General features: G+C 39.1%; 48 protein-coding genes and 6 pseudogenes (1 of these 54 running past the window's edge). 47 read left to right on the top strand and 7 right to left on the bottom strand.

What is annotated here, in order from left to right:
* Nucleotide 1: 1 nt before the first annotated feature.
* The 14 genes from LIR34_RS01325 (at nt 2) to LIR34_RS01260 (ending at nt 10,429) form a co-directional block, all read left to right on the top strand.
* On the top strand, nt 2-124 hold the full coding sequence (locus tag LIR34_RS01325) for a helix-turn-helix domain-containing protein (RefSeq protein WP_320442956.1): 123 nt from the start codon (nt 2-4) through the stop codon (nt 122-124).
* A 1-nt stretch (nt 125) separates the two neighbouring features.
* Nucleotides 126-323, top strand: coding sequence for a hypothetical protein (locus LIR34_RS01320; protein WP_227240577.1), 198 nt, complete (start codon nt 126-128; stop codon nt 321-323).
* Between the two features lie 73 nt (nt 324-396).
* Nucleotides 397-756, top strand: coding sequence for a DUF6017 domain-containing protein (locus LIR34_RS01315; RefSeq protein WP_265107693.1), 360 nt, complete (start codon nt 397-399; stop codon nt 754-756).
* 11 nt (nt 757-767) lie between these two features.
* On the top strand, nt 768-1,082 hold the full coding sequence (locus LIR34_RS01310) for a hypothetical protein (RefSeq protein ID WP_173901509.1): 315 nt from the start codon (nt 768-770) through the stop codon (nt 1,080-1,082).
* Nucleotides 1,083-1,086: 4 nt separating this feature from the next.
* A complete protein-coding gene (locus tag LIR34_RS01305; RefSeq protein WP_244092123.1) occupies nt 1,087-1,662 on the top strand; it encodes a hypothetical protein in 576 nt (191 codons plus the stop codon).
* 7 nt (nt 1,663-1,669) lie between these two features.
* The gene (locus tag LIR34_RS01300) at nt 1,670-2,212 is read left to right on the top strand and encodes a GNAT family N-acetyltransferase (protein WP_173901510.1); all 543 of its coding nucleotides are present in this window, start codon (nt 1,670-1,672) and stop codon (nt 2,210-2,212) included.
* Between the two features lie 133 nt (nt 2,213-2,345).
* Nucleotides 2,346-3,281 (top strand): RhuM family protein, encoded by a 936-nt coding sequence (gene rhuM, locus LIR34_RS01295; protein ID WP_173901511.1) that lies wholly within the window; start codon nt 2,346-2,348, stop codon nt 3,279-3,281.
* A gap of 117 nt (nt 3,282-3,398) precedes the next feature.
* Complete coding sequence (locus LIR34_RS01290) at nt 3,399-4,004, top strand: DUF1349 domain-containing protein (protein ID WP_005426072.1); 606 nt, start codon at nt 3,399-3,401, stop codon at nt 4,002-4,004.
* Nucleotides 4,005-4,229: 225 nt separating this feature from the next.
* Nucleotides 4,230-4,754 carry a flavodoxin family protein gene (locus LIR34_RS01285; RefSeq protein ID WP_062807680.1) on the top strand — a complete coding sequence of 175 codons (525 nt, stop codon included), beginning with the start codon at nt 4,230-4,232 and terminating at the stop codon, nt 4,752-4,754.
* A 309-nt stretch (nt 4,755-5,063) separates the two neighbouring features.
* Entirely contained in the window at nt 5,064-5,303 is a 240-nt protein-coding gene (locus LIR34_RS01280; RefSeq protein WP_006859036.1) for a DUF6061 family protein, read from the top strand.
* A gap of 249 nt (nt 5,304-5,552) precedes the next feature.
* Nucleotides 5,553-6,242 (top strand): response regulator transcription factor, encoded by a 690-nt coding sequence (locus LIR34_RS01275; RefSeq protein WP_009265522.1) that lies wholly within the window; start codon nt 5,553-5,555, stop codon nt 6,240-6,242.
* Nucleotides 6,239-7,270 carry a sensor histidine kinase gene (locus LIR34_RS01270; RefSeq protein ID WP_006859034.1) on the top strand — a complete coding sequence of 344 codons (1,032 nt, stop codon included), beginning with the start codon at nt 6,239-6,241 and terminating at the stop codon, nt 7,268-7,270. The genes LIR34_RS01275 and LIR34_RS01270 overlap by 4 nt, the downstream gene beginning before the upstream one ends.
* A gap of 151 nt (nt 7,271-7,421) precedes the next feature.
* Complete coding sequence (locus tag LIR34_RS01265) at nt 7,422-8,087, top strand: ABC transporter ATP-binding protein (RefSeq protein WP_006859033.1); 666 nt, start codon at nt 7,422-7,424, stop codon at nt 8,085-8,087.
* 14 nt (nt 8,088-8,101) lie between these two features.
* Nucleotides 8,102-10,429, top strand: coding sequence for an ABC transporter permease (locus LIR34_RS01260; protein WP_006859032.1), 2,328 nt, complete (start codon nt 8,102-8,104; stop codon nt 10,427-10,429).
* A gap of 195 nt (nt 10,430-10,624) precedes the next feature.
* On the opposite strand, the gene LIR34_RS01255 is transcribed toward LIR34_RS01260, so the two are convergent.
* The 5 genes from LIR34_RS01255 to LIR34_RS01235 all read right to left on the bottom strand — a co-directional run bounded on the left by LIR34_RS01255 (nt 10,625) and on the right by LIR34_RS01235 (nt 14,044).
* Nucleotides 10,625-11,332 (bottom strand): DUF6040 family protein, encoded by a 708-nt coding sequence (locus LIR34_RS01255; protein WP_008394183.1) that lies wholly within the window; start codon nt 11,330-11,332, stop codon nt 10,625-10,627.
* Nucleotides 11,310-13,031: a MobA/MobL family protein gene (locus LIR34_RS01250; protein WP_015530716.1), complete on the bottom strand. Its 1,722-nt coding sequence runs from the start codon at nt 13,029-13,031 to the stop codon at nt 11,310-11,312. Before LIR34_RS01250 ends, LIR34_RS01255 begins: the two co-directional genes overlap by 23 nt.
* A complete protein-coding gene (locus LIR34_RS01245) occupies nt 12,988-13,359 on the bottom strand; it encodes a hypothetical protein (protein WP_016304809.1) in 372 nt (123 codons plus the stop codon). The genes LIR34_RS01250 and LIR34_RS01245 overlap by 44 nt, the downstream gene beginning before the upstream one ends.
* A complete protein-coding gene (locus tag LIR34_RS01240) occupies nt 13,359-13,673 on the bottom strand; it encodes a hypothetical protein (protein ID WP_006859613.1) in 315 nt (104 codons plus the stop codon). The genes LIR34_RS01245 and LIR34_RS01240 overlap by 1 nt, the downstream gene beginning before the upstream one ends.
* Before the next feature lie 140 nt (nt 13,674-13,813).
* The gene (locus tag LIR34_RS01235) at nt 13,814-14,044 is read right to left on the bottom strand and encodes a helix-turn-helix domain-containing protein (RefSeq protein ID WP_004843519.1); all 231 of its coding nucleotides are present in this window, start codon (nt 14,042-14,044) and stop codon (nt 13,814-13,816) included.
* A gap of 171 nt (nt 14,045-14,215) precedes the next feature.
* Between LIR34_RS01235 and LIR34_RS01230 the strand changes: the two genes are divergently transcribed.
* The 8 genes and pseudogenes from LIR34_RS01230 (at nt 14,216) to LIR34_RS01195 (ending at nt 19,925) form a co-directional block, all read left to right on the top strand.
* Nucleotides 14,216-14,845: a helix-turn-helix domain-containing protein gene (locus LIR34_RS01230; RefSeq protein ID WP_005608353.1), complete on the top strand. Its 630-nt coding sequence runs from the start codon at nt 14,216-14,218 to the stop codon at nt 14,843-14,845.
* A gap of 86 nt (nt 14,846-14,931) precedes the next feature.
* A complete protein-coding gene (locus LIR34_RS01225) occupies nt 14,932-16,227 on the top strand; it encodes a tyrosine-type recombinase/integrase (RefSeq protein ID WP_006859611.1) in 1,296 nt (431 codons plus the stop codon).
* 242 nt (nt 16,228-16,469) lie between these two features.
* Entirely contained in the window at nt 16,470-16,907 is a 438-nt protein-coding gene (locus tag LIR34_RS01220; protein ID WP_173901512.1) for a radical SAM mobile pair system MarR family transcriptional regulator, read from the top strand.
* Nucleotides 16,904-17,255: pseudogene (locus tag LIR34_RS17910) on the top strand (hypothetical protein). The gene LIR34_RS01220 and the pseudogene LIR34_RS17910 overlap by 4 nt, the downstream one beginning before the upstream one ends.
* Nucleotides 17,243-18,151 (top strand): radical SAM mobile pair protein B, encoded by a 909-nt coding sequence (locus tag LIR34_RS01210; protein WP_161286288.1) that lies wholly within the window; start codon nt 17,243-17,245, stop codon nt 18,149-18,151. The pseudogene LIR34_RS17910 and the gene LIR34_RS01210 overlap by 13 nt, the downstream one beginning before the upstream one ends.
* A 274-nt stretch (nt 18,152-18,425) precedes the next feature.
* Nucleotides 18,426-18,896: an LURP-one-related/scramblase family protein gene (locus tag LIR34_RS01205; protein ID WP_161286287.1), complete on the top strand. Its 471-nt coding sequence runs from the start codon at nt 18,426-18,428 to the stop codon at nt 18,894-18,896.
* Nucleotides 18,897-18,941: 45 nt separating this feature from the next.
* Nucleotides 18,942-19,160, top strand: a complete 219-nt coding sequence (locus tag LIR34_RS01200) for an aspartate dehydrogenase (protein WP_161286286.1) — start codon at nt 18,942-18,944, stop codon at nt 19,158-19,160.
* Nucleotides 19,161-19,238: 78 nt separating this feature from the next.
* Nucleotides 19,239-19,925, top strand: a complete 687-nt coding sequence (locus LIR34_RS01195) for an MBL fold metallo-hydrolase (protein ID WP_161286295.1) — start codon at nt 19,239-19,241, stop codon at nt 19,923-19,925.
* Nucleotides 19,926-20,303: 378 nt separating this feature from the next.
* Here LIR34_RS01195 and LIR34_RS01185 read toward each other — a convergent pair.
* Nucleotides 20,304-20,606, bottom strand: a pseudogene (locus LIR34_RS01185) (helix-turn-helix domain-containing protein); the annotation flags it as partial.
* On the opposite strand from LIR34_RS01185, the gene LIR34_RS01180 reads away from it, so the two are divergent.
* From LIR34_RS01180 to LIR34_RS01075, 22 genes and pseudogenes are all read left to right on the top strand, one after another.
* The gene (locus LIR34_RS01180; RefSeq protein WP_173901513.1) at nt 20,546-21,340 is read left to right on the top strand and encodes a DUF5688 family protein; all 795 of its coding nucleotides are present in this window, start codon (nt 20,546-20,548) and stop codon (nt 21,338-21,340) included. The pseudogene LIR34_RS01185 and the gene LIR34_RS01180 sit on opposite strands and share 61 nt — an antisense overlap.
* 164 nt (nt 21,341-21,504) lie before the next feature.
* Nucleotides 21,505-21,774: an ArsR/SmtB family transcription factor gene (locus LIR34_RS01175; RefSeq protein WP_173901514.1), complete on the top strand. Its 270-nt coding sequence runs from the start codon at nt 21,505-21,507 to the stop codon at nt 21,772-21,774.
* 3 nt (nt 21,775-21,777) lie between these two features.
* On the top strand, nt 21,778-22,467 hold the full coding sequence (locus tag LIR34_RS01170) for a DUF5714 domain-containing protein (RefSeq protein ID WP_330603570.1): 690 nt from the start codon (nt 21,778-21,780) through the stop codon (nt 22,465-22,467).
* Nucleotides 22,460-22,864: an arsenate reductase ArsC gene (locus LIR34_RS01165; protein WP_173901515.1), complete on the top strand. Its 405-nt coding sequence runs from the start codon at nt 22,460-22,462 to the stop codon at nt 22,862-22,864. The genes LIR34_RS01170 and LIR34_RS01165 overlap by 8 nt, the downstream gene beginning before the upstream one ends.
* Before the next feature lie 213 nt (nt 22,865-23,077).
* Nucleotides 23,078-23,170: pseudogene (locus LIR34_RS18095) on the top strand (DUF4316 domain-containing protein); the annotation flags it as partial.
* A 326-nt stretch (nt 23,171-23,496) separates the two neighbouring features.
* Nucleotides 23,497-23,656 (top strand): annotated as a pseudogene (locus tag LIR34_RS01155) (peptide deformylase); the annotation flags it as partial.
* Nucleotides 23,657-23,949: 293 nt separating this feature from the next.
* Nucleotides 23,950-24,720: a hypothetical protein gene (locus LIR34_RS01150; RefSeq protein WP_173901516.1), complete on the top strand. Its 771-nt coding sequence runs from the start codon at nt 23,950-23,952 to the stop codon at nt 24,718-24,720.
* Between the two features lie 31 nt (nt 24,721-24,751).
* Nucleotides 24,752-24,967: a hypothetical protein gene (locus LIR34_RS01145; RefSeq protein WP_161286279.1), complete on the top strand. Its 216-nt coding sequence runs from the start codon at nt 24,752-24,754 to the stop codon at nt 24,965-24,967.
* 20 nt (nt 24,968-24,987) lie between these two features.
* Nucleotides 24,988-25,398: a peptide deformylase gene (locus LIR34_RS01140; protein WP_161286278.1), complete on the top strand. Its 411-nt coding sequence runs from the start codon at nt 24,988-24,990 to the stop codon at nt 25,396-25,398.
* Between the two features lie 27 nt (nt 25,399-25,425).
* Nucleotides 25,426-25,794, top strand: coding sequence for a VOC family protein (locus LIR34_RS01135; protein ID WP_173901517.1), 369 nt, complete (start codon nt 25,426-25,428; stop codon nt 25,792-25,794).
* 10 nt (nt 25,795-25,804) lie between these two features.
* Entirely contained in the window at nt 25,805-26,260 is a 456-nt protein-coding gene (locus LIR34_RS01130; RefSeq protein WP_173901518.1) for a YaiI/YqxD family protein, read from the top strand.
* Nucleotide 26,261: 1 nt separating this feature from the next.
* Nucleotides 26,262-26,603 carry an arsenate reductase family protein gene (locus tag LIR34_RS01125; protein WP_161286275.1) on the top strand — a complete coding sequence of 114 codons (342 nt, stop codon included), beginning with the start codon at nt 26,262-26,264 and terminating at the stop codon, nt 26,601-26,603.
* Between the two features lie 43 nt (nt 26,604-26,646).
* A pseudogene (locus LIR34_RS01120) lies at nt 26,647-26,904 on the top strand (DUF1653 domain-containing protein); the annotation flags it as partial.
* Between the two features lie 368 nt (nt 26,905-27,272).
* Nucleotides 27,273-27,419 carry a hypothetical protein gene (locus LIR34_RS01115; protein WP_244092131.1) on the top strand — a complete coding sequence of 49 codons (147 nt, stop codon included), beginning with the start codon at nt 27,273-27,275 and terminating at the stop codon, nt 27,417-27,419.
* Nucleotides 27,420-27,837: 418 nt separating this feature from the next.
* Complete coding sequence (locus tag LIR34_RS01110; protein ID WP_173901520.1) at nt 27,838-30,810, top strand: DUF3427 domain-containing protein; 2,973 nt, start codon at nt 27,838-27,840, stop codon at nt 30,808-30,810.
* Between the two features lie 21 nt (nt 30,811-30,831).
* Nucleotides 30,832-31,233 (top strand): (deoxy)nucleoside triphosphate pyrophosphohydrolase, encoded by a 402-nt coding sequence (locus LIR34_RS01105; protein ID WP_173901521.1) that lies wholly within the window; start codon nt 30,832-30,834, stop codon nt 31,231-31,233.
* A gap of 22 nt (nt 31,234-31,255) precedes the next feature.
* Nucleotides 31,256-31,441: a hypothetical protein gene (locus LIR34_RS01100; protein ID WP_173901522.1), complete on the top strand. Its 186-nt coding sequence runs from the start codon at nt 31,256-31,258 to the stop codon at nt 31,439-31,441.
* Nucleotides 31,442-31,456: 15 nt separating this feature from the next.
* Nucleotides 31,457-32,692 (top strand): M20 family metallo-hydrolase, encoded by a 1,236-nt coding sequence (locus LIR34_RS01095; protein WP_173901523.1) that lies wholly within the window; start codon nt 31,457-31,459, stop codon nt 32,690-32,692.
* 237 nt (nt 32,693-32,929) lie between these two features.
* The gene (locus LIR34_RS01090) at nt 32,930-33,163 is read left to right on the top strand and encodes a hypothetical protein (RefSeq protein WP_173901505.1); all 234 of its coding nucleotides are present in this window, start codon (nt 32,930-32,932) and stop codon (nt 33,161-33,163) included.
* Between the two features lie 15 nt (nt 33,164-33,178).
* Nucleotides 33,179-33,376 carry a transposase gene (locus LIR34_RS17900; protein ID WP_320442955.1) on the top strand — a complete coding sequence of 66 codons (198 nt, stop codon included), beginning with the start codon at nt 33,179-33,181 and terminating at the stop codon, nt 33,374-33,376.
* Nucleotides 33,377-34,258: 882 nt separating this feature from the next.
* A complete protein-coding gene (locus LIR34_RS01080; protein ID WP_173901524.1) occupies nt 34,259-34,978 on the top strand; it encodes a metallophosphoesterase family protein in 720 nt (239 codons plus the stop codon).
* Between the two features lie 28 nt (nt 34,979-35,006).
* Entirely contained in the window at nt 35,007-35,369 is a 363-nt protein-coding gene (locus LIR34_RS01075; protein ID WP_173901525.1) for a TatD family hydrolase, read from the top strand.
* 88 nt (nt 35,370-35,457) lie between these two features.
* Here LIR34_RS01075 and LIR34_RS01070 read toward each other — a convergent pair whose 3' ends face one another.
* On the bottom strand, nt 35,458-36,294 hold the full coding sequence (locus LIR34_RS01070; RefSeq protein WP_173901526.1) for an AIM24 family protein: 837 nt from the start codon (nt 36,292-36,294) through the stop codon (nt 35,458-35,460).
* A 389-nt stretch (nt 36,295-36,683) separates the two neighbouring features.
* On the opposite strand from LIR34_RS01070, the pseudogene LIR34_RS01065 reads away from it, so the two are divergent.
* The 3 genes and pseudogenes from LIR34_RS01065 to LIR34_RS01055 all read left to right on the top strand — a co-directional run.
* Nucleotides 36,684-39,257 (top strand): annotated as a pseudogene (locus tag LIR34_RS01065) (TIGR02452 family protein); the annotation flags it as partial.
* Nucleotides 39,252-39,842 (top strand): O-acetyl-ADP-ribose deacetylase, encoded by a 591-nt coding sequence (locus tag LIR34_RS17895; RefSeq protein WP_173901637.1) that lies wholly within the window; start codon nt 39,252-39,254, stop codon nt 39,840-39,842. The pseudogene LIR34_RS01065 and the gene LIR34_RS17895, both read left to right, overlap by 6 nt.
* 384 nt (nt 39,843-40,226) lie before the next feature.
* A protein-coding gene (locus tag LIR34_RS01055; protein ID WP_161286271.1) for an NAD(P)/FAD-dependent oxidoreductase crosses the window boundary here: on the top strand, nt 40,227-40,817 show its 5' portion. It continues 777 nt past the right edge of the window; 591 of the gene's 1,368 nt are visible here — the first part of the coding sequence; its start codon is at nt 40,227-40,229; its stop codon lies beyond the right edge, outside the window.

The raw sequence follows: 40,817 nt of genomic DNA, 5'->3' as shown, positions 1-40,817 counted from the left end.
GATCAACAAGTGGGCGGATAAAGGAAAGTTCACAGTAATAAAAGTTGGCAGTCGACTTAGGATCCGTCGGGATGAATTTGAGGACTGGATGGAACAAAGAGAATTGGAAAGGAGCATGCAATAATATGGCATCTATAAGAGAACGAAACGGAAAATTCAATGTAATCTATTCCTATACGAATGAAAAAGGCGAGAGAAAACAGAAATGGGAAACCTATGAAACGAAAGCCGAAGCCAAGAGAAGAAAAAAGGAAATTGAATATAAAAAAGAGATGGGATCATTTGTCGTCCGCAAATGCAAAACATTGGATAAACAATATTAATCAGAGCAAGATTAAATCGAATCATATCGTATCTGCAGGTAAGAAGAGATGTGAGTCGGATTAGACCGAAGTCATAAAAGCCTATGAGGAAATCATTAAGAGCAACATCGAATACGATGCATTAATCCAGGCAAATAAGTTTGATGAAAAACTGGTACAGGGTATCTTTGAACTGATTCTGGAAACAGTAGTCAGTCAGAGCGACAGCATCCTGATTGCTAGTGAAATCTATCCGGCAGCTATGGTAAAAAGCAAATTTCTGAAGCTGAATTATATGCATATCGATTATGTGATCAGCTGCATGAAAAAGAACACGACGAAAGTCAAAAACATCAAGAAATATTTACTGGCTGCGTTGTTTAATGCACCGTCAACCATAGACGGTTATTACCAGGCAGAAGTAAATGCAGACATGCCACATTGGGCTGGCTGAAAGGAGGACTTATGCGAGTGATTTTATTTATCTTAAAGCTCATCGGAAGAATCTTACTTATTCCGCTATGGCTGATCTTGGCCTTTATCGGTGTATGTGTCAGCGCAGTAGTTAATCTCTACTGCGTTGCAAAAGGCCTTGTGGGTCTGCTTCTTGGAGCAATGCTTGTGTGCACTATTATCTGGTACCGCACGCAGTACATGAATTATATCCTTTTAGGAATCTCTGAATTCATGTTGGTGGGTGTATTGGCTGCAGGCGCATTTGTCCTGACATTGGTGTCTGAAGTGAGGGACTGCGTTGGAAGATTTATTATTGGAGGATGAGAGGATGGAAGAATTATATAATGTGATGGATAATCTGCTGGATCTGGAATTCCAGATAAAAGCAGGGATGGACATTTTGAAAGAGTTGGAAGAACTTTATATGTCAGATTCAGAAAAAGAGGAGACCGAAGCAGAGAAATTGGCAGTGCTGATGAGAGGATATATGCAATCTATGAAGGCAAATCTGAGAGAAATTATTCACTATATCGATGAGTCAACACTAGAAAAAGTGAAGAACGAAAAAGTTCAAAAGCAAGAGTTTCCTTCAAAGGTGTCAAAAGACATAGAGGAAGCTGTTGATAAGATAATCGCCAATCGTATGAGCAAAGCATATTCTGAATGGAAATCAAATCAAGATACACGGCCATATAATGAAAATATAGAGAAGGAATACCAGAAGCTTTTGGAAACACTGTCTCCGGAACAAGAGGAAGTGCTTACGAAGTATTGCGATGAAATATTTGCCAGCGGAGCAGAGACAGAAGAGTTTTTTTATCGACTGGGTATAAAGGATGGACTGAGATTAAAAAGTACGGTAAAATCTGTATTAGAAATGATGGCGCGAAATCGGAATTTGTGAGGGAAAAATGAAAAATATCAGAGTAAAATTGGTTCCTTTAGCAGCAGATGACCGTGAGCAGTTCATATTGGACAATCAATGGTCGTTCAAGCACAGTGCACTGTTGGAATTCGGCGAACGTGATAATCATATTGATGCAGACGGAGAAATCATATCTCGCAAAACCGTTGAAATGTGTATGGATGCGGAAAATTCGGAAACTTACAGAATCGTTCTTGACGGCAAAAATGTAGGAGGTATGATTTTGCAGATTAACAAAGAAACCAACGAAAACGAGTTGGATACTCTTTTTGTGTTGCCGGAAGCGCACAGCAAGGGTATAGGATACGGAGCGTGGCTTGCCGCCGAAGCTTTGCATCCTGAAACAAAAATCTGGAAAACCTGTACGCCGTATTTTGACAAGCGCAACATCCATTTTTATATAAATAAGTGCGGATTTCAGATTAACGAGTTCTGGTGCGAGCATTTTAAGCCAACAAAAGAGATTCCGGATGAGGCACCCGATGAAGGTCCCGATGAAATGTTTCATTTCATTAAGGTTATGAAATAGCTTGGTAGAATAGCAGGTAATGAAATTCAAGTTTGTAGGGCTAAATTATAGAAAATTAAAAAAACGGAAAATTTATTATTGAATTCGTTTTAACTGTTGGCATTTTTTTGTATTTTCAGAAGGGAAAGCAAACATGGAGAATGAATTAATTTTGTTTGAAACTGCCGATAAAGAAATAAAGTTAACTGTGCCTATAAAAAATAATACTGTATGGCTTAATAGAAAACAGTTAGCCGAATTGTTTGGAAGAGATGTAAAGACAATTGGGAAACATATTAATAATGCATTAAAAGAAGAGTTGGATAATTCAGTTGTCGCAAATTTTGCGACAACTGCTTTAGATGGAAAAGTGTATCAAGTTGAACATTATAATTTAGATATGATTATTTCTATAGGCTATAGAGTGAAATCTAATCGAGGAGTAGAATTTAGAAAATGGGCTAATAGTGTTCTAAAACAGTATATCATACAGGGGTATGCAATCAATGAAAAAAGATTAGAAGCTTTACAACGAACAATAAATATCCAAACAAAAATGCTTGCATGCACTTTGGAAGTAGATGAAGCAGAGGTGTTGAAAGCTGTTAGCTTATATACAAATGCTTTGATGCTGTTAGATCAGTATGATCATCAATCACTTAAAAAGCCTACTGGAAGCAAGGCAATCTATAGAATTACATATGAAGATTGCCGAAATATGGTGAATGCAATGGAAGATTCATTTCACTCGGATGTCTTTGGGATTGAGAAAGAAAAGGGAAAAGTTGAAGGTATTCTTGCAGCAGTTTATCAAAATGTTTTTGGAGGAGATGTTTATCCTTCCTTAGAAGAGAAAGCAGCCAATCTTTTGTATTTTATGATAAAAGATCATCCTTATGCTGATGGATGCAAGAGAATTGCTGCATCGTTATTTTTGGAATTTTTGGCTCGAAATAATATACTTTACAAAGCTGATCAAAAAAGGGTAAGTGATGGTGCATTAGTAGCAATAACATTAATGATTGCAGAGTCAGATCCAAAGGAGAAAGATATTATGGTTAATTTGGTGATGAATTTGCTAATAATGTAAATTTGATTTCGAATCGGAATTGACCGAACTCTTTGAGCGAGGGATACTTCTTGTCCGAAGGGCAAGAAGGTGGAGTTGAAAAAGATTATAACAATCGTAATTTGGAGGGATAATGAGATGAATATAAAAGACTTTAAGTGGACGAGAGAACCTGATGATTACACGCTGACAGATGACAAAATTGAGATTATTACACAGCCTGGAACTGATTTGTGGCAAAGAACTTACTATCATTTCCGCAATGATAATGCTCCGGTTCTGCAGATAGAAACAGAGGAAAAGTTTTTTTCATTTATAGTGAAAACTGATTTTAAGGAAAGCCATCATCGCTTTGATCAGTGCGGTGTGGTTATGTATCTTGACAGTGAGAATTGGTTGAAAGGTTCTATAGAATATGAGAATGACTATTTTCAGCACCTGGGAAGTGTTGTGACAAACAATGGATATTCAGATTGGGCAACTACGGAAATTGATGCAGAGATTAAATCTATGTGGTATCGTCTCAGTAGACGTGAAGATGATTATTGCATTGAATGTTCTGAGGATGGAATACGGTTTAAGCAAATGAGGATTTGTCATATGTGGGCTGGTGCAGGAAAAATCAAATTTGGAATTTATGCATGCAGTCCGGAAGATTCATCGTTTAAAGCGGTATTTACAGATATGAAATTGACGGAGTGTCAATGGAAAGCCCACGATGGTCAAAAGCCGGATGAGATGTAGCAGACTGTATTTGATATAAAAAACTAATATGAAAATAGTTAAAGTTTTTCAGTTTGTGTAACTGAGAAAAACGAAAATTCCTTTAAAGTGGATTGAAGGGGCCGCTAATAATTCTAATACAGATAAACCGGAGATGATCAATAGTTTACTAGAAGAGTTCTTCTCGAATATTTTATGACAGGCAACCTAAAGTTATTTGAATTGAAAAAGTTGGAGGATACACGCATGAAAATTGTAATCATTAATGGAAGTGCCAGAAAAGGAAACACGCTGACAGCAATCAATGCATTTATAAAAGGAGCGTCAGAAAAGAATGAAATTGAAATCATTGAACCCGACAAACTCAACATTGCACCATGCAGGGGATGTGGTGTCTGTCAATGCTCTAAGGGATGCGTCGATAAGGATGATACAAATCCTACAATTGATAAAATTGCTGCCGCAGATATGATTCTTTTTGCTACGCCAGTTTATTGGTGGGGAATGTCAGCACAATTGAAATTAGTCATTGATAAGTGCTACTGCCGTGGATTGCAGTTAAAAAATAAAAAAGTGGGCACGATTGTTGTAGGTGGTTCTCCCGTAGACAGTATCCAGTATGAGCTGATTGATAAGCAGTTTGACTGTATGGCAAAATATCTTTCATGGGACATGCTTTTCAATAAATCATATTATGCAACAGCCAGAGATGAACTTGAAAAAAATAAGAATTCCATGAACGAACTTGAGGGAATCGGAAAAAATTTATAAAGCACACTCCAAATTCCAGTTGATATTTCACATATTTTAGGAAATTTAATAACTGTTATATTTGATTATCAAATTCTTCGCAAACCCTTGAAAATACTAAGTTTGTAGCAAGTGAACTTTCCCTTACTCTTTCCCTTGTGTTACATTTTCCCATTGCTTTTCATGAACCTTAATATGGGAAAAATTAAGGGAAAGAAAATTTCATAACACAATATAACATATAACAATAACGACATGGTGAACTGATTGAAATGTTTTCGATATTTAACTCTGTAACTGATTATCAAAAGAAAATGGAGATAAGATACGATGAGAACAATTTATGCAGAATATAATATAAACCACGATAGTATTGATGTTTACACAAGTGCTGGATATATGCTTCGCATTGATTGCTGGGAAGCTGAAAAAAATTTAAAAACCACATATGGATCAGAATGTGCGCTTACTTCATTGGCTGTGGATGAGCCTTTGGAATATGCAAGATTATATCTTGATGGCAATTTACAGATGTGGGTGGATACAGAAGATTCATTAGAACTTTATTAAGCAAGAAGTGAGATAGTGTTGTAGGGAGTTTCCTGTAGTTAAAGATACCACACCCGATATGATGAACCCACGCTTATACACTACCAGCTATGATAAAAGAAAGGACAGCAATTTGACACTGCTGTCCTTTCTTTTATAAAATTGCAGTACACAGAAAAAAGCTGTAAAATGAAAAATATATTTGTCCTTGTAACAATTCTCGGACATTTGCCTGTTATACTATCTGCAAAAAGAAAAGGAAGTGATAATATGAAGCATATTTTAATTGTCGAAGATGATAATCTTTTGAATAAAACGCTTACTTATAATTTGGAATTGGACGGTTACACAATAACTTCTGTTCTGAATGCAAGGACAGCCGCTGAATCATTAAAAACAAACATTTTTGATTTGGTATTGCTGGATATAAATTTACCAGACGGAAATGGTTATGACCTATGCCGTCTTATCAAGCCAGAGCATCCTGATACAGTAGTTATATTTCTAACTGCCAACGATCAGGAAAGCAATCAGATACGGGGATATGAAGCTGGTGCAGTGGATTATATCACGAAACCTTTTTCGATTAGTGCTTTGCAGCGAAAAATCAAAGCCATGTTCGCTATGTTGGAGCATCACAAACCAGCTAAGGATATTTACGAGGATGGTAGCTTGTTTCTGGATTTTTCGGAACAATTTGCAAGTTTGAACGGGAAACCATTAGCACTTTCTGCGATGGAATATAAAATGTTGAACCTATTTCTTAAAAATCCGAAGCAGGTACTTACTCGCCAACAATTTTTAGAAAAACTGTGGGATGTTGATGAAAAATATGTAGATGAACATACCCTTACTACTTCTATCAGCCGTATTCGCAGTAAGATTGAAGCGGATGGCGACACATATATCAAAACGGTTTATGGTATGGGGTATCAATGGACAGGAGGCGAAAAGAAATGAATCTGAATAACCTTTCTGCTAAGAAAATTTGTAGACTGGTTAGTGCTGGCATGGTTTTCTCTATGCTGGTAATTACCGGTATTTTCGGCGGTATAATGCAGGATATACGAATTTTTATAGTGGGTGGAACATTGACACTCTGTGCGTTTTTCTGGATTTGGCTATTGGTGCTGATTTTTGGAAAACGCCTTTCTCATTTTACTTCTAATTTGTGCCGGACGCTGGACAACATGATTGATGGAAACGAGGAATTACAAAAGTCAAATGATAGTGAAACTCTTTTTGCCCGTATCAACCACCGCTTAATTCGGTTGTATGAGATTATGCAGAAAAACCGGCACAAGGTAGACATGGAACGACAGGAGCTTCAAATGCTGATTTCTGATATTTCACATCAAGTTAAAACGCCTGTCAGCAATTTGCAAATGGTAACGGACACACTTTTAACAAAGCCTGTTTCAGAAGAAGAACGGATGGACTTTTTACAAGGCATACGTAGTCAGACTGATAAACTGGATTTTCTGTTCCAAGCACTGGTTAAAACGTCCCGGTTGGAAACCGGAGCAATACGATTAGAAAAGAAAGACAGCAGCTTATTCCATACGCTTGCACAAGCCATGAGCAGTATTGTATATGCCGCAGAGAAAAAAGAAATTGCTGTATCCGTGGATTGCCCGGAAAATTTGATAATCTCCCATGACAGCAAGTGGACAAGCGAAGCCCTTTTCAATCTGCTGGACAATGCAGTAAAATACACTCCGTCAGGTGGAAAGATTTCTGTATCAGTGGTTCAGTGGGAAATGTACGTAGAGGTCAAAGTGACCGACACCGGCAAGGGCATTTCAGAAAGCAATCAGGCTGCCATCTTCCGGCGCTTCTATCGTGAGGAAGAAGTACACGATCAACAGGGTGTGGGAATAGGTTTGTATTTGGCTCGTGAGATTGTAACAAGGCAAGGGGGCTATATCAAGGTTGTTTCAGAGCTGAGGCAAGGCTCAGAATTTTCTATTATGCTTCCTGTAAGGTAAGATATAACCACTTTTTTTGAAATGTCCGAGCGTTGTAACATTTCACTCTGATTTTCGATAAAAATTTTTTCTATCTCGGACATTTGTGTAACATTTGTGGTTTACAATGGCTTTATCAACAGATAGAAAGCCTTGAAAGGAGCATTTGAATATGAGCATTTTACAAACAATCGACTTAAAGAAGTATTACGGCACAGAACCAAATATTACTCGTGCCCTTAATGGTGTAAATTTTACTGTGGAACAGGGAGAATTTGTTGCCGTAGTTGGAACTTCCGGCAGCGGTAAGTCTACATTGCTTCACATGATGGGAGGACTTGATACCCCCACTTCCGGCAGCGTGATTGTACGGGGAGAAGAACTCGCAAAAAAGAATGATGATGAATTGACAATTTTCCGCCGTCGTAACATCGGATTTATCTTCCAAAATTATAATCTGGTTCCGATTTTGAATGTATATGAAAATATCGTCCTGCCTGTGGAACTGGATGGCGATACAGTAGACCAGAAATTTATGGACGAAGTTGTGTATATGTTGGCTTTAGAAGATAAACTGGAAAATATGCCGAACAATCTTTCAGGCGGTCAACAGCAACGTGTAGCGATTGCACGAGCTTTAATTACGAAGCCTGCGATTATCCTTGCTGATGAACCGACCGGAAATCTTGATAGCAAGACCAGTGCAGATGTGTTAGGGCTTTTGAAGCATACCAGCGGAGAATTTAATCAGACCATTGTAATGATTACTCACAACAACGAGATCGCTCAACTCGCAGACCGCATTGTACGGATTGAAGATGGTAAAATTGTTGGCTAAAGGAGGTGGGAATTATGAATTATCCTTTTGAAAATGATACCAGTGCAGTAATTAAAAAATTAGCACGAAAAAGTGTGCGTTTTGATAAGAAGAAAAACTTATTTTGCCTTTCGGCAATTATTGTAGCCGTTGCTATGATAATGATGTCGTTGCTCACAGTGCAAAATATCATTTATCAAAATCAGAAAGAAATCGAAGGATTACATCAAGGGATTTTCTTTGACATTACGCAGGACAGTAAAGAAAAGTTGTTAGCAAACGAAGAAGTAAAAAGTGTAGGACTTTCCTGTAATATCAAAACAGTGAAAGAAAATTCTAAAGAACTGTCTCTGATTTATTATGATGATGACATGCTTAGTTTGATTCCTGCCTTTGACGGAAAATATCCAGAGAAAGCAAGTGAAATTGCTGTTACAGATGCCTTTTTTGCCAGTGAAAATAAGTCTCCGGAAATCAACGCCATAGTTCAGTTGAATCTGGATGGTACTTTGAAGAATTATACTATTGTTGGTATTTATCATGATAAAACTTCTACCGCTTATCCTGTTTTTGTTTCACTTGAAAAATGCCGGGAATTACGTGGAAATAACCTGCTTAATGGATATGTTTGGCTTGAAAATGCAGATACCCTTACAAAAGACGAAGCAACAGAAATATTATCTCAAATTTCAGAGGAGACTGGACTGAATAATTGGACAGTCAGCAGTTACTATGATTATGTAAATACAACTTTGTCCTTCAGTAATTATGCGGTATATGGTGTAGTTGCTGCCATTTTGTTTTTAGCTGCCGCACTTGTAATTTACAGCATTTTCTATATTTCGGTTGGACAAAAAGTTGCTGAGTTCGGACAGCTTCGGACAATAGGGGCAAGTAAAAAGCAAATTTATAAAATAGTTCTTAAACAGGGTTATATGCTTGCAGTTCCGGGGATTTTAATTGGTAGTATCATGGGAACGATCATCAGCTATTGTCTGCAATCAAAAGGCTGGTCAGTATTTGCATTTATTGTTTCTCTATGTGGCGCATGCCTTTTTGGAATACTGCTTGTTTATATTAGTGTTCGTAAACCAGCAAAAATTGCAGCGAATACTTCTCCAATTTCCGCCCTGAAAAATCCAGTGGGAATTGTAAATTACCGCACTCACAAAAGACATCGTATTACGCCTGTATATTTAGCGAAAATCAGCTTTTCCAGAAACAGAAAAAAATCTCTATTGACCATTTTATCATTGGGACTGTGCGGAGTTATATTTTTCCTTGCAGCAAGTTATCAGAGTTCTTTTAATGCCGAGAGTATGGCTCGTTATTGGGATATGAAGTACGGAGATTTCAAAATCAGCATTGATTTAGAAAACGAAAGTGAAAATTTGGATGCTCTCTTGCAGAAAGAATATTTTTCTGATTATGTAAAGCGTGTTGGAGATATAGAGGGAGTTAGCAATATATTTACTTATGCTACCGTACCAGTTGATTTCTCAACAGACAATGATATTTCAGATAGCACCTTGATGCTCGGCTATAATGAAAAGGATTTGGCGTCGCTAAATGCAGCGGTTTTGTCTGGAAATATTACTGATGATACAGAATTAGTTGTAAGTGATCCCGAACGTATTTATGATGTTTACCATTGGAAACCTCAAATTGGGGATACTGTGACCTTTAATTTCAAAAATCATAGTGGTAAAACAATAACAAAAGCATTCAAAATTGGTGCAATCACTTCCAGCAATGATGGAATGGGTGGCTATATTTTCAGAATGCCGGAAAATATGCTCAAAGAACTTGCAGGTTATGACTGTACATACGCAATCGAAATACAAGCAGAAGCTGAATATCAGGAGATAATCGAGCAAGAACTCAAATTACTCGTTTCTGACAATAGGGATGTTCGCTTACAAACCCTTCAAGATTTTATTGTAGAACACCAATCAGACAATCGTGCAGGTTTTACATTAGCTTATGCGATTGCAGCCATCTTGTGGATATTTGCGGTCATCAATCAAATCAATCTTACTGTGACAAATCTTTTATCACAGAAACAGGAAATGGGCACACTAAAATCTATTGGTATGACAAATAAGCAGTTGAAGCAAGCATTTATGATGGAAGGTCTTTTTACTACTTTGATTGCATTGCTTATAACTGCTGTTGTTGGAATCCCCGGCGGATATGCAATCGGTATATTTTTGAAAAATGCAGGCATGTCTACGGGATTTGTATTTCCGGTTGTTGCTTTTACTCTTTTTGCTGTTGCTATGTTTATGCTTGAAAGTTTGATGACAATATTGCTTATTCATTCATGGAAGAAGCAATCTGTTATTGCAATAATGCGAAATTGATGATAGAAAGCTTTTCATATCTCGGTCAGCTCCACAATTACATTACTCTGCTGATACAGCCAGTCCGTAAATTCTTTCGGGCTGGCTGTTCCTGTTTTTACAGCCTTTTTTCTCTGTAATACTTCTTTTCATACAGTAAATTTTCACTAGGCTGGTATGGAGTAATTTTACTGTCTATACAGTAAGTTGAAAATACTAATATGGTCTTTTTTCTAACCAAACTTTAAGATAACATCTAATTCCAACATATGCGCCCTGCGAAAGTACGAAAAGCAATAGAAGATTTACTGACAGTACTTTTTTGATTGATTCTCCAAAATAAATGACAATAGCAACACTTGTCAGTATCATTAGTAGAGTAATAACATCCCAACAGTTTTTCTTATATAATTCTATAACCTTTATTTCTATCAGTATCGCCAGCATCCCTGTTCCTGCCATACATATTCCTACAATCAATATTAGCAATAACCAATATACCATTCCGGCTATAAAAGCATTTGGAATTTTTGTACTAATCTGTGCCGCAGAATGCCCGGCATCAATCGTCCATCCGACAAAGGTTTGTATGAATGATGCTAAATCATTGAAGAATGATTTACAATCGACAAGGAACATATCTGACTGTACTGCCTGAAAAAGAGTGGTTGTCAACGAATACCATGCAAGAAGGAACAAGGTTGTTTGGAACATTACCGTTTTTGCTTTATACTGTCCTGCAAGTCGCTCTTTTTGTGTTTCGTATTTTGCTTTTGCATTCTGATAGGCTGTCCGGTTACAGGCTTCACATTTTTCATAGAGTACCGGCTTTTCTACCGGTATTTCTACGATTTTCTGATGTGTCCGGGCATAATCCCGTTCCTGTGTTAAATAGCATATTTTATCTTGACATTCCTCTATCATGACGTTTGCGCTTCGCAACTTCTCTTTCTCGATCCGCAATGCTCTGTCTGCCAGCTTCAAGTCGTTCTTTAATGCTTGAATATTCCCGGCTCTGTTCTCTTTGTTTAATTTCTCGTTCAAGGTCAGAGATTCGCTGAGCTGCGTCTTCAGTTCCACGATAAGCTGTTCTTTCTGTTCTAGTTCTTCTTGTATCTCCTCGGTCAAGAGCAGAAGTTCTTCCAACTGTTCGGCGTTCTTTGATTCTCTGGATTCGTTCATCTATATCACGTCCTTTCTCTATCTGCTGTTCCAGTTCAGCAATTCGGTGTTCTGTTTCAGTAATAAACTGTTTTCGCTGTTCAGCTTCTGTGCCAATTTCTGCCATTGCTGATTTTCGTTTTCCAAAAGCTCTATCTTCGTTTTCTGTTCTTCCATCTTGGAAAGCAGTTCCTCGGTATTTGGCAAAATGTTGAGCAGCTCGGATAACTCGTTGTTTAATTTTTGTAATTTCTGATTCTGTTTTTGCATAAGAGAGAGTTGAGTGTCCCGGTTCTGCATTTCCAGAATCATTTCTGCCATTAGGTTCTGCTGTTCTTCGATTTGACCAATCATGGATTCCATTAAGGGTATAATTTCCCGGCTTTCTTCTAATGTCATTTAATCGCTCCTTCCATAATGATAATGCACCCGATACTTTCCCAAAGGTGTTTAGTATCTTTTGCAATAACGTGTTTTGTTGTTTTATGATTTGATTTTCCGCTACTTTCCACGAGCCTTTTATTTCCTGCCCGGCAAAAAACTTTTGTTCAATCTTTCTTGCGTCAGCTCCTTCATGGATGGTAGGAATCTGGAGTTTTCCCTGCTTTTCATAAGAACGATGATCAACTTGATTATGCAAAGGCAGATGTTCATTACATACCTTTGCCCATTCACTCCGCCACAGTTCACAATTTTTTGGATTGTTCCATCCAGTAGCATCGGTCAGCACCCGTTTCCATTGCAGGCGGTTTCTTGCTCCAATCTTCTGAATTCCGTTTTCGTCTAATACAGGGATACGGATTCCATGACGGTCAGGGTTTTTCTTATCCTGCCACCAGTTCGGATGGGATTCATCAATCACGATATTTCCGTTTTTATCTCTGACAAAATCCCAATCCTTGACTTCTTTCTTTCCCCAAGAATGATCCGGGTTAAAAGGACGCATAGTTAGAAGCAGATGGACATGGGGGTTGCCATCCCCTTTGTCGTGGATACTCCAATCAGCGCACATTCCTCTATCTACAAAAGTTTTTTGGATATAGTCGGTTGTATATTGAATTTGTTCCTGTCTGCTCCATTCTTTGGGGAGGGCAAATTCAAATGACCTGCCAAGTTGGGCATCTGCATTTTTTTCAATCTTCAATACCTCATTCCATAACCTCTGTTTCTGAAATGTGATTTTGAATTTTTCTAAAGCAGCTTCTTTATCTTCTGACCTTTTGTAGCGGACAGATTTTTGAAAGCGTTTTATATTTTCTTCTGGTACTATCTGCCATTCAGGAGGTGCGTTTTCACACATCATCAGACTGGTGTAGACCACTTCTTTTTTAGAAGTGTAATAACTGATTCTCCCGGTTTCCTCGTTTTTCATCACATCCCCATTGAGATATGCGGAAGCGGAGATAACAGATTTCCCTTTACTTCGTCCGACTATTTTGATTGTGTAATGAAAAATCGCCATATCTGGATTCCTCCTTTCTGCACATCCGGTATAGATTTCCGGCAACATTGCTTTCGATTTTAGAAAAAGCAGCATTGCCAGAACGCCCTCTGCGTAAGAGTGCCCTGCGCATAGCAGCCTGCATGGAATGCGCCTCTCTGGCGAAGAGTGCCTCCTGCGGCATGAGCAGGTCTGGCTGAAAGCCCCGCCGACGGAACGAGCCCGGCAAGCGTGAACGCAGACCGGTTGCCACTTGTGGCAAACTTATTGGGACGACCTCTGGTTGTCCATAAGTGCGCCCTTCATGAAAAAGCAATGAAGGGAATGAAAAACTCATCCCCTCCGCCATTACACTTCCTCCATATCGGTATTGACTTCTTTCTGCATTGCCTTTGAGAAAAATTTCCCGTTGGCTTCCTGCCTTTTCAGAAAACCAATCAGCTTTGGGATGTCTTCTTCCTCAATAGGCGCACCGAGAACGGATTCCACCGCACCGCCAATCTGACAGAGCCTATGGGTTCGTTTTTTACTTTCTTCGGCTTTCTTTCGCTTCAGAAGTTCTTTCTTCTGTGCCGCATATCGTTTCGCCTTTTCAAGGCTTTCCTGCTCTTTCTTTTCCATTTCAAGCATTCGTGCTTCATAACTTTTTGTTGATTTTGCCATTCTTACATTCTCCTTTCCTTCACAAACATAAGTTCTTGGTTGCGTATCAGAAGAAGCACATGGTATAATCTTCTTGCGTGTAGGTATATCATGGCTTCGGTCTGATAGAACCTTTGGCGGTTTCTTGGGAAGCCGCCTTTTTAATTTGCCGCAGTTCTTGTTACGGCTTTTACATTTCCTCTATCCCTCAAATCACGACCTTCATTCGCTTCCATAAACATTTCCAGAATATCGGTTTTAATCAGGACTTTACGACCAACCTTTAATACCGGAAGTTTCTTCCATTCTACAAGCTGTCTTAAGGTGTTTCTGCCGATTCCCGTATAGTCGGCAGCTTCTTCGATGGATAATGCAATTTTTCTTTGCGTCATATAATCACCTCCTTATAAATTGCATTATGCAATTCTTGTGATGTAAGTATATCCTTTTCATATCTTTTTGTCAAGCGTTACGAAATATTAAAAATAATTTTTAAGTTGCATATTGCAATTACAGAAAAACAATGCTATAATTCATACATACCGAAAAAGGAGGCAGTCAGCATGAAAGATAAAGAACTACGCAAGCTGATAGGCAGCAGAGTAAAACAGCGCCGTCTGGAATTGAATCTGACACAGCCTTATGTCGCAGAAAAGATGGGTGTTACCGCTTCTACAATCCTGCGTTATGAGAATGGTTCGATTGACAATACGAAAAAAATGGTGCTGGAAGGTCTTTCGGAAGCACTCCATGTATCTGTGGAATGGCTCAAAGGGGAAACAGATGAATATGAAACCGACATTACGGATAAGAGAGAGTTACAGATTCGTGATGCGATGGGAGATATTCTGGAACAGTTACCGCTTGCCCTTACCAAAGAAGAAGATGCTTTTTCAAAAGATTTATTACTGCTGATGTTAAAACAATATGGTCTGTTTTTGGATTCCTTCCAGTTCGCCTGCAAAAACTTCAAGGGGAATGCTGGTCAGACGGATATTGCCAAAACAATAGGGTTTGAATCGAATGATGAATATAATGAGATTATGTTCTTAAGGGAAATCACTCACACCATCAATGCTTTTAATGAGATGGCAGACGTTGTAAGGCTCTATTCCAAGAAACCAAAAACAGCAGAACAAAGGCTTGCAAATCTTTTATCAGAAGTCTTATACGAAGATTCCGAATCGGTATAGTAAGACAACCGGAGTTATGATATACTTACACGCACGAAGCATTTCATCAGTTCCGATTGTCTAATATCGAAAGGAGACATACGATTATGGCAAAAGGATCTGTAAGAAAAAAAGGAAAGAAATGGTACTACCGCTTCTATGTAGAGGACGCAAGCGGCAATCTTGTTCAGAAAGAATGCGTTGGAACAGAAAGCAAAAGTGAAACTGAAAAACTGCTCCGTCAGGCAATGGATGATTATGAGAAAAAGAAATTTGTTGCCAAAGCGGATAATCTCACAGTCGGACAGCTTTTGGATGTGTGGGCAGAGGAGGAATTAAAAACAGGTACGCTCAGCAATGGTACGGTGGAGAATTACCTCGGAACAATCCGAAATATTAAGAAACACCCATTGGCAGAACGTAAACTGAAAAATGTAACCTCTGAACATTTGCAATCTTTCTTCGATTTGCTTTCCTTCGGGGGAGTTCATCCCGATGGAAAAGAGAGAAAGGGTTACAGCAAAGATTACATCCATTCTTTTTCCGCAGTCATGCAGCAATCATTCCGCTTTGCAGTATTTCCAAAGCAGTATATTACGTTCAATCCCATGCAGTATATTAAACTGCGGTATCAGACGGATGAAGTGGATTTGTTTTCTGATGAGGATATGGACGGAAATGTCCAACCAATTTCACGAGAAGATTATGAAAGACTGCTTGCTTATCTGCAAAAAAAGAACCCAGCCGCAATACTTCCAATCCAGATAGCCTATTATGCCGGGCTTCGTATTGGAGAAGCCTGTGGTTTGGCATGGCAGGACGTAAATCTGGAAGAACAATGCCTTACCATAAGACGCAGCATCCGATATGATGGCTCAAAGCGCAAATATATCATCGGACCAACCAAGCGGAAAAAAGTAAGGGTTGTTGATTTTGGAGATACACTGGTAGAGATTTTCCGTAATGCCCGGAAAGAGCAGTTAAAAAATCGAATGCAGTACGAAGAACTTTATCACACGAACTACTACAAAGAGGTCAAAGAGAAAAACAGAGTGTACTACGAATATTATTGCTTAGACAGAACGCAGGAAGTCCCGGCAGATTATAAAGAAATTTCTTTTGTCTGCTTAAGACCGGATGGTTGTCTGGAACTTCCGACTACTTTGGGGACGGTATGCAGAAAGGTGGCAAAAGCATTAGAGGGATTTGAAGGCTTTCATTTCCACCAGTTACGTCACACCTATACAAGCAACCTTTTAGCAAATGGAGCAGCCCCAAAAGATGTACAGGAATTGTTGGGACACTCAGATGTCAGTACCACAATGAACGTCTATGCTCACTCCACAAGAGATGCGAAACGAAAATCGGTTCGGCTTCTTGATAAAGTGGTAGGCAATGACTAAAAAATTTCCCTTATTTCCCTTGTGATTATCTCATAAGGGCAAAAATAAGGGAAACTACATATCATTTCACTAATGAACAGGCGGGAAAGCCTGTAAAATAGGGAAAGTTAGAGGAATAATTATATAAATTACAGTTTGGAGAATTGAAAAAAACGGAATTTACCTATTAAGACATATAAACTGTTGACAATAAAGCTCCTATATAGTATGTTTTTAATAAACTACTATATAGGAGCTTTTGTATGGAAATGAATGGAGGATTTCTTGTTACCAAAATAAAACAGCTTGGAGACCGGATTTTCGAGAAGATTCTCAGTGAAAAGAATATTGATGCGTTTAATGGAGCTCAAGGGCGTATTCTTTATGTGCTGTGGCAGAAGGATGGTATTTCAATCAGGTCACTCTCGACTAAATGCGGATTAGCGATAACATCTCTTACTACGATGCTGGAAAGAATGGAAAATCAAGGGCTGATAAGCCGTGTTCAGTCTGAAACGGACAAAAGGAAAACGCTCCTGTTTCTGACTGAAAAAGCATATGCCTTAAAGGGCGAGTACGATTCTGTATCTGATGAGATGGGCAGTATTTACTACAAAGGTTTTTCAGAGGAAGAAATTACCCGGTTTGAGGAATGCCTCGACCGCATCAGAAAGAATCTTGAGGAGTGGCAGAAGTCATGAGTATTTGTATCAAAGATCAGATTCAGAACATGAATATCGTCATTGGTTGCACAGTGGGGTGTACATATTGCTATGCCCGCAACAACGTGAAACGCTGGCATATGATTGATGATTTCGCTGACCCTGAATTCTTTCCGGGTAAGCTCAAGATGATGGAAAAGAAACGTCCGCAGAACTTTCTTCTTACCGGCATGAGCATGGTCTCTGACGGACCAGGCACATAAGCTCGGCATTCCGGTGTTTATGAAGGAAGACTTTGTCCCTATCATAGGGGATGAAAATATGATTCAGGAAATGCCGGAAGAATTTAATAAAGTGTTAGAGGTACAGAAATCATGGAAGAAGTAATAAATGGAATCCTCATTCGTGAGGTGGAAACAAAGAACATCATGACTAAGTCTAGTCTGCCGGTAGGCGGTTATTCGGTCAATCCCTATGTGGGCTGTACACATGCCTGCAAGTATTGCTATGCTTCTTTTATGAAGCGCTTTACCGGGCACAAGGAGGAATGGGGCACTTTCCTTGATGTGAAGCATTGGCCGGAAATTAAAAATCCGAAGAAATATGCCGGACAGCGGGTGGTCATCGGTTCTGTGACAGATGGCTACAATCCACAGGAGGAGCAATTCGGGAATACCAGAAAACTTCTGGAGCAGCTGATCGGCAGTGACGCAGATATTCTGATCTGCACAAAGTCGGATCTTGTGGTACGGGATATTGATCTGCTGAAGAAGCTTGGACGTGTAACCGTTTCATGGTCGATCAACACACTAGATGAAAATTTCAAGAACGATATGGACTCTGCTTCGAGCATTGAGCACCGTATCGCTGCTATGAAGCAGGTATATGAAGCAGGTATCCGTACAGTCTGTTTCGTATCCCCGGTATTCCCCGGTATCACGGATTTTGAAGCAATCTTTGAGCGGGTAAAGGATCAGTGCGATCTGTTCTGGCTCGAAAATCTCAATCTTCGAGGCGGTTTCAAAAAGACAATTATGGATTATATCGCCGGAAAATATCCTGATCTTGTACCACTTTACGACGAGACCTATAACAAGCATAACCGCAGCTATTTTGAAGCACTTGAAGTAAAAGCTGAGAAAATGGCTAAGAAGTATGATTGTGCCTTTGTGGATAATGAAATGCCTTATGGCAGAGTCCCGCAGGGACATCCGGTGATCGTAGATTATTTCTATCATGAGGAAATCCGTGGGACAGAGAATACTGGAAAAAGAAATCGCTAACTTCGAGTTTGCAGGGATGACAAGCGGCTCAGTATGATATTTAATTAAATATTGCAATGAAAAGATCATTTACCGTAAACAAGCAGTAGGTGGTCTTTTTTATATCTTTTTGTGAACAAGTAGAGATTTATAGCTGGAAATCTATGTTTTATCATAATCTGTGAAATAAGATGGGTTAATTCTTCAATTTACACATTTTTTAAGGTGTTCCGGCATGGTATTATGATACTTATAAAGAACCAATTATATCTGTTGGAGAGAGCGGTGAAAAGTTATGAAGTTATTGTTTAAACAAAGGCTGTTTTCATGGTTTGACAGCTATGATATCTATGATGAAGCAGGCAACACTGTTTATGTAGTAAAAGGCCAGTTGTCCTGGGGACATAAACTTGTAATTTATGATGCCTATGGAAATGAAGTAGGAATGGTTGTTCAGAAAGTACTTACTTTTCTTCCTAAATTTGAAATTTATAAAAACGGCAGTTATATCGGATGCCTGAGCAAAGAATTCTCATTCCTGACGCCACATTATAATATTGATTACAATGGATGGCATATTGATGGAACCATTATGGAATGGGACTATAGCATTCTTGATCTAAGCGGTTATTCAATTGCACGGGTTAGTAAAGAACTGTTTCATATGACTGATACATATGTTATTGATGTGCAGGATCCAGGAAATGCATTGGATGCGCTGATGTTTGTACTGGCAATCGATGCAGAAAAATGTTCCAGAAATTAAATAGTTGATCTTGTTACCGAAGATATTCGGAGATGGGGAGGTAGCATGGGATTATTCAAAAAGAAAATCGTGAAAAAAACATATGACCGAGAACATATGAAACCTGTTATTCGTGCAAGCATTTGCACCGGAGAAGAAGTAGCAGGATTCAAAGACATACGGACCGGAAAAATCGAAGAAATCATGCTGATCAGATCGCCGGAGGAGCTAGAAAGATTCAAAGAGATATATGAGATAACAGAGGAAATTGCAAAAGAATATTAGACATCTTCTGGGTCGTGGATGAACGCCAGGTATTCGTCTGTAAGCTTATAGGGAAAAAGGAGTTATTTTATAAAGGTGATGAAAATTACTTACATTAACCACAGTGGATTTTTAATTGAAACTAAAGATTGCTACTATATTTTTGACTATTATAAGGGTGAATTACCACTTCTTGACAAGAAAAAAGAAGTAATTGTTTTTTGCAGTCATTTTCATAAGGATCATTTTAATCCTGTGATTTTTGATATCCTTGATGACATGAGCATGACATATCAGGCAATTTTGGCGAAAGATATACGCAAAAGAAAACATTTGTCAGATATGAAGATCACATATGTTTATCATGATCAGACTTATAATCTGGATAATGGCACCCAAGTCGATACATTGCTATCTAACGATAGTGGTGTAGCATTTATTGTCAAAACAAAGGAAGGCACCATTTATCATGCTGGTGACTTAAATGACTGGTATTGGGATGGTGAGCCAAAAGCTGATAAGCAGAGACTTACTTCAGCATATCGTGCGGAGATCAGGAAAATCAAGGGTATGCATTTTGATGCTGCATTTGTCCCTTTAGATCCGAAACAGGGAAATCACTATGCCGACGGGATCCTGTATTTCCTTAAAAATGTAGATTGCAATGTCATTTTTCCAATGCATTACTGGAATGATGCCAATGTAATTAAGCGGTTTATTACGGAATATCCGCAATATAAATCACGTATTAAAAACACAGAATGTGCAAAAGGAGAAGAATTATGAAGTTCACCAGAAAAAGAACAGAAAAAATGAAAGACACATGTCAGAAGGAGTAAAAAATGTTATCGTTATTATTTATAATTTGTATAATTTGGTTTGTTGGAAAATTTTTTGTTTTTGGGTTAAGAGCATCCTGGGGAATTATGAAACTACTTTGCACGGTTATTTTCTTCCCGGTGATATTGATAGGTATGGTTGTAGGTGGACTGATGTACGTTGCTTTTCCATTATTGATTATTGGTGGCATTATAGCATTGGTGACGTCACATTCATAATCGATCAGGAGGAAGAAAACAGAAAGTATCGTCAATCAATTACAGCGTATGTAAAGGAAAAGGCAATGAGTCAGAAATGGTTCATTGCCTTTCTTGGCGTTATGGATTATTTCAATTTTTCTTTCTCGGCATTTAAGAGTTCAAGATTAAGCCCCTGTTCTCCAGCTGTCTTATCTACCCAAAGATTCAAAGAGTCTATGGCTAAAGAAATTTCATCAAGTTTTTTACTGATATAAGCAAAATCTTTCATTTCATCATCGCTGATCTTACCGTCACGGGCAATCTGGATCAGACGACCAGTAAGAGGATTAATTTCATTCAAACTGGCAATTGTCTCCAAAATGATATTTGACAGATCAGTCATTTCTACTTCTGGAACATAACGATGGCCGATCTCGCATTTGTGATACCCAGGAAAATCAGGACAGACTTGCCAATCTCGTTCATACAGAACACAGTGATTTTTCAGCTACCTACCACGTGAATCTTCAGGAAACAAAAGAAGGAATTGCAAGTATGGCAGTCACACCAACGGTCCTTGAAACATGGGGAATTACTGTGGAACAGCTCCATCAGGATGCACTGGTATCAGACATGAATCGTCATCCAATGTTCTGTGATATGCAGAATATGATGGAAAGCATGTTGTTCGGAAAGGAGCCGGAAAATCTTTTAGATGACGGTTCTGGTCAGAGCGGAATGGGCATGTACTGTCTTACCAATGGAGATAAGATGAACGGCGCCGGATTGATCCTTCAGGGAGATCTGATGCAGCAGATCGGGGAAATTGTAGGTGGTGATTTTTATATCCTTTCTTCCAGTTGCCATGAAGTCCTTGTGATCCCGGAATCAATGGGCATGGATGTGAAGGAGCTGTCTGCTATGGTGCAGCAGGTCAACGAGACAGAAGTATCCACAGAAGACCGTTTATCCGATCACGTCCAGCATTATGACAGCAAAGAAGTCGTCATGGAAAATGCAGAGAAACGCGTATCCCGTCTTGAAAAAGAAAAGACAGAAACAAAAGCTGCAAAGAAGAGTATTCGTGATCGCCTTGGAGAAAAGAAACAGCAGAGCGAAGCGAAGAAAGCAGAGAAAGCTGTGGAGAAGGCCGTGAAGAAAGATAAAGGGCAGGAACTGTAAAAGCAATTAATTGATGTTAGGAGCCTCAGTCTTTCGGAGGTTGGGGCTTCGATTTGTATTTATGTAGAGGGCTATATAACTCTTATTCAATAAACACACATTGACAAGCATCTATGTGTATGGTAATTTGATATATAGATGATTGTCTATGTGAGGTGGCAAAAATGGATACAAGAGACATGATACTAATATGCAAAGCATTGTCGGATACAAATAGACTGGAGATTGTTCAGATGCTGTCAGATGGAGAAAAATGCGGATGCAAGATTCTAGATAAATTCGATATCACACAGCCCACTTTATCCCATCACATGAAAATATTGGTTGACTGTGGGCTTGTAAATAACCGTAAGGAAGGCAAGTGGCATTATTATTCTCTGAACAAAAAAATAATAAGAGAGGCAAGTTCATTTGTTGAAGCTTTGGGAAGGTAGGAAATGGAAATGAAAGAAGAATGTATTATATGTAAAGCACCACTTATATATCTTGAAAAGGATGAAATGATGGAGTGCGTGTTATGCCATAAAAAGGAATTAAGCAAAACTAGATGTGAGCAGGGTCATTATGTATGTAATGAATGCCATACAAAAGGAATGGGTGTAATTATAGACATATGTCTTAGTGAAACATCTAAGAATCCGATAGAAATTATAAGAAAAATGATGGCACAGCCATTCTGCCATATGCATGGACCAGAGCATCATGTTATGGTTGGTTCAGCGCTCCTTGCTGCATATAAAAATGCAGGTGGTGAGATTGATTTGCCGGAAGCTCTGCTTGAAATGATGAATCGAGGAAAAGCTGTTCCGGGCGGCACATGTGGATTCTGGGGTGCTTGTGGCGCCGGAATTAGTACAGGAATGTTTATATCAATAATCTCAGGAGCGACTCCACTTAAAAATGAACCTTGGGGTCTGGCTAATAAAATGACTTCCAAGGCACTTGACGCAATCGGGAGCATTGGTGGACCAAGATGTTGTAAAAGAGATTCTTATATGGCTATAATCTCAGCGATTGACTATGTGGCAGAGAATTTCAATATACAAATGGAAAAGCCTGTTATAAAGTGTATTCATTCTAATAAGAACAACCAATGTATTAAGGAGAGGTGCCCATTTCATGAATAAGAAAAAAGTCGCATTTATCTGTGTTCATAATTCATGCCGTAGTCAGATAGCAGAGGCATTGGGAAAACATCTGGCATCAGATATATTTGAAAGCTATTCGGCTGGAACAGAGACAAAGCCTCAGATTAATCAGGATGCTGTTCGTATCATGAAAGAGATTTATGGAATAGACATGGAAGCAAATGGTCAGCATAGTAAGCTGATTACTGATATCCCAGATGTTGATATTGCAATATCCATGGGATGCAATGTAGGATGTCCTTTTATCGGAAGGGCATTTGATGATAACTGGGGACTTGATGATCCAACGGGGAAATCAGATAATGATTTCAAAACCGTGATACAGCGGATTGAGGAGAATATCATTGAGCTAAAGAAAAGGTTGAGTGAGAATTAAAGTGAAATTTTATGTGAGCAAACATTAGAAAATACAGATGTAAATTTTTATAAGGAACATCCGGAAATGACTATGTATCTTCGGAATCAGAAATACAAGAGAAGAACAAATAGAATACCTGCAGAACAAAATGGCAGCTTATCAGCTTTATGACACAGGAATTACTGTGGCAAAGGAAGATGAGCTGCTTTCTTTATCTACTTGCGAGTATTCCAGTACCGGCCGTTGGCAAAGGTAGAAGAATTGGAAGAGCAGAATTATAACATGGTCGATAATGTTCTGAATAATGGTTATGGTGAGAAAGAACGTCGTGAAGAAATTCGTATGAAAGCAGCCACATATCAGGAACTATATTGGTATCGTAATTTAAGACACTTTAAGAGACATTTTTCAATGAATCTGATATACTGTAAATATTATAGAAAAAAGAAGCATTATTATGTTTTGAATAAGAAGCATTTTTTGCACAACTGGAAGAAAATCGTTGGCGGTGTTCCTTCCGGTCTGATGGAAAATGAATTAATGTAAATGAACTTTTGCAGGTGAACCGAGAACGATGCGTTGGGTTGGTATAGCTGCCAATATACGTGGTAGCAATGAGTCAAGCAGACATGCTTGTATGGATATTGAGCGGATGCCTGTCATTGGATGGCGTTCGTAAGACAACCAGATACCAGAAAATAGAAGTAGGGTATCATGACTTCAACTGGAAAACAGCGGCAGAAACTGTCTGGATGGACGGCACAGATCTGTCAGCATGAAATTGATCATTTGTCCGGGAAGATAATATAACAAGAAATGTAATCTTATAGGTTGGACGATACGAGTATCGATGAAATCAATAGAGGTAATATTTCTAAGACATTTGGAGAGTTGATTACTTTAATTGAGGATACAAAATGTGCTAGAATGGAAGAACAGGCATTTGCAATTCTTCCATATTCTGGAGAAGCATTTAGTGTACTTTAGAACAATAAAAAACAGGTAGTTTTTGACACTACCTACGGATAAGCAAGGGAAAAGAGTACGTAAATGTACTTGATTTTATTAGAAACTACGAGAAGGCCGGGCGTGCACCGTTTTTATTGAACGGTGGTGCTTGCATCGGAGAAAGAACAGCGTACGATTATTCTGAAATAGAATATCCCGATGACTGTATCGTGGATTTTGATATGCGTTTGATCGATCTCTTCCGGGAAATGGACAAAAAGTCGTTGTCTATTCAGGAAAGAATCAAACAGGAATATTATCGCGTGAAAGAATTGCTTGATGGAAAAGTTCCGACACGTATGGAACTTTTTACGAATATGAATGATAATATTTACGAATACTGTATGAAACATTCGAAAGAAAATCCGTTTAAAAGATATATGGATTTTTTATATGAAATTCATGAATTATCGGCGGAAGAACTTCAGGTTTACTCTGGAATTGGAAGAGAGTTTCTGCAGTTGATTGAAACAACGGATATGCAGAAAGTGTATAAGATGCCGATTCTGTACGGCTTCTATAACGAGGGAGATGTACGGCTGGCTGTTACAGATGCTGAGGTAGTGGAGAACTGGAAAAAGTTCTTTGACCGAGGAACGAACTGGAAGGATTTTCCGAAAGTAACTTCATACGAAGAGTATCGGAAGATAACAGACAAACAGCATTTAAGCAAGGCCAAAAGTATGCCGATTAAGTTTCTAAAAGCTTCAGGTAAAGGATTTTTTATAGATAAGGACGGCTATGCACTGGGAATTCGAGATGAATTGGCAGATGTAATTAAAGTTGATGCATTTAAGCAGCAGATGAAAGATATTATTGAGTATCGTACGATGGAATATTATCGGAGAAGATATATAGAAAACTGATTCTTAATATTATCTCAAGAGGAATTAAATTATGATGTACATAGTAAAACGAATCGATGAAGACTTGAATTTTGGTTGTGAAGAACGACCGGATGATGCACCAGTCATGGCAATAGTGACTCTTGTGGATTCTTCAGGAAAAGAAGTGACAGTAAAAGCAGAGGACGCCAGGCTCTATGAGCGTAATATCAATGAAGGAGACAAAGTTTGTCTCGATGTAAATAATAAATTAGAAAAAGTAGAATGAAAGCTACAGGGAGAAAGTAAATGGTAAAGCAAATTGTAAGAGACGTTTTCTTTTTAGGCCAGCCATCCGAACCAGCCACGAAAGCTGATATTCAGGTTGGAAAGGATCTGCAGGACACACTGCAGGCAAACCGGGAACGGTGCGTTGGTATGGCTGCAAACATGATTGGCGTAAAGAAGAATATCATCATTGTGAATATGGGATTCATAGATGTTGTGATGTTCAATCCAGTGATTGTTTCAAAGCGTGATATGTATGAGACAGCAGAAGGGTGTTTGTCCCTTGACGGTGTTCGTAAGACGACCAGGTACCAGGAAATAGAAGTAGAGTATTATGACTTCAACTGGAAAAAACAGCACCAGAAACTGTCAGGATGGACGGCACAGATCTGTCAGCATGAAATTGATCATTTGTCCGGAAAAATTATTTAATCGAATGTGGATTGTGAGGTGACAGATATGCTGAAAAATGTACTGATCGTAGTGGATGATATAGAAAAATCAATAGAGTTTTATAAAGACTTATTTGGACTGCAAGTGATTCTTAAGAATGAAGGTAATGTGATCTTATCGGAGGGGCTTGTTTTGCAGGATGTCGACGTATGGGGGAAAACATTGAATGAAACTTCTACGCCATTCAATAACATGATGGAACTGTATTTTGAGGATTTTGATATAGATGGATTGCTTGCAAAATATGAATCTGGTAAGTATTTCGTCCGATATGCCACTGAACTGACAGAACTTGCAGGTGGACAGAAGCTTGTAAGACTGTATGATCCGAGCGGTAATCTTATTGAGGTTCGCACTCCATTCAGGTGCAATTAAAGGAGAAATTATGCGGATTTTTGTTGATGCAGATGCTTGTCCGGTAGTTAGTATTGTTGAAAAAGTTGCAAAAGAGCACAATGTTCCGGTAACATTGTTGTGTGATACAAATCATGTGTTGTCTTCTGATTACAGTGAGGTAATTGTAGTTGGAGCCGGCACAGATGCAGTGGATTATAAACTGATCAGTATTTGTCATAAAGGCGATATTGTTGTATCACAGGATTATGGAGTGGCGGCAATGGTATTAGGAAAAGGTGCTTATGCGATTCATCAGTCTGGGAAATGGTATACGAATGAGAATATTGACCAGATGCTTATGGAGCGGCATCTGAATAAGAAGGCACGAAGGGCATCCGGAAAGAATCACTTAAAAGGCCCAAGAAAACGAACATTGGAGGATGATGAGCATTTCAGAGAATCCTTCGAGAAAATGATACATATGGCGATGGATAAGGAGAATTGATTTGAACGTACAGATTTTTGGGACAAAGAAGTGCAATGATACAAAGAAAGCAGAACGTTTCTTTAAGGAACGTGGAATCAAGTTTCAGTTTATTGATATGAAAGAAAAGGGCATGAGTAAGGGCGAATTTAATTCAGTTGCCCAAGCAAACGGTGGATTGGAAAATATGATTAACTGGGAGGGCAAGGATAAGGATCTGCTTGCGCTCATTAAGTACATTGCAGAGGAAGATAAACTTGAGAAGGTACTGGAAAATCCGCAGGTGATTAAGACACCGGTTGTCCGTAATGGAAAACAATCCACTCTTGGATATCAGCCGAATATCTGGAAAACGTGGAAATAAGAGATCGGAGGAGATGCAGAGTATGGAAGAATGTAGATTTCATATTGGTGATATCGTTCAGCATTTCAAACGGGAAAATGTAAATCTGGAAACAGCGGAGTACTTGTACCGGATTCTGGCTTTTGCGCAGCATACAGAAAATGGTGAGAAGCTGGTGATTTATCAGGCATTGTATCCGCCTTATAAAACATGTGCCAGACCATACGACATGTTTTGCAGTGAAGTGGATCGGGAGAAGTATCCGAATGCGAAGCAGAAATATAGATTTGAGGTAGTGCCGGTAGATTTTTGGCCAAGATAAATAAGGGTAGAAAAAGAGAATTACATTGAAGGGCAAGACCTATGTGAAATTATGAGGTGATGTGCTATGGCTTCATTTGATCAGAAGCTCCGTACGTTATATCTGATGGAAATTTGAGATAATATGATCATCAGTTAAAGGTGCCAGGGGTGCTAAAGCAAAATGATCAAGAAAGCATTTATCAGGAGGAAGGTACAATGAGTAAGAAAGATGGATATAGCAGACCGAGATGATTTGGAAGTATAAATCATTACGACAGCAAAGGACATAAGATTGGAGAGAGCAGGCCAGGGTTCTTTGGTGGGTATAATGATTATGATGCAAAAGGTCATAAGATCGGAGAAACAAGGCTAGGATTTTTTGGTGGGATGAATCATTATGACAGTAGAGGTCACAAGGTTGGAGAAACAAGACCAGGATTCTTTGGCGGAATGAATCATTATGATGACAGAGGTCGCAAGACTGGACACAGTGACAGGAATTTCCTGGGAGACTGGAATCATTATGATGATTAATGGGAATAGGCTGGTGCATAAGTGGTAAGAAAAAATCACTACTGCATCAGCCTTTTTGTATGTTCAACACCACGAGTGACCAGTATTCATGATCTTTCATTGTGAAACCTCCTGAGTTTTTTTATATCATACATCTTTGTAGAAAATATGCAAACTTGAATTTTTATAGTTCGAGTAACATATTAAGTTTTGAACAGATTATAGTATGTTAAATAAATAAACAGCAGGAAGAACATCATACATATATCGGATTGATTGGTTATGGCGTATTTTCACGCCAATGCTAAAGAAACAAGGAAAGTAAGAAAATACGGAAAGTTATTTATGACAATCTATTACATGTAAGGTATAATAATGAACAAGAGATTCATTTTAATAGGAATTTGAGAAATTTAAAATAAGAGGAAGAATTAGATCAGTGGATGCGAATGTAATCAATGAATTGAAAAGCGGCTTAAGTGCCGCTTATATAAATGGTTCCGTTGCGGCAAATCTGGCGTATAAGCCAGCATTTGTGTCGAATAATCCGGAAGAAGGAAAGAAGGTTATTTCATCTGTGGAGGATGAATTGCTGCGCTGTGATCAGTTTCAGATCAGTGTTGCATTTATCACGATGGGTGGTGTGACACCGCTCCTGCAGACACTAAAAGAGCTTGAGAAAAAGGGCGTTAAGGGGCAGATCCTTACGACGAATTACCTGAATTTCAGTGAACCGAGAGCACTTGAGAAACTCAATGGATTAAAAAATATTACATTGAAAATGTATGACGTGGAAGCAGCCGGAAATGGCTTTCACACGAAGGGATATATTTTCAAGAAAGAAGAAGTTTATCGAATCATCATTGGAAGTTCCAACATGACAAGTGCAGCGTTGACGGTTAATAAGGAGTGGAATACAAAACTGATTTCTACGGAAAGTGGCGAGATTGCAGAAGAAATCGTAGAAGAGTTTCACAGTCTTTGGAATAGTGAGTACGCTTTGCCATACGAGGATTTTTATGAAGTCTATAAAGAACGCTACAATATCATAAAACACCAGCGGGAGATCGCGAAAAGCGAAGAAATCCCGTCGCTGGAAAAATATAGATTAAAGCCAAACTCCATGCAAGAGAGATTTATTGCGAACTTGCGAAAGATTCTGGAGCAGGGAGAAGAACGGGCATTGTTGATCTCTGCTACTGGAACCGGAAAGACATATGCATCTGCATTTGCTATGCGTGAGCTGGGGTTCAAAAGAGTATTATTTCTGGTTCATCGTGTAACACTTGCGAAGCAGGCAAAAAAATCTTTTGAAAAAGTTTTTGATAAGAAAGTGACAATGGGATTGGTGGGAGCAGGGTTCTATGAATATGAGAAAGACTATGTTTTTGCCACAGTAGAAACCTTGAATAGGGATACACATTTGTTTCAGTACCAGCCGGATACTTTCGATTGCATTATTTTGGATGAGGCTCACCATAGTTCCAACAATATCTATACAAAGGTCATTAACTATTTTAATCCGAAGTTGTTTTTAGGTATGACTGCGACACCGGATAAAAGAGATGATAATCAGGAAGGCAAAAATATATATGAGATTTTCCATTATCAAATCGCTCACGAAATTCGTTTGCAGCAGGCGATGGAAGAGGATCTGCTTTGTCCATTTCATTATTTTGGCATCAGAGAGGTTGTTTCTCTGGATGACAAAACATTGCAGGCGACGAAGCTGACAGATGATGAGTTCAATCAGCTTACCAGTGATGAGAGAGTGAGGCATGTGATTGGACAGTCGGAATATTATGGTTATAGTGGTGATCGTGTAAGAGGACTTGTTTTCTGTAGTCGTGTTAAAGAGTGTGAAGAATTATCGAGAAAGTTTAATGTTCTGGGATATCGTACAATTGCTCTTAGTGGCACTGATAGCGAAGAAAAACGTCAGGAAGCATTTGAAAGACTGGCAATGGATGAAGCGGATGCAACGGAAGAGATGCAGCCTTTGGATTATATTTTTTCACGAGATATATTAAATGAAGGTGTGGATATCGTTGAGGTAAATCAGGTCATTATGCTTAGACCGACGCAGTCTCCGATTGTATTTATTCAGCAGCTGGGACGAGGTCTTAGAAAGGCGCCCGGAAAAGAATATGTTGTTATTTTGGATTTTATTGGAAACTATAATAATAACTTTATGATTCCGGTAGCTTTATCAGGAGATCGTTCTTATAACGCTGATGTAATCCGCAAATATGTAATCAGTGGAAATAGTACAATACCAGGTGCCTCAACGGTTCATTTTGATGAGATTTCCAAGGATAAGATATTTAAGTCTATTGACAAAATCAAGGGAATGAGAACGCTGATCAAAGAAAGCTATGTCTCTTTGAAAAATCGGTTAGGACGAGTTCCTCTTCTGTATGATTTCTATGAAAATCAGGAAATTGATCCACTGGTAATTATTAGAGAATATAAAACATATTATGCCTTTATGCAGGCAATGGAAAAGGATAAATACAAGAATGGTTTAAGTGAGCAGGAGAAATTAACACTGGAGTATTTGTCTAAAACGGTTCTCTCAGGAGTGCGTCCTGATGAACTTGCAATATTAAATCAATTGCTTTATAGAGATCATATCGGGATTGCAGATTTTATAAAAGAATATCAAAAGACCTATGGAATTGAAATCAGCACATTACAGGTTAATGAAGCAATTCATGTGCTTCAGGGACATTTCGTGAGTAAAGAAGCAGAATATCAGAAATTTTGTCAGATTGATATTCTGGAAAATGATCGATCGGGAATGATCCGAAGATTGCAAAGTTACACAGAAAGACTTACTCATATTCAGTTCTGCACACAGGTGGAAGATATTATAAAAGTCGGTATTGCCAGATATAAGGATAAATATTCTCCGGGACGAATTGTGGATAGTCCATTTGTATTATATGAAAAGTATTCCAGAAGAGATGTAAGCCTTCTTATGAATTGTGGCAAGGATTTATCTTCGATTATGTATGGTATGAAACGAATTGGTGATGATGTCTTTATTTTTATTACATATCACAAAGAAGAAAGTCAGGATGAAAAAAACTATGTAGATGGAAAACCTGATTATGCGGATGCCTTTGAGGATGATCTGATTTTTAAATGGGATTCTCAGATTGGGAAGGGGCTGGATAGTTCTTATATGAAGGATGTACTTGAAGCTGAAAGAAAGCATTTATTTGTAAAAAAATCTGATGCGGAAACAAGTTTCTATTATATGGGGCAATTTGATGTATTAGAAGCCAGAAATGCCCAGAAGGAGGACAATCGTGGCCGTATGCAGCCAATTACGAAGGTCATTATGAAAATGCATCATGCAGTGCGTGAGGATTTATTGAGATATTTACAGTCACATATTACGGCATAAATGGTTGGAGGTATGAAATAGATGAAGACAGTAAAAGTAGTCGCAGCGATTATCTGCGATAACATAAAAGAGAAAAATAAAATATTTGCAACAGCACGAGGCTATGGAGAATTAAAAGGAGGATGGGAATTCCCAGGCGGAAAAGTAGAACCAGGAGAAACACCAAAGCAGGCACTTGTAAGAGAAATTATGGAAGAATTGGATACGGAAATTAAGGTCGGTGAATTGATTGATACGATAGAGTTTGATTATCCAACTTTTCACCTTTCGATGGATTGTTTTTGGGCGGAAGTTACAAAAGGCCATCTTGAATTAAAGGAGGCCGAGGCAGCCAAATGGCTTACAAAGGATCAGTTAGACAGTGTTGCCTGGTTACCAGCAGACGTCACTTTGATAGATAAAATTCGAAGGTACATGAAATAAGCTAAGATCGAGGAGTAACTTCATGGACAAAACAATAGAATATTATAATCAAAATGCGGATATGTTTGCCCAGGGGACTCGTTTGGTAGATTTTACGGTTGTACAGGAGCGGTTTAGGATAATAAGCGGGAATCCTCGGCAATTCAATTACCGAGATGAAAGCGCAGGAGAAGAATACGGAGAAATATTGGAAGAAAACAAACTATGAAATGAGGTGACATTTATGATGAAAAACGAAGCGGGAGTAAGAATCGAAGAAATGCTGTGTCAGCTGGCCGATGCGACGCGCATCGACGGAGAGATCTGGCGTGCAGCGTATACTCTGGAAGACAAAATCGCGAAGAACATCCTGCGTGAGTGGATCGAAGATATGGGGCTTGAATACAGAGAGGACGCGATCGGTAACGTGTATGGACGGCTTCCGGGGACAGAACCTGGAACCGTACTGACGGGATCCCACCTGGATACCGTAAAGAACGGTGGAAAATATGATGGCGCACTGGGCGTTGTGACCGGTGTGGCAGCGCTGGGATACCTCAAACAGTCGGGCTTCGTTCCGAAACACAGCCTGGAAGTGGCTGGTCTGATGGAGGAAGAGGGCAGTCGTTTTCCATCTGGCTGTCAGGGGAGCCGCGCAATCTGTGGCACGCTGAAAGAAGAGGATCTCGAGGAGCTCAGCCGTGATGGCGTCACACTTCGTGAAGCACTGGTATCTGCCGGGTATCAGACGGAAGCACTGAAAAACATGAGACGTGACGATATTCGAGCGATCGTAGAACTGCATATCGAACAGGGACCGGTGCTTGAAAGCGAGCATAAGCAGATCGGTATTGTGGACAGTATCGTCGGTATCGTCAACTATGAGCTGACCATTCAGGGAAGCCAGAACCATGCAGGTACCACCTCGATGCCTTTACGGCACGATCCTGTGGTAGCTGCTGCGGAATTTATCACAGAGTCTACCCGTCAGATGATGGCGCAGGCCCCTTCTGCCACCCTTACCTATGGCGCGATACAGGTATTTCCTGGAATGCAGAATGTCATTGCAGATCGAGTGAATCTGCTCATCGATCTGCGCGATGGCAGCGATGAGGAACTGCTTCAAGATGTGGTTCTTCTGAAACGTGCACTGGAATCCATCGAACGCAAGGGCTTTCAGACCCGGCTTCGACAGAATGACTGGCTGGAGTCCGCACAGATGGATCCGAACGTGATTCGGGTGATTGAGCGGTACTGTGAAGAGAAACATCTCGCGTATAAGCATATGAACAGCGGCGCCGGACACGACTCGATGGTATTCGGAAAGCATTTCCCGACCGCGATGATCTTCGTGCCGAGTATCGGAGGTATCAGCCATAATCCGGCAGAAGCCACCGCTGTAGCGGATATACAGACCGGTTTTGAACTGCTTTGTGACGTGTTAAAAGAATTATCAGCTCAACCCTTTTTATCATGGTAAGTTTTATTACATTGCTAATGATAATAAAGCCTTTGTAATTATTTGTGAAATCATAGAGTGTATGGATTCAATTCCATATGCTCTTTTTCTTTACTTAATTTCAGGAAAAATGCAAAAATCTAATGTTACGAGTTTCTTACGAGTGGTATTAAAAAAACTCGCAAGAAGACTCGTAAGAAAAAAAGTAAAAAAATTTACTTTTGACCACTGTAAAACATGCTCTGAGCGTTTTGTTAGATGGTTGGCAGTATTCATGAGCATAAAGGTAAACAGGAATTATTTCTGGAAGCAAACATAGATGAACTGAAAACACTTCTGGAAGTTGCCTTAATTCAAAGTACGGGAGCATCTAACCGAATTGAAGGTATATTTACAAGTGATAAACGTTTGGAAGACCATTCATTGTTAATGGGAAAAGAAGAATCAAAATTGGATGAATATCTAAAAGAATATGAAAAAAGTGAAATATAAGCCTTTTGCACTGGAATAAAAAAGGATATCCTTCCGGTCAAGAATGCGATATCTTTTTTTATAAGTTCTGGATTTGTTGAAGGAAACAACAACAAATTCAAAGTTTTCAAACGTATTGTATATGGTAGAAGCGGATTAGTCAATCTGGAAAAAAAGTGTAAGTTAGCTTTCATGTCAAAAAGTGAAGATTTCTCTCTTTCAGAACTATTATAAAACAAGCTGGTATCAATTGGATACCAGCTAATGTTTCACTTGGTTATACCCAAAGCTAAGAAAGAACCAAAATCTATCTATGTGCTCTATTTTTTATGCTTTTTTCAAGAAAAAGGACTAATAGTCCGGCAGAAAGAAAACGGAAGCGATATTGCTTGGGGATAAAAGATGGACTGAGCCTAAAAAGTACGGTAAAATCAGTATTAGAAATGAAGCTCTGAAAACGGGAGCTGATGGAGGATAATCGTTATGATCAGAAAAAAGATATAATTGTGACCTGTCAGCATCGTACAATATTGGAGCAAGATATTTTATCAGAGAACTTTTAAAACCCCTTCCGGTAACGGAACGGTCTTTGCTGGAGGCAAAAGTCCCTGCAGTAAAGCGTAGAACCTCATGTGTTTATGCGGATTTAAAAGAACTTCATATACAAATGGAGAACTTAAAGGCAGCATAAACGCAGGTAGATATACAGCGGACTACCTGTCATGTGGGAACCTGCCGTATCAGGCATGGAAAATGTGCATAACTGCGCACCTAAGTTACAGGCGTATCCGCCGATATTTAGTCTGACGCCTAAAGCGTCTGGAAGCACGTGACTTTAGTAAAGAACTGTTTCACATGACAGATAATTATGTTATTGATATACAGGATCCGGGAAATGCGTTGGATGCTCTGATGTTTGTACTTGCGATTGAGGCAGAAAAATGTTCCAGGAATTAACTAGTTGATCTTGTTACCGAAGATATACGGACCGAAAAAATCGAAGAAATTATGCTGATCAGATTACCGGAGGACTTAGAAAAATTCAAAGAGATATATGAGATAACAGAGAAAATTGCAAAAGAATATTAGACATTGGATAAGGTGGAGGTGCTGGACATGATATATGTTACGGGAGATATACATGGAGATCAGATCCTTTGGGATGCGTGTATAAGTAATTTTCTAAAGGAAGGGGATAACATAATCGTTCTCGGAGACTTTGGAATTGGGTTTTTCGATGGAAGATACTGGACGGAGGAGATGTTTTATGATTACCTGGCAGAACAGAAATATACCGTTCTTTTTGTCGATGGTAATCACGAGAACTTTGAAAAACTCAATTCTTTTCCAGTGGATCAATGGCATGGCGGACGTGTTCAGTTTATTCGAAGCAACGTGATTCATCTCATGAGAGGTGAAATATATGATATTGATGGAAAGAAGATTTTCTGTTTTGGCGGAGGTTACTCATTGGACAAGGATTATCGTGTTCCGGGGAGAACGTGGTGGCCGCAGGAGATGCCTGACGATGGAGAATATAGGAATGCAACAAAGAATTTGGAAGAGTGTGGATTTACGGTTGATTATATCCTGACGCATACCGCTCCAGCAGATACAGTGGAATATATGTCCAGATTAAACCTGGGAATTAAAAATTCTGTTGTTGAGGAATTTCCACTGACCAGTTATCTTCAGTGGATAGTTGAGACGGTGCGATACGATAAGTGGTTTTTTGGGCACTTTCATATAGATGCTGAGATTTGGAGAAATCAGTATGCAGTACTTGACAGTATAAGAGAACTGCATACAGGAGAATTGATTAAAAATAGATGTTAAAGAAGGAGATGAAAGGCGGTATGATAATATGATTGATTCACATATCCATTTATCTTGTAAATGCTATAACCAAACTTTTCCATATATCGATTATGATGGGAAAGAACTCACAATAGCTGCAGATGGGCGGCGAGAGACGGTGATTGCAACTCCAATAGAATATCTGCTTCTTGAGACCGACGGCCCATATGTTAAGCCAGAAAGACCAGATGATGTCACTGGCAAAAAGTGGGCGAAGGCACGAAATACGAGTTTGATTCTTCCGAATATTGCGGAAAAGATTGCGGAATTGAAATGCATGATGGTGAAAGATGTCGTAAGGATTACTGAAGAAAACACAAGAAGAGTGTTCAAATTGAATAATTGTGCGTCGTATTCTCGTTACTTCTGATGAGTCGTGTTACAATCAATAACGCCGATGCGGGATTTTTATAATCCTCTATCGGCGTTTGTTGTTTATGTGAGAATGTGTTTTACGCTTATTTTCCAAATGTATTGCTGGATTTAGCTGCAGTCTTTGCCGCTGTGGTGTTGGTGGACTCAAACAAGGAAGTGGTCGGTGCGACCGGACACATCAATACTCGTCCTGTTCCGCGGTAAACATTTACCAGGCCTTCTCCACTAACTGCTGATCCTACAAGTGTTTTGGTTGATCGTTCTACGGTAAATTCAAGGTTTGATGACCAGCATACGGCAAGGTTTCCATCAATTTTCAGTTCATCATTTTCCAATATGACTTCAATCAATTCATCTTCGGGAACATTAGATTCCAGTGCAGCTACACCATTTCCCTGCAAACTCAGATTAAACAGACCTTCGCTGCCTAATACGGCTGATGAAAGGTTTTTTCTGGGTACAACTTTACTTTTTACATTTGCATCACAAGCCAGGAACATGCCATCTTCAATTGTCATTCCGGCCGATCCCCACTTGCCAATATCTGCAAGAATAATGTATTTATATGTTGGTTCCAGTACGAGACAGCCCTCGCCAACATATTCTGGTTTAACTGCAGTTTCTTTGGTAACCGCACCCTTGAGTGCTTTTCCAAGAAAATCACCGATGCCTTTTACGCCTGATGTGGCTTGTACATTACCACCCATCCATTGCATGGAACCAGACTGGATAACAGCTGAATGGTCTTTATCAATATCAATAACAACCTGTTTTCTTCTGACATTCATTTTACTCATGAAATACTCATTCATTGCATTCATAGGTGAAACGCTGGCATCCTGCACATATTCAAGTACATGGAAGTTTCCGATACTTTTTGTAAATTTTCTGTTCTCATTTTGTAAGTTTTCAATTCTCATGGCATACTCTCCCTTTTGATAATAATGTATGATGTTGCTCGGATATGCTTATTATAAAAGAATTAGCATAAATAGAAAACAATTTATGCAGAGAATCATAAAGATAGAATTCTCAGATTCTGAGAAATATAAAGATTCTAAGGATAAAGAAATTTTATCTCTTTCATTTCTTCCGGTGTAACGGAGCCAGTAGCAATGGCAAGTCTTGCCATCTGAGGGGAATATATCTGCAGATAAAATCTAAAAGCCAACAAATTTGTTTATGTTGGTATTGAATCAATTAAAGCCAACAAATTTGTTTATGTTGGTATTGAATCAATTAAATCCAATACATTATAATGTCCATAGATGATTACCTTTTTATACAGATATAAATTTACCAAAGTGTGATGGGGGTGCTGACGATGAAATTTGAAAATATTAACATGCTTAACGATACAATGGCCATACTGGATAGAGGCTATTATGAAGTGAATGGGAAGCGAGTAAACCTGAAGCTATCTAAAGCAGAAATGAAAGAAATCTCCGTATTTTTACCCAAGGACGTGAAGAGCATTTCTGATAATAAGGATTTTCAGCATATTCATATGATGGGAGGAAGAATTGGTGTGGATTGCGTTAACATGGATTCTTATTCTCTGGCAATTAAGAGATATTCGGATTGTTCATATTTGTTCAGTAAGAAATCAAAGCCAATTCTTGTGTTGAATCTTGCCAATCCTGTAAACCCAGGTGGCGGTGTGCGCCGTGGATCAAAGGCTCAGGAAGAAGATCTCTGCAGAAAGAGTTCGCTTTTGCTGTCACTGGAGAGTTCAGCGGCATCCGTATATTATAAATACAATAAATCTTTGAATACTTACATGGGATCGGATGCTGTTATGGTCACTCCCCAGGTTGAAATTATCAAAGATGAAAATGGCAGTTTGCTGGATGAAAGTGTTATTGTATCTGTTATGACATGTGCCGCACCTATGTTGAGAAACGGTATGGAGGGATTGACAGACCAGGAATACCGGGATATGGTTTATGGACGTATCACCGGAATGCTGAAGGTGGCTGCACATCTCGGATATGAGGTCCTGATTTTGGGTGCATTCGGATGTGGAGCCTTCTTAAATGACGCTCATGTTGTTTCGGATCTGTTTTATAAAGCACTGAAGGAATTCGATTATGATGGAATGGAAGCAAAAGATTTCTTCCGCAGAATTGATTTTGCTGTGCTCAGCCGTTCAGCAGATCAATACAATTACAAAGAATTTGCCAGAAATTTTTGTGATTTTTATCGTGAGGAAGATGCAGAGGAGGTTGCATCAGCCCTTGAGAGAGTGAGAGAAACTGAGACAAATCTGGACAGGATCAGAGGAAGTCTGGTTGGTGGAGCTATTGGAGATGCTTTAGGGTATACAGTTGAATTTATGCAGGAGGAGCAGATTTTCAGGAAATACGGCTCATCTGGTATCACGGAATATGAACTGACAAATGGAAAAGCATTGGTGTCAGATGATACACAGATGACCTTATTTACAGCAAATGGAATACTGGTAGGTGATACCCGATTATCTATGCGTGGTATCGGAGGTGATCCAAAAGTGTATGTTCCAAATGCATATCTGGACTGGTTAAAAACACAGCAGTTGGATATTAATAGTGTAAATCAGTATGAACGATATACAGAAAAGGGTGGATATTCATGGTTGTTGGATGTTCCGGAATTGTATTCCAGACGTGCACCGGGCAATACCTGCCTTTCTGCACTGGAAACCAGAGCAAAAGAGGATCACGTAAACAGCTTTATTAACAGTCCGATTAATAGAAGTAAGGGCTGTGGCGGTATTATGCGTATTGCACCTTTAGCTCTGAAATATAGGCTGGGCGAGAACTTTTATGGAGACATAGAGCAGATTGATATGGAAGCAGCAGAACTTTCAGCTATTACCCATAGTCATTCTCTTGGTTATATGCCATCTTCCGTAGTTAGTCATATCATAAGCAGAATTCTTTGTTCCCATGATGAAATGAGCTTGAAGGATATGGTTCTTGAAGCAAGAGGTTCTGTTTCAAAGCTCTTTGCTGAAGATAAGAATCTTCCTGTACTCGTTGATATAATTGACAAGGCCGTTCGACTGTCTGAAAAAACTGACACAGATGATCTGGACAATATTCATGCGTTAGGTGAGGGATGGGTTGCTGAAGAAACACTGGGTATTGCATTGTATTGTGCACTCAAATATCAGAATGATTTCTCGAAGGCTATGATTGTCTCAGTCAACCATAAAGGCGATAGTGATTCAACAGGTGCTGTTACTGGAAATATTCTTGGTGCGCTGATTGGATATGATGCGATCGATAGCAAATGGAAAAAGGATCTGGAGCTCCTGGATGTGATCCTGGAAGTTGCTGATGATTTATGTCATGGCTGCCAGATGTCTGAGTACAGTTATTATTTTGATCCTGCATGGGCAACAAAATATATGCATATGCATCGTTACGAAGAGCCAAAGAAAAATCCGGAATATGTATTCTTCTGGCTGGACAATGAGAAATACGGTGAATTCAGCAACTGGTATCAGAGAGAATTTGTGATCGATGATTTCCGATATTTCTGTGTTGAACAGTATATGATGGCACAGAAGGCAAAGCTGTTTCATGATTCTGTACGATATACGGCTATCCTCCGTGCGAATTCGCCAAAAGACTGCAAAGCATTAGGAAAACAGGTAACACCATTTGATGCCAAGGTCTGGGATGCAGTTAAATATGATATCGTAAAAACTGGAAATAAAGCGAAGTTTGAACAGAATCCAGATCTTATGAATTTGCTTTTATCAACAGGCGACAGGATCATGGCAGAGGCGAGTCCAAAAGATAAAATCTGGGGTATAGCACTTGATGCTGAAACTGCAAAGCATATAAATCCTGAAGCGTGGCCTGGTCAGAATTTGTTAGGGAAAATCCTGATGGAGCTTAAAGCTGAATATAGAAAAGAACAGTCCAAGTCGTCTGCCACTGAACTTCGAATGATCAAAGGAGATATTACAAAACAATCTGATGTTGAAGCAATCGTAAACGCTGCTAATACCAGTCTTTTAGGTGGTGGTGGTGTAGATGGTGCTATTCATAGAGCTGCAGGCAGACAGTTGTTGGAGGAGTGTCGGAAACTGAATGGTTGTAAAACCGGAGAGGCAAAGCTGACTGGTGCATATAAGCTGCCTTGTAAGTATATTATCCATACTGTGGGTCCTATCTGGCGTGGTGGAAATCAGGATGAGGAGAAGTTTTTAGCAGAATGCTATAGTAATTCCCTTCAGATAGCTGTTGACCAAGGCATACGCAGTGTGGCTTTCCCATCTATTTCGACGGGTGCTTATAGCTTCCCTAAGGAAAAAGCAGCTATGATCGCTGTACGTACAGTAAATGATTTTATTGAAGAAAATTCAGGAAGTCTGGATTTGGTCGAGTGGATTCTATTTGACGAAGAGACACTGAATATTTATAAGGATGCTTTGAATCAATTCAAAGCAAACAAAATAGTTGGAACCCCTAAATAAAGATAGGAAACGCTTGTTCTGGTGGATAACATAGAGAAAAAGAAGCCGACGAATTACAGGGATCTCAAATGATACCTTGCAACGTGAGGGTGTCTCAGGTATAATAATCTAGGTATAAGTCTGCAAAAGGGGCAAACATTTTTACCAACAGCCAAATCGGTTGACTGCCCTTTTTGTAGTCATTTTTTTACTTTATAGGAAATTACTTCGTAATGTTCCAATAAAGTAAAAAACGCTCCGCGAGGATGCGACCAGATGCATGTGGAATATGTCTGCTAAAGCAGACAGCATCTGGCGCGCAAAGCGTAACAAGTCCCTCAAAGATTGAGGGATTCAGGGAGTTTGAAGCGGACTTGTCCGCTTTGTTCATGGGAGGAAGTAAAAATGTACGATGTAGTGATTGTAGGTGCAGGACCGGGAGGAATATTTACTGCATATGAATTATTAGAGAAAAGACCGAATTTGAGTATCGCTGTTTTTGAGATGGGAAATGAATTGACAAAACGCCATTGTCCGATTGATGGTGACAAGGTGAAATCCTGTATTCATTGCAAGAACTGTTCTATCATGAGTGGCTTTGGAGGTGCAGGTGCATTTTCAGATGGTAAATATAATATCACCAATGATTTCGGTGGGACGCTGTACGAATATATCGGTAAAAAAGCTGCATTAGAATTAATGAACTATGTAGATAAGATCAATCTTGCATTTGGTGGAGAAGGAACAAAACTGTATTCTACTGCCGGTTCAAGCCTGAAGACACGCTGCATGCAGAATGGTTTACATTTATTGGACGCTTCTGTTCGACATCTGGGAACAGATATTAATTATATTGTGTTGGAACATTTATATGCTCATCTGAAAGAAAAGGTTGATTTTCATTTCAACTGTTTCATTGATAAGGTGGAGAAATTAGATGACGGATATCGAATCTATCATGAAGATTCTTATTATGATGGTAAGGAATGTGTTATT

The sequence above is a fragment of the Blautia sp. MSK17_66 genome (assembly GCF_020538025.1).
Lineage (GTDB): Bacteria > Bacillota > Clostridia > Lachnospirales > Lachnospiraceae > Blautia_A.
This window is presented reverse-complemented; position numbering and strand designations above follow the sequence as displayed.

Bases quoted from the DNA above. Each gene is read 5' to 3' on its own strand.
- LIR34_RS01320 (WP_227240577.1), top strand. From the start codon at position 126: ATGGCATCTATAAGAGAACGAAACGGAAAATTCAATGTAATCTATTCC.
- LIR34_RS01310 (WP_173901509.1), top strand. From the start codon at position 768: ATGCGAGTGATTTTATTTATCTTAAAGCTCATCGGAAGAATCTTACTT.
- LIR34_RS01305 (WP_244092123.1), top strand. From the start codon at position 1,087: ATGGAAGAATTATATAATGTGATGGATAATCTGCTGGATCTGGAATTC.
- LIR34_RS01300 (WP_173901510.1), top strand. From the start codon at position 1,670: ATGAAAAATATCAGAGTAAAATTGGTTCCTTTAGCAGCAGATGACCGT.
- rhuM (WP_173901511.1), top strand. From the start codon at position 2,346: ATGGAGAATGAATTAATTTTGTTTGAAACTGCCGATAAAGAAATAAAG.
- LIR34_RS01290 (WP_005426072.1), top strand. From the start codon at position 3,399: ATGAATATAAAAGACTTTAAGTGGACGAGAGAACCTGATGATTACACG.
- LIR34_RS01285 (WP_062807680.1), top strand. From the start codon at position 4,230: ATGAAAATTGTAATCATTAATGGAAGTGCCAGAAAAGGAAACACGCTG.
- LIR34_RS01280 (WP_006859036.1), top strand. From the start codon at position 5,064: ATGAGAACAATTTATGCAGAATATAATATAAACCACGATAGTATTGAT.
- LIR34_RS01275 (WP_009265522.1), top strand. From the start codon at position 5,553: ATGAAGCATATTTTAATTGTCGAAGATGATAATCTTTTGAATAAAACG.
- LIR34_RS01270 (WP_006859034.1), top strand. From the start codon at position 6,239: ATGAATCTGAATAACCTTTCTGCTAAGAAAATTTGTAGACTGGTTAGT.
- LIR34_RS01265 (WP_006859033.1), top strand. From the start codon at position 7,422: ATGAGCATTTTACAAACAATCGACTTAAAGAAGTATTACGGCACAGAA.
- LIR34_RS01260 (WP_006859032.1), top strand. From the start codon at position 8,102: ATGAATTATCCTTTTGAAAATGATACCAGTGCAGTAATTAAAAAATTA.
- LIR34_RS01255 (WP_008394183.1), bottom strand. From the start codon at position 11,332: ATGATAGAGGAATGTCAAGATAAAATATGCTATTTAACACAGGAACGG.
- LIR34_RS01250 (WP_015530716.1), bottom strand. From the start codon at position 13,031: ATGGCGATTTTTCATTACACAATCAAAATAGTCGGACGAAGTAAAGGG.
- LIR34_RS01245 (WP_016304809.1), bottom strand. From the start codon at position 13,359: ATGGCGGAGGGGATGAGTTTTTCATTCCCTTCATTGCTTTTTCATGAA.
- LIR34_RS01240 (WP_006859613.1), bottom strand. From the start codon at position 13,673: ATGGCAAAATCAACAAAAAGTTATGAAGCACGAATGCTTGAAATGGAA.
- LIR34_RS01235 (WP_004843519.1), bottom strand. From the start codon at position 14,044: ATGACGCAAAGAAAAATTGCATTATCCATCGAAGAAGCTGCCGACTAT.
- LIR34_RS01230 (WP_005608353.1), top strand. From the start codon at position 14,216: ATGAAAGATAAAGAACTACGCAAGCTGATAGGCAGCAGAGTAAAACAG.
- LIR34_RS01225 (WP_006859611.1), top strand. From the start codon at position 14,932: ATGGCAAAAGGATCTGTAAGAAAAAAAGGAAAGAAATGGTACTACCGC.
- LIR34_RS01220 (WP_173901512.1), top strand. From the start codon at position 16,470: ATGGAAATGAATGGAGGATTTCTTGTTACCAAAATAAAACAGCTTGGA.
- LIR34_RS01210 (WP_161286288.1), top strand. From the start codon at position 17,243: ATGGAAGAAGTAATAAATGGAATCCTCATTCGTGAGGTGGAAACAAAG.
- LIR34_RS01205 (WP_161286287.1), top strand. From the start codon at position 18,426: ATGAAGTTATTGTTTAAACAAAGGCTGTTTTCATGGTTTGACAGCTAT.
- LIR34_RS01200 (WP_161286286.1), top strand. From the start codon at position 18,942: ATGGGATTATTCAAAAAGAAAATCGTGAAAAAAACATATGACCGAGAA.
- LIR34_RS01195 (WP_161286295.1), top strand. From the start codon at position 19,239: ATGAAAATTACTTACATTAACCACAGTGGATTTTTAATTGAAACTAAA.
- LIR34_RS01175 (WP_173901514.1), top strand. From the start codon at position 21,505: ATGGATACAAGAGACATGATACTAATATGCAAAGCATTGTCGGATACA.
- LIR34_RS01170 (WP_330603570.1), top strand. From the start codon at position 21,778: ATGGAAATGAAAGAAGAATGTATTATATGTAAAGCACCACTTATATAT.
- LIR34_RS01165 (WP_173901515.1), top strand. From the start codon at position 22,460: ATGAATAAGAAAAAAGTCGCATTTATCTGTGTTCATAATTCATGCCGT.
- LIR34_RS01145 (WP_161286279.1), top strand. From the start codon at position 24,752: ATGATGTACATAGTAAAACGAATCGATGAAGACTTGAATTTTGGTTGT.
- LIR34_RS01140 (WP_161286278.1), top strand. From the start codon at position 24,988: ATGGTAAAGCAAATTGTAAGAGACGTTTTCTTTTTAGGCCAGCCATCC.
- LIR34_RS01135 (WP_173901517.1), top strand. From the start codon at position 25,426: ATGCTGAAAAATGTACTGATCGTAGTGGATGATATAGAAAAATCAATA.
- LIR34_RS01130 (WP_173901518.1), top strand. From the start codon at position 25,805: ATGCGGATTTTTGTTGATGCAGATGCTTGTCCGGTAGTTAGTATTGTT.
- LIR34_RS01115 (WP_244092131.1), top strand. From the start codon at position 27,273: ATGAATCATTATGACAGTAGAGGTCACAAGGTTGGAGAAACAAGACCA.
- LIR34_RS01105 (WP_173901521.1), top strand. From the start codon at position 30,832: ATGAAGACAGTAAAAGTAGTCGCAGCGATTATCTGCGATAACATAAAA.
- LIR34_RS01100 (WP_173901522.1), top strand. From the start codon at position 31,256: ATGGACAAAACAATAGAATATTATAATCAAAATGCGGATATGTTTGCC.
- LIR34_RS01095 (WP_173901523.1), top strand. From the start codon at position 31,457: ATGATGAAAAACGAAGCGGGAGTAAGAATCGAAGAAATGCTGTGTCAG.
- LIR34_RS01090 (WP_173901505.1), top strand. From the start codon at position 32,930: ATGGTTGGCAGTATTCATGAGCATAAAGGTAAACAGGAATTATTTCTG.
- LIR34_RS01080 (WP_173901524.1), top strand. From the start codon at position 34,259: ATGATATATGTTACGGGAGATATACATGGAGATCAGATCCTTTGGGAT.
- LIR34_RS01075 (WP_173901525.1), top strand. From the start codon at position 35,007: ATGATTGATTCACATATCCATTTATCTTGTAAATGCTATAACCAAACT.
- LIR34_RS01070 (WP_173901526.1), bottom strand. From the start codon at position 36,294: ATGAGAATTGAAAACTTACAAAATGAGAACAGAAAATTTACAAAAAGT.
- LIR34_RS17895 (WP_173901637.1), top strand. From the start codon at position 39,252: ATGGAGCTTAAAGCTGAATATAGAAAAGAACAGTCCAAGTCGTCTGCC.